Annotated in this window: 53 protein-coding genes and 1 pseudogene (1 of these 54 only partly in view); 34 read left to right on the top strand and 20 right to left on the bottom strand. The window is 65.2% G+C overall.

The annotated features are described in order from the left end of the window. Positions 1-161: 161 nt before the first annotated feature. Together QQ977_RS00005 and QQ977_RS00010 are read left to right on the top strand one after the other, a co-directional pair. On the top strand, positions 162-1,667 hold the full coding sequence (locus tag QQ977_RS00005; RefSeq protein WP_285926771.1) for a M20 family metallopeptidase: 1,506 nt from the start codon (positions 162-164) through the stop codon (positions 1,665-1,667). Beyond that, complete coding sequence (locus QQ977_RS00010) at positions 1,660-1,821, top strand: hypothetical protein (RefSeq protein ID WP_285926773.1); 162 nt, start codon at positions 1,660-1,662, stop codon at positions 1,819-1,821. The genes QQ977_RS00005 and QQ977_RS00010 overlap by 8 nt, the downstream gene beginning before the upstream one ends. 79 nt (positions 1,822-1,900) lie before the next feature. On the opposite strand, the gene QQ977_RS00015 is transcribed toward QQ977_RS00010, so the two are convergent. Then, entirely contained in the window at positions 1,901-2,875 is a 975-nt protein-coding gene (locus tag QQ977_RS00015; RefSeq protein ID WP_285926774.1) for a deoxyhypusine synthase, read from the bottom strand. A 32-nt stretch (positions 2,876-2,907) separates the two neighbouring features. Between QQ977_RS00015 and QQ977_RS00020 the strand changes: the two are divergent. Beyond that, positions 2,908-3,636 (top strand): annotated as a pseudogene (locus QQ977_RS00020) (RNA-guided endonuclease InsQ/TnpB family protein); the annotation flags it as partial. A gap of 16 nt (positions 3,637-3,652) precedes the next feature. On the opposite strand, the gene QQ977_RS00025 reads toward QQ977_RS00020, so the two are convergent. Then, positions 3,653-4,231, bottom strand: coding sequence for a DUF7110 family protein (locus QQ977_RS00025; RefSeq protein WP_285926775.1), 579 nt, complete (start codon positions 4,229-4,231; stop codon positions 3,653-3,655). A gap of 128 nt (positions 4,232-4,359) precedes the next feature. Continuing rightward, on the bottom strand, positions 4,360-5,340 hold the full coding sequence (locus QQ977_RS00030; RefSeq protein ID WP_285926777.1) for a ribose 1,5-bisphosphate isomerase: 981 nt from the start codon (positions 5,338-5,340) through the stop codon (positions 4,360-4,362). Positions 5,341-5,451: 111 nt separating this feature from the next. Here QQ977_RS00030 and deoC point away from each other — a divergent pair, with 111 nt between their 5' ends. Continuing rightward, positions 5,452-6,138, top strand: a complete 687-nt coding sequence (gene deoC / locus QQ977_RS00035; protein WP_285926778.1) for a deoxyribose-phosphate aldolase — start codon at positions 5,452-5,454, stop codon at positions 6,136-6,138. Positions 6,139-6,152: 14 nt separating this feature from the next. Here deoC and QQ977_RS00040 read toward each other — a convergent pair whose 3' ends face one another. After that, positions 6,153-7,331 carry an NAD-binding protein gene (locus tag QQ977_RS00040; protein ID WP_285926779.1) on the bottom strand — a complete coding sequence of 393 codons (1,179 nt, stop codon included), beginning with the start codon at positions 7,329-7,331 and terminating at the stop codon, positions 6,153-6,155. Positions 7,332-7,445: 114 nt separating this feature from the next. On the opposite strand from QQ977_RS00040, the gene QQ977_RS00045 reads away from it, so the two are divergent. Next, complete coding sequence (locus QQ977_RS00045; RefSeq protein ID WP_285926780.1) at positions 7,446-7,733, top strand: ubiquitin-like small modifier protein 1; 288 nt, start codon at positions 7,446-7,448, stop codon at positions 7,731-7,733. A 46-nt stretch (positions 7,734-7,779) separates the two neighbouring features. Then, complete coding sequence (mobA, locus tag QQ977_RS00050) at positions 7,780-8,391, top strand: molybdenum cofactor guanylyltransferase (RefSeq protein WP_285926781.1); 612 nt, start codon at positions 7,780-7,782, stop codon at positions 8,389-8,391. A gap of 7 nt (positions 8,392-8,398) precedes the next feature. Here mobA and QQ977_RS00055 read toward each other — a convergent pair whose 3' ends face one another. After that, positions 8,399-9,403: a CapA family protein gene (locus QQ977_RS00055; protein ID WP_285926782.1), complete on the bottom strand. Its 1,005-nt coding sequence runs from the start codon at positions 9,401-9,403 to the stop codon at positions 8,399-8,401. Positions 9,404-9,732: 329 nt separating this feature from the next. Between QQ977_RS00055 and glnA the strand changes: the two genes are divergently transcribed. Then, the gene (gene glnA / locus QQ977_RS00060; protein WP_285926783.1) at positions 9,733-11,088 is read left to right on the top strand and encodes a type I glutamate--ammonia ligase; all 1,356 of its coding nucleotides are present in this window, start codon (positions 9,733-9,735) and stop codon (positions 11,086-11,088) included. Positions 11,089-11,115: 27 nt separating this feature from the next. Here the strand turns inward: glnA and twy1 are convergent, their stop codons facing one another. After that, on the bottom strand, positions 11,116-12,144 hold the full coding sequence (twy1, locus tag QQ977_RS00065) for a 4-demethylwyosine synthase TYW1 (protein WP_285926784.1): 1,029 nt from the start codon (positions 12,142-12,144) through the stop codon (positions 11,116-11,118). Positions 12,145-12,315: 171 nt separating this feature from the next. Here twy1 and QQ977_RS00070 point away from each other — a divergent pair, with 171 nt between their 5' ends. Next, positions 12,316-12,459: a hypothetical protein gene (locus QQ977_RS00070; RefSeq protein ID WP_285926785.1), complete on the top strand. Its 144-nt coding sequence runs from the start codon at positions 12,316-12,318 to the stop codon at positions 12,457-12,459. Between the two features lie 123 nt (positions 12,460-12,582). Here QQ977_RS00070 and QQ977_RS00075 read toward each other — a convergent pair whose 3' ends face one another. After that, a complete protein-coding gene (locus tag QQ977_RS00075) occupies positions 12,583-13,260 on the bottom strand; it encodes a phosphoglycolate phosphatase (protein WP_285926786.1) in 678 nt (225 codons plus the stop codon). A 96-nt stretch (positions 13,261-13,356) separates the two neighbouring features. Here QQ977_RS00075 and pyrE point away from each other — a divergent pair, with 96 nt between their 5' ends. Genes pyrE through QQ977_RS00095 form a run of 4 tightly spaced genes read left to right on the top strand, consistent with a single transcriptional unit; the run spans position 13,357 to position 16,858 of the window. Further along, positions 13,357-13,884 (top strand): orotate phosphoribosyltransferase, encoded by a 528-nt coding sequence (gene pyrE, locus QQ977_RS00080; RefSeq protein WP_285926787.1) that lies wholly within the window; start codon positions 13,357-13,359, stop codon positions 13,882-13,884. Positions 13,885-13,934: 50 nt separating this feature from the next. Next, entirely contained in the window at positions 13,935-14,708 is a 774-nt protein-coding gene (proC, locus tag QQ977_RS00085) for a pyrroline-5-carboxylate reductase (RefSeq protein ID WP_285926789.1), read from the top strand. Beyond that, on the top strand, positions 14,701-15,534 hold the full coding sequence (gene proB, locus QQ977_RS00090) for a glutamate 5-kinase (protein ID WP_285926790.1): 834 nt from the start codon (positions 14,701-14,703) through the stop codon (positions 15,532-15,534). Before proC ends, proB begins: the two co-directional genes overlap by 8 nt. Continuing rightward, positions 15,527-16,858, top strand: coding sequence for a glutamate-5-semialdehyde dehydrogenase (locus tag QQ977_RS00095; RefSeq protein WP_285926791.1), 1,332 nt, complete (start codon positions 15,527-15,529; stop codon positions 16,856-16,858). The genes proB and QQ977_RS00095 overlap by 8 nt, the downstream gene beginning before the upstream one ends. A 110-nt stretch (positions 16,859-16,968) precedes the next feature. Here the strand turns inward: QQ977_RS00095 and QQ977_RS00100 are convergent, their stop codons facing one another. Continuing rightward, positions 16,969-17,133, bottom strand: coding sequence for a hypothetical protein (locus QQ977_RS00100; RefSeq protein WP_285926792.1), 165 nt, complete (start codon positions 17,131-17,133; stop codon positions 16,969-16,971). A 320-nt stretch (positions 17,134-17,453) separates the two neighbouring features. On the opposite strand from QQ977_RS00100, the gene thrS reads away from it, so the two are divergent. The 3 genes from thrS to QQ977_RS00115 all read left to right on the top strand — a co-directional run bounded on the left by thrS (position 17,454) and on the right by QQ977_RS00115 (position 21,840). Continuing rightward, positions 17,454-19,406 (top strand): threonine--tRNA ligase, encoded by a 1,953-nt coding sequence (gene thrS, locus QQ977_RS00105; RefSeq protein ID WP_285926793.1) that lies wholly within the window; start codon positions 17,454-17,456, stop codon positions 19,404-19,406. Positions 19,407-19,621: 215 nt separating this feature from the next. Next, a complete protein-coding gene (locus tag QQ977_RS00110; RefSeq protein ID WP_285926794.1) occupies positions 19,622-20,332 on the top strand; it encodes a phosphoribosyltransferase family protein in 711 nt (236 codons plus the stop codon). 329 nt (positions 20,333-20,661) lie between these two features. Beyond that, a complete protein-coding gene (locus QQ977_RS00115) occupies positions 20,662-21,840 on the top strand; it encodes a redox-regulated ATPase YchF (RefSeq protein WP_285926795.1) in 1,179 nt (392 codons plus the stop codon). 78 nt (positions 21,841-21,918) lie between these two features. Here the strand turns inward: QQ977_RS00115 and QQ977_RS00120 are convergent, their stop codons facing one another. Beyond that, positions 21,919-22,683, bottom strand: a complete 765-nt coding sequence (locus QQ977_RS00120) for a DUF7001 family protein (RefSeq protein WP_285926798.1) — start codon at positions 22,681-22,683, stop codon at positions 21,919-21,921. A gap of 279 nt (positions 22,684-22,962) precedes the next feature. Here QQ977_RS00120 and QQ977_RS00125 point away from each other — a divergent pair, with 279 nt between their 5' ends. Both QQ977_RS00125 and QQ977_RS00130 read left to right on the top strand, forming a co-directional pair. Beyond that, a complete protein-coding gene (locus QQ977_RS00125; RefSeq protein ID WP_285926799.1) occupies positions 22,963-23,343 on the top strand; it encodes an FxLYD domain-containing protein in 381 nt (126 codons plus the stop codon). Between the two features lie 89 nt (positions 23,344-23,432). After that, on the top strand, positions 23,433-24,953 hold the full coding sequence (locus QQ977_RS00130) for a flippase (RefSeq protein ID WP_285926801.1): 1,521 nt from the start codon (positions 23,433-23,435) through the stop codon (positions 24,951-24,953). 19 nt (positions 24,954-24,972) lie between these two features. Here QQ977_RS00130 and glmS read toward each other — a convergent pair whose 3' ends face one another. Beyond that, a complete protein-coding gene (gene glmS, locus QQ977_RS00135; RefSeq protein ID WP_285926802.1) occupies positions 24,973-26,787 on the bottom strand; it encodes a glutamine--fructose-6-phosphate transaminase (isomerizing) in 1,815 nt (604 codons plus the stop codon). 393 nt (positions 26,788-27,180) lie between these two features. On the opposite strand from glmS, the gene QQ977_RS00140 reads away from it, so the two are divergent. Continuing rightward, the gene (locus QQ977_RS00140) at positions 27,181-27,906 is read left to right on the top strand and encodes a metal-dependent hydrolase (RefSeq protein WP_285926804.1); all 726 of its coding nucleotides are present in this window, start codon (positions 27,181-27,183) and stop codon (positions 27,904-27,906) included. A 105-nt stretch (positions 27,907-28,011) separates the two neighbouring features. Next, the gene (locus tag QQ977_RS00145) at positions 28,012-28,833 is read left to right on the top strand and encodes a hypothetical protein (RefSeq protein ID WP_285926805.1); all 822 of its coding nucleotides are present in this window, start codon (positions 28,012-28,014) and stop codon (positions 28,831-28,833) included. A 46-nt stretch (positions 28,834-28,879) separates the two neighbouring features. Here QQ977_RS00145 and QQ977_RS00150 read toward each other — a convergent pair whose 3' ends face one another. Beyond that, positions 28,880-29,164: a DNA-directed RNA polymerase subunit L gene (locus tag QQ977_RS00150; RefSeq protein ID WP_285926806.1), complete on the bottom strand. Its 285-nt coding sequence runs from the start codon at positions 29,162-29,164 to the stop codon at positions 28,880-28,882. 111 nt (positions 29,165-29,275) lie between these two features. On the opposite strand from QQ977_RS00150, the gene QQ977_RS00155 reads away from it, so the two are divergent. Next, positions 29,276-31,093, top strand: a complete 1,818-nt coding sequence (locus tag QQ977_RS00155) for a rhomboid family intramembrane serine protease (protein ID WP_285926807.1) — start codon at positions 29,276-29,278, stop codon at positions 31,091-31,093. Here QQ977_RS00155 and QQ977_RS00160 read toward each other — a convergent pair. The 3 genes from QQ977_RS00160 to glmU all read right to left on the bottom strand — a co-directional run bounded on the left by QQ977_RS00160 (position 31,090) and on the right by glmU (position 33,633). Continuing rightward, the gene (locus tag QQ977_RS00160; RefSeq protein ID WP_285926809.1) at positions 31,090-31,710 is read right to left on the bottom strand and encodes an METTL5 family protein; all 621 of its coding nucleotides are present in this window, start codon (positions 31,708-31,710) and stop codon (positions 31,090-31,092) included. The genes QQ977_RS00155 and QQ977_RS00160 overlap by 4 nt on opposite strands. A gap of 10 nt (positions 31,711-31,720) precedes the next feature. Beyond that, complete coding sequence (locus tag QQ977_RS00165; RefSeq protein ID WP_285926810.1) at positions 31,721-32,122, bottom strand: hypothetical protein; 402 nt, start codon at positions 32,120-32,122, stop codon at positions 31,721-31,723. Positions 32,123-32,451: 329 nt separating this feature from the next. Then, positions 32,452-33,633 (bottom strand): bifunctional sugar-1-phosphate nucleotidylyltransferase/acetyltransferase, encoded by a 1,182-nt coding sequence (gene glmU / locus QQ977_RS00170; RefSeq protein ID WP_285926811.1) that lies wholly within the window; start codon positions 33,631-33,633, stop codon positions 32,452-32,454. A gap of 411 nt (positions 33,634-34,044) precedes the next feature. Here glmU and QQ977_RS00175 point away from each other — a divergent pair, with 411 nt between their 5' ends. Beyond that, a complete protein-coding gene (locus tag QQ977_RS00175) occupies positions 34,045-34,254 on the top strand; it encodes a DUF7563 family protein (protein ID WP_285928723.1) in 210 nt (69 codons plus the stop codon). Positions 34,255-34,321: 67 nt separating this feature from the next. Here QQ977_RS00175 and glmM read toward each other — a convergent pair whose 3' ends face one another. Further along, entirely contained in the window at positions 34,322-35,644 is a 1,323-nt protein-coding gene (glmM, locus tag QQ977_RS00180; protein ID WP_285926813.1) for a phosphoglucosamine mutase, read from the bottom strand. A gap of 236 nt (positions 35,645-35,880) precedes the next feature. Between glmM and QQ977_RS00185 the strand changes: the two genes are divergently transcribed. Next, positions 35,881-36,132, top strand: a complete 252-nt coding sequence (locus QQ977_RS00185) for a MarR family transcriptional regulator (RefSeq protein ID WP_285926816.1) — start codon at positions 35,881-35,883, stop codon at positions 36,130-36,132. Positions 36,133-36,177: 45 nt separating this feature from the next. Here the strand turns inward: QQ977_RS00185 and QQ977_RS00190 are convergent, their stop codons facing one another. Further along, positions 36,178-37,248 carry a methyltransferase domain-containing protein gene (locus tag QQ977_RS00190; protein ID WP_285928724.1) on the bottom strand — a complete coding sequence of 357 codons (1,071 nt, stop codon included), beginning with the start codon at positions 37,246-37,248 and terminating at the stop codon, positions 36,178-36,180. Between the two features lie 270 nt (positions 37,249-37,518). On the opposite strand from QQ977_RS00190, the gene QQ977_RS00195 reads away from it, so the two are divergent. After that, positions 37,519-38,079: a TATA-box-binding protein gene (locus QQ977_RS00195; RefSeq protein ID WP_285926817.1), complete on the top strand. Its 561-nt coding sequence runs from the start codon at positions 37,519-37,521 to the stop codon at positions 38,077-38,079. 236 nt (positions 38,080-38,315) lie between these two features. Here the strand turns inward: QQ977_RS00195 and hisG are convergent, their stop codons facing one another. Further along, complete coding sequence (gene hisG / locus QQ977_RS00200; RefSeq protein WP_285926818.1) at positions 38,316-39,170, bottom strand: ATP phosphoribosyltransferase; 855 nt, start codon at positions 39,168-39,170, stop codon at positions 38,316-38,318. 144 nt (positions 39,171-39,314) lie between these two features. Between hisG and QQ977_RS00205 the strand changes: the two genes are divergently transcribed. Together QQ977_RS00205 and QQ977_RS00210 are read left to right on the top strand one after the other, a co-directional pair. Further along, positions 39,315-41,264: an acetate--CoA ligase gene (locus QQ977_RS00205; RefSeq protein ID WP_285928725.1), complete on the top strand. Its 1,950-nt coding sequence runs from the start codon at positions 39,315-39,317 to the stop codon at positions 41,262-41,264. Between the two features lie 153 nt (positions 41,265-41,417). Then, entirely contained in the window at positions 41,418-44,027 is a 2,610-nt protein-coding gene (locus QQ977_RS00210) for a heavy metal translocating P-type ATPase (RefSeq protein WP_285926820.1), read from the top strand. Between the two features lie 13 nt (positions 44,028-44,040). Here QQ977_RS00210 and QQ977_RS00215 read toward each other — a convergent pair whose 3' ends face one another. Continuing rightward, positions 44,041-44,736: a stage II sporulation protein M gene (locus tag QQ977_RS00215; RefSeq protein ID WP_285926823.1), complete on the bottom strand. Its 696-nt coding sequence runs from the start codon at positions 44,734-44,736 to the stop codon at positions 44,041-44,043. A gap of 375 nt (positions 44,737-45,111) precedes the next feature. Between QQ977_RS00215 and QQ977_RS00220 the strand changes: the two genes are divergently transcribed. Further along, positions 45,112-45,897, top strand: coding sequence for a DUF4397 domain-containing protein (locus tag QQ977_RS00220; protein ID WP_285926824.1), 786 nt, complete (start codon positions 45,112-45,114; stop codon positions 45,895-45,897). A gap of 85 nt (positions 45,898-45,982) precedes the next feature. On the opposite strand, the gene QQ977_RS00225 is transcribed toward QQ977_RS00220, so the two are convergent. Then, positions 45,983-46,663: a class I SAM-dependent methyltransferase gene (locus tag QQ977_RS00225; protein WP_285926825.1), complete on the bottom strand. Its 681-nt coding sequence runs from the start codon at positions 46,661-46,663 to the stop codon at positions 45,983-45,985. Positions 46,664-46,914: 251 nt separating this feature from the next. Here QQ977_RS00225 and QQ977_RS00230 point away from each other — a divergent pair, with 251 nt between their 5' ends. The 5 genes from QQ977_RS00230 (at position 46,915) to QQ977_RS00250 (ending at position 52,707) form a co-directional block, all read left to right on the top strand. Further along, positions 46,915-47,961, top strand: coding sequence for an extracellular solute-binding protein (locus tag QQ977_RS00230; RefSeq protein ID WP_285926826.1), 1,047 nt, complete (start codon positions 46,915-46,917; stop codon positions 47,959-47,961). A gap of 163 nt (positions 47,962-48,124) precedes the next feature. Continuing rightward, on the top strand, positions 48,125-49,633 hold the full coding sequence (locus QQ977_RS00235) for an ABC transporter permease (protein ID WP_285928726.1): 1,509 nt from the start codon (positions 48,125-48,127) through the stop codon (positions 49,631-49,633). A gap of 237 nt (positions 49,634-49,870) precedes the next feature. Beyond that, positions 49,871-50,509, top strand: a complete 639-nt coding sequence (locus tag QQ977_RS00240; protein WP_285926827.1) for a TetR/AcrR family transcriptional regulator — start codon at positions 49,871-49,873, stop codon at positions 50,507-50,509. Beyond that, complete coding sequence (locus tag QQ977_RS00245) at positions 50,506-52,035, top strand: MATE family efflux transporter (RefSeq protein WP_285926828.1); 1,530 nt, start codon at positions 50,506-50,508, stop codon at positions 52,033-52,035. Before QQ977_RS00240 ends, QQ977_RS00245 begins: the two co-directional genes overlap by 4 nt. A gap of 81 nt (positions 52,036-52,116) precedes the next feature. Then, entirely contained in the window at positions 52,117-52,707 is a 591-nt protein-coding gene (locus QQ977_RS00250; protein WP_285926829.1) for an IMP cyclohydrolase, read from the top strand. A gap of 2 nt (positions 52,708-52,709) precedes the next feature. Here the strand turns inward: QQ977_RS00250 and QQ977_RS00255 are convergent, their stop codons facing one another. Further along, positions 52,710-53,657, bottom strand: coding sequence for a phosphatase PAP2 family protein (locus QQ977_RS00255; protein ID WP_285926830.1), 948 nt, complete (start codon positions 53,655-53,657; stop codon positions 52,710-52,712). Between the two features lie 62 nt (positions 53,658-53,719). Between QQ977_RS00255 and QQ977_RS00260 the strand changes: the two genes are divergently transcribed. The 3 genes from QQ977_RS00260 to otsB form a co-directional block, all read left to right on the top strand. After that, the gene (locus QQ977_RS00260) at positions 53,720-54,379 is read left to right on the top strand and encodes a metallophosphoesterase family protein (protein ID WP_285926831.1); all 660 of its coding nucleotides are present in this window, start codon (positions 53,720-53,722) and stop codon (positions 54,377-54,379) included. A gap of 110 nt (positions 54,380-54,489) precedes the next feature. Continuing rightward, positions 54,490-56,112, top strand: coding sequence for an alpha,alpha-trehalose-phosphate synthase (UDP-forming) (locus tag QQ977_RS00265; protein WP_430540836.1), 1,623 nt, complete (start codon positions 54,490-54,492; stop codon positions 56,110-56,112). After that, a protein-coding gene (otsB, locus tag QQ977_RS00270) for a trehalose-phosphatase (protein WP_285926833.1) crosses the window boundary here: on the top strand, positions 56,112-56,643 show its 5' portion. 326 nt of this gene lie beyond the right edge of the window; 532 of the gene's 858 nt are visible here — the first part of the coding sequence; its start codon is at positions 56,112-56,114; its stop codon lies off the right edge, out of view. Before QQ977_RS00265 ends, otsB begins: the two co-directional genes overlap by 1 nt.

Raw genomic sequence — 56,643 nt, forward strand, 5'->3', positions numbered from 1 at the left:
CCGTCTTCTTTCGTTTACGTACTTCTGTCCGACAGTATCAAGGAGACACATCCACAGCTCTGTAATCGATTGTTGAGACTGCTGTGCTGGCGCTGTCGGATCGACGAGAGCGACGAAATCGATCCAGAAGGTCCATTTGAAGCGAGACCACACGACGGGATATGGAGCCATTCGACGGGTTCGATCCGGCAGAACGGGCGGTCCTTGAGCGGGGCCGGGCGTGGATCCGCGAACACGAATCCGAGTTGCTCGAGTTCCTCACCGACCTCGTTTCCCGTCCGAGCGTGACTGGCCGGGAAGGGATACACGACGATCCCGAGTCGGTCGTCGGCTCCCTCTATGCCACCCTCGCCGAGCGGACGGACCGGGCGATTCTCGACGTCCAGCGCGTGCCCGACGACGACCGAGGGCCACGAGAGAACTGTTATGCGGTTCTCGAGGGCGCGACCGACGAGGTGTTCGTCTGTACGAGCCACACCGACACGGTCGCGCCCGGGGACGAAACGGACTGGCCAGGGAACGACCCCTACGACGCATCCCCGGGTACGGTTCGCCGGATAGAGCCGGGAACGATCGAGCTCTCCGTCGACGGCCGCGTCGAACGACGGTCCATTCGCGACGCGTACGATCGTGTCTGGGATCGTCGCGACGCCACCGAACGCGACGTGCTCGTCGGTCGTGGGACCTACGACAACAAGGCGTCGGTCGCGTGTCTCGTCGGAGCGTTGCTGGGGCTCGAGTACGCCCTCGAGCAGGAGGACCGACGGCTCGGTGGGACGCTCGTCCACGGCCACCTCGTCGGCGAAGAGATCGCCCAGGTCGGCGCGAAGGCGATGGTCGGTCGGGGCGACCGGGCCGGCTGGTTCCCAGAACGGTTCCCCGACCCGGAGGGTGCGGCGGTCGTCATGGACGGCTCCTACGGGTTCGTGCCGGCGGTCGGCCACCGCGGACTCGCATGGGTCACCCTCCGAGCCGAGGGCGAGTCGACCCACGCCTCGACGCCGCATCTCGGGACGAACGCGGTGCTCGAGACGGCAAAGGGGTTGGCTGCGGTCGAGGACGCGTCGTTTCGCGAGGCGATTGCGTCGCCGTTTGTCGACGACACGCTGCTTGGTGAACTCACGGTGGCCGCCGGAACGACGATCGTCGGCGGCGACGTCAGACGAGACCGGAACGGAACGCTCGCGCGTGCCGGCGTCAACGCAGTCCCCGACTGGTGTGAGACGACCTTCGACGTGCGGTTTCCCCGATGGGAAACGTATCCGGACGACCCCGACGCGATCCGGACCCACTTCGAGGAGACGATCGAGGCCCACGTCGAAGCGCAGACCGGCGACGTCGCCGTGACCGCGACCGTCGACCCCGACGAGTACTTTCCGCCGGTCGCCCTGGCGGGGTCCCGCGAGGCAGCGCGGGAGCACCCGCTCGTCGAACGGGCGATCGACGCGGCACGGTCGACCGTCGGCTACGACCCTGGTGTGGCGGTCGCCCCCGGTGTAACCGACGCGGCCTCGATCTACTCGGCCACGCGATTGCCGACGATCGTCGAGTACGGTCCGGCCGGGGCGTTCTCGCACGAACCGCTCGAGTTCGTCGAACGCGAGTCCGTTCTCGACGGCGCGGCCGCCATGCTCGAGCTGACGATTCGACAGCTCGGAGTTGCTTGATACACACGTCGACCCGTGGACGCCGTCTCGAACAGGACCGCTGTTCGACGTTGAGATCGGCGACGATCGGGTCGTCGATTTCGTCGCGACTGTCGACATGCAAGCGCGTACGACGGTCGGAACGCTCGTCGTTCGTCCGGACGAACCGCTGTAACCGCTTTTTCTGCGATCCAGCTCGGGTCGAGCGACGGCTGTGTCTCGACGCCGAGGGTGGTCGACGAAACGACAGCCTTCTAGTAGAACGCTTCAGCAACGAGCAGCGGCAACACGAGCGTGGCCTCCGCTTCGACCTGCGTAAAGTTGGTCTCGGTATCGTCTTTGACCTTTCCCCACGAAACGGCTTCGTTCGGTGGGGCGCCCGAGAGCGAGCCGTCGCCTTCCATTCCCGTCGAAATGTACACCGCATACTCCGCACCGCCGCGGAACAGGTTCGTCATGATCGCGTGATGTTTCGGTACGCCGGCACCCACTGCGATGAGGCCGGTCTTCTCCGCGAGCATACCGTCTTCGATGAGCGACGTGTAATCGTCGAGAATCTCGATACCCACATCTGCATCCTGTCCGCGGCTGTAGTAATACAGGAAATTCCCGACTTCCGCGTCGGTCAGTGCCGGACAGTAGATGGGGACGTCGTTGTCCGCCGCCTGTTTCAGCACCGAATCCTCATCGTCCAGCGTCTCGCCGAGTTCTCGAGCGAACGCGGTCGGCGTTCGGACCTTCTCTTCGGCGAAGAACTCGTCGAAGAAGTCATAGAGGTACTCCTCGAGCCAGACGTAACGATCGGACGGGACGAAGATGTTCCCGAGGCGGTTGATTCCGCGTTCGCGGAGGGCGGCTTCGTCGGCGTCCCACTCTCCCAGTTTGAACGGCTTGGCTGTCTTGATGACGTCTTCCGTGAGCGAGCCGGAAGTGGTGATAATGACGTCGACGTGACCGTCGCGAACGAGTGCTGCGATGACCTCACGCAGCCCCGACGAGATGATGTTCGACGTCAAGGTGAGATAGATCGTCGCATCTTCGTCTTGCATTCGCTTCGTGATGTCGATCGCTTCGGCGAGGTGCGTTGCCTGAAAGCCCGTGGTTTCGTAGGTCGCGAGCAGGTCCGAGAGCGTCGTTTCACCGCGGAAATCGTGTCCGCGGATGTCGGCCGTCTCAAGCGTTTCGTCGCTGCCGGGTACGACGTGGTCCCGGGTCGAATCGTCGTCCATATCGGACCAAGTGGCTAGTCGCGTTTGAATCACTCGAGATGGACCGCGAACCGCCCGAACCGCCCGAGAATCCTGAGAAGTGCGTCGGAATCGATGTGGGGATTCTCAAGTACGCCCATGATACGGACGGCACGGCGGTCGGGTCGCTCGACCTTTCGAACGAACGTGAACGCTTGGAGCGCGAGCAACGGAAGCTCTCGCGGAAGCAACACGGCTCGAACAACTGGGAGAAACAACATCAGCGCGTCGCGGAGTGTCACGCCAACCTCCGACGGAAGCGCCGCGACTTCTTGCACAAACTCTCGAACTACTACGCTCGGGAGTACGACCTCGTGGCGGTCGAAGACCTGAACGTGAAGGGGATGATGGAATCGCCGTCGAACAGCCGCAACACCGCATCAGCGGCGTGGCGGACGTTCCTCTCGTTGTTTGAATACAAGTGTGAGCGGGAGGGGACACACTTTGTGGCGGTCAACCCGAGAGGGACGACCAAGGAGTGTGCGTCGTGTGGCGTTTCGACGGAGAAGCCGTTGTGGGTCCGTGAACATTCCTGTCTTGCCTGCGGGTTTGAGGCGGACAGGGATGCGAACGCGGCGTGGAACATTCTTTCTCGCGGCCTCGAAGATGTAGGAGTGGGATACTCCGAATCAACGCCTGTGGAGACTGCGCTCGCTGTGGACACCGTCGTGTCTGCAAAGCGCGTCGTGGAAGCAGGAAGCCCTACCCTCAAGGAGCGAACGGCGTCAGCCGTGAACGAATAGGGTAGGGTAGGGTAGTTCACTCGCTGATGAACTTGTTGTCCCGCCAGTTAACCCCACCTTCGGAGTCATTGCGATCGCGCGGTCCCTCGACGACCTCGACGTCCGCCGGCCGAGGCTCGCCGTCGACGATGCGAGTCGCCTCGAGTTCGCCGTCCCGTTCTGAGATCGCTGTGAGGGTTCCCTTCTCGGTCTGTTCGGCGATCCCACACAGTACGAGGAACATTTCGTACTGGAGCAGGGAGTTCTGCAGGACGGTCTCGCGGTCGCCTTTGAACGCGGCGAACTCGATAAGTTCCGATTCGATCTCCTCTTCTTCCTCTTCGTCCCAGCGGAAGGAGTTGCGTCGCTCGTCCGGATCCTCTTCGTAGACCCGGTTTTCGGTGACGCTCGCTTTCAACTGTGCCGTCGGCGTGTACTTGCTTACGTCCTCGTCCTCGGCGACGGCTTTAAGGATGAGCGTGTTGTTTCGTCGTGTGATCTCGACGTCGTCGATCCCGTCCGGGAACGTCATCGCCTCGATGTGGTCGTGGAGGTCATCGAGTGGCAGTTCGAGCGTCGAGTGGAGCCGATATACGTGTCTGGATTCCTCTGACATGGATGGAAAGGGGAGTTCTCTCAGGTGCTAGTACGCGGGCGTGGCTTATATGACCTGCTATTATATTCCGTCTGAAACTGACAATAAATAACGGTCGCAGGAGTGTGTCGTTCGGAAAACGCGGCCGATCATCTCTCCCACGGCTCGGCCGTCGTCTCGCCGAACAGCTCGCGCATCAGGATCACGATGCTCTCTGGTGGGAACTGTCCGTGTTCGGTGACGATCGCGTCGACGTGACGTGGCGGGGTGACGTCGAACGCGGGGTTTTCGACGGCGGGTCCCGGATCGTCCGGCCGGCCGTCGGTGATCGCCTCGCGTTCGGCTGTCGACAGCACCTCGGTCTCCGCACGGCGTTCGATCTCGACGGTGTGACCGGTCAACGTGTCCGGATGGAGCTTGATCGTTTGAGCGGCGACCACAACCGGAACGCCCCGCTCGCGCGCGCTGACTGCAAGCCCGCTCGTGCCGATCTTGTTGATGACACTGCCGTCGGCCGCGATGCTGTCGGCTCCGACGAGCACGTGATCCGCCGCGTCCAGGTACCGGTGGGCCGCATTGTCGACGATCAGCGTCACGGGAACGTCCCACCCCCGCAACTCACCGGCCGTGATATGGCCCTGCTTTCGCGGCCGCGTCTCTTTGACGATCGCCTCGAGATCTTTCCCCGACTCGACTGCCGCCTTCACGCACGCGAGCGCGTCCGTGGAATGACAGTGAGTCATCACGACGTCGCCGTCTTTCAGCCGGTTTGCTCCCACCTGGCCGAGTCGATCCTGTGCCTGCTCGAGGTCGCCGCGAAATTGCTCGGCGCGGTCGATCGTCGCCGTCCGGAGTTCGGCGACGGTCTCGCCCTCGAGGCCACGAAAGACGTACCGGAGCGCGTTCGGCAGGCTGACTGCAGTCGGGCGCGTCTCGTACAGCTCCCGCGCAGCGGCCTGCAACTCCGCGCGAAATGCCTCCGGCGTCGTCGCGTCCGACTCCTCGGCCTGGGCTGCGAGTGCCGCCGCGGTAGCGTCTGCGATGGCTGCAGCGCCCCGTGTCTCCATCGACTCGATGGCGGTCGCGGTCTCGAGGACGGCCGGGGCGACGGCCGGGCGGTCCGCTGTCATGGGTAGTGGTTGGTCCCCGCAGACCAAAAGGAACGTGGGCGGTCGTACCCCGGCGCGACGTTGCCGACCGACGACGGGCGGCTTTTTGATGGTTCGCCGATTCGAGTACCCATGGACCGCACCGAACTCGCGCCCATGATCGACCACACCGTGCTCGGTCCCGAGACGACTCCCAGCGACGTCGACCGGGTCCTCGAGGAAGCGGCCGAGTACGGCACGAACGCCTGCATTCCGCCGTGTTACCTCGAGCACGTCCCCGACGAGGGAGACGTCACAGTCGCGACAGTGATCGGCTTTCCCCACGGTCAACACGCCACCAAGGCGAAGCTCCAGGAGGCCGTCCTCGCCTGGCAGGCCGGCGCGGACGAACTCGACGCCGTCTGCAACGTCGGCCGACTGAAAGCCGGCGAGGATGAGGCCGTCGCCGACGAACTGAGCGAACTCGTCGCCGCCGTCCCGATCCCGGTGAAGGTCATCCTCGAGACGCCGCTGCTTTCCGACGCGGAGATTCGGCGGGCCTGCGAGACAGCTCTTGAGGCCGACGCCGCGATGGTCAAGACCGCGACGGGGTTTGCCGACGGCGTCGGTTCGGAGAAACGACGTGCAAACGACAGCGCCGCAAGCGGCGGCGCGACCGTCTCGGACGTCGAACTGATGAGCGAGTACCTGCCCGTGAAAGCAAGCGGCGGCATCGGCACGTACGAGGAGGCGATGGCGATGATCGACGCCGGAGCCGAGCGGATCGGCGCTTCCAGCGGGACCGAGATTCTCGAGGGGGCACCCGAGAGCGACCCCTGATCACGCTCGAACCGTCACTCCTGTCCGAGCAACTGGTCGACGACCGGGGACTCGTCCTCGCCGAGTGCCGAGCGCACGAGCAGGTGGCCGCCGAGTTCGGACAGCGCGATGACGTCGTCAGCGCCGGCGCGTCTGAGCTTCGGGGTGTTTTCCCGGTCGTTCGCGACGGTCGCGATCCGGGCGTCGGGCCGGAGTTCCCGGGCGGTCAGCACGGCGAGTGCGTCCTGTGCGTCGTCGTCCGTGGCCACGAGGATCGCCCGTGCGTTCGCGATCTTCGCCCGCCGGAGCGGCTCCTCGTCGCTCGGGTCGGCGGTGAGAACGCGGACGTCCTGTTCGGAGAGCTGTGTGGCCGCCCGCTCGTCGTCGGTGACGACGAGAAACTGGACGTCGGCGGCGTCGAGTGCGTTCACGATCGGTTCGGTCAGGTTCCCGTGGCCGAGCACGAGGACGTGGTCGTCTAGGAGTTCGAGTTCTGATTCGGTCATGATTCCGAGCGTCTTCGAGAGCCGGGCCTGGATCGCCGGCCCGACGAGTGCCCCGATGGCGATACCGAAGCTGGCCACCCCGAGGACGACGACCGACATCGTAAACAGCATCGCTTCCTCGCTGCCCGGCGTCACGTCGCCGTAGCCGACGGTACTCGAGGTGATCAGCGTGAAGTAGAAGGCATCGAGCAGCGTATCGATCCCCTCGAAGTCCTCGCGGAGGGCGAACGCGCCGAACGTGCCGTAGGCCTGGACGCCCACGAGGGCAGCCCCTGCCGCGAGCTGTGTCGTCGTAAGCGACAGCGACCGATCGAACCGGCCGCGGGTGAGAAACAACGAGGGGATAGCAAGCACCGAGAGGACGACCAGCGGCAGGGCGTAGATGCTCGCCTGCAACAGCCCCTGCAAGGCGGTGATCGGCAACAGGACGAGCGTCGCCCACCAGCCGACCCGGAGTCCACGCCGGAGCGCGAGCGCGCTCGCGACCATCAGAAAGCCCGTGAACGCGCCGGTAAAGCCAGCCGTGTTCTGGACCGGCTCCGGCACGTGTGGCGCGAGCGGGCCGTAGACGGCGTCGACGTCGAGGTTGACGATCCCGGTCACGACCGACAGCAAGGCGACGGAAAGTGCCAGCGCGACGGTCGCCCGCGTCGTCAGGACGCGTCGCCAGTTCGTCGCGAGCTCTTCGCCCGGCTGCTCGTCGGCCATACTGGCTGGTGTGTGGCCGTGATGATAAACGTCTCGAGCGACCACGAACGGAGACCTCCGGAGAGACGGGCCCGTGGCGGTAGCTACTTGCCGTCGGGACCGAAAGCGCCATACATGGAGTGGAAGCTGTTCGCCGACCTCGCAGAACACGCGGGAGACCGACACGTGACCGTCGACGTCGATTCCGGTGAGACGGTCGGAGACGCCCTCGATGCACTGCTCGAGGACCGTCCGGCGCTCGCAGACCGGGTTCTCGACGACGACGGCGAGTTACGATCCCAGATCAACGTCCTTCGAAACGGCGCAGACGTCGGAAGCCAGGAAGATGGTCTCGAAACCGAACTCGACGCCGGTGACGAGTTAGCGCTGTTCCCGCCGGTAAGCGGCGGCGGCAGGCGGTAGTCGCGCTCCCAAAACGGCTTTTGGGTATCCGCTCGAATCGTCTCATGTGTCAACCGGTGTCATCCTCGCTGGCGGTCGGTCGACCCGATTCGGCGAGACGGACAAGGTAGTCGCCGAACTCGCTGGCGTTCCGATGATCCGTCGGGTCGCAAAGCGGCTCGCTGATGCGGTCGACGCCGTCGTGATCAACTGCCGTCGCGACCAGTGCGAATCGATCGCGGCGGCGATGGACGGATATCCCCACGACGTCGGATTCGCGATCGACGAAGAGCCCGATCGCGGTCCGATGGCCGGCATCTACGAGGGACTTCGGGCCGTCGACAGCGAGTACGCCGTCGTCGTCGCCTGTGACATGCCGTTTGTCGATCCCGCGTTCGTCCAGTACCTCCTCGAGCGCGTCGCCGGCCACGAGGCCGCCGTCCCACGACTCGAAGATCGGTGGTTCCAGACCACCCAGGCGGCCTACCACGCCGACGCGATGGCGACCGCCTGCGAGGATGCACTGGACGACGGCGAGCGAAAGATCATCGAGCCGCTGTTCGAACTCGACTACGTCGTCCTCGACGAACCCGACGTTCGCGAGCACGCGACTCTGGAGACGTTTCGAAACGTCAACACGCGCGGGGAACTCGAGCGGGCGGCTGCCGATCTCGGATAGGCTGGTATTAGCCCCGGAGGTCGAGGACCAGTTCCTCGCCGTCGCGTTCGAAGCTCGTCCCGAACGGTTCGGAGAGTTCGCGCATCCGATCGCGCGACCACGACGCCGCCGGCTCCGTAGCGCGGTAGACGGTACAGCGTTCGATCATCGTCGGGAACAGTCGAAGCGTCTCGATCGATCCCGTCTCCGACTCGAGCGTGGCCGTAAACAGAAAACTCCGATCGTTGCGACGTTCGTGGTCGACGGCGTAGTCGTCGACGAAGTCGCCACAGTCGTACAGGACGGGAACGTCGTCGATCACCTCGATCCCCTGGAAGACGTGTGCGCTGTGGCCGTGGACGAGGTCGACGCCCTCGTCGACGAGAAACCGGGCGAACCGGCGGAACTCGGGTGGTGGCTCGGTAACCATGTTCGGTCCCCAGTGTAGCGAGGCGACGAGCAGGTCCGGCTCCGTCGCGTTCGCGTCAGCGATCGCTTCGCCCGCTCGCTCTCTCGCGAGGTCGTCGTCGTCTCCGATGGGGACGTAGGCGGTCCCCGGCTCGTCGGGCCCGACCGCGTACTCCGGCGTGTTGTCGGTCAGCGAGACGAACGCGATCGTCACCCCATCGACCTCGATCGTCGCCGGCGCGAACGCCTCGCCCTCGGTTCGACCCGCACCCGCGTGGGCGATCCCCGCCTCGGACAACTCCTCGAGCGTATCACGCATGGCGGGTTCCTCGAAATCCAGCACGTGGTTGTTCGCGAGCGCCGCAAACGAGACGCCGGCGTCGGTGAGTGCGGGTACGGCCCACGACGGATCGGCACGGAAATGAAAGGGCCGGTGCGTTCGCGACCAGGGCGAGCCCCGCGTCGAGAGAGCACACTCGAGGTTGATCGCCAGCGCGTCGAGCGACCGGAGCCGCTCGCGGACGTCGCCCCAGACCTCGCTGACGTCCCGGGTCCGGTACCGTTCGTCGACGAGTCGGCCGAGCATCACGTCGCCCGTCAGACCGAACCGGAGGGTGCCCGTCATACTCGCCCATCGTACGACATCCACCGAAATAAAGGGCCGTCCGTACATGCCGCGGCGGCTGTCACAAGTCGCGAGTGACGGTCTCGGGACGAGGGGTGGTGACCGTCGGCTGATCGCCGGCCGACTCCGGCGTGCGAACCGGACGCGTGGTCTCCGTATGGCTGACCATTCGTCCGCCATGCCCCGACTTTTGTGTACACACCAACGATAATGTCTCTTCGGAAGAGCGTAGAAAAGGACATTCGTGTCGATATCGGGTCCAAAAGATCATACTTGCTCTATACACAAACGCTTTAGTACAGCGTTCGTTTGGGATAGGTGAGTAGAAGATGACGAACGGAAACCCGACTACGGCAGAACGCGACGTACTCGAAACGATCGAGGCGGAAGACGTCGACTTCCTCCGTCTCCAGTTCACGGACATTCTCGGGACGGTCAAGAACGTCTCCGTCCCAGCTCGCCAGGCCGAGAAGGCGTTCACCGAGGGGATCTACTTCGACGGCTCCTCGATCGAGGGCTTCGTCCGCATCCAGGAGTCGGACATGCGCCTCGTCCCCGACCCGGAGACGTTCGCGGTCTTGCCCTGGCGGGCCAACGGCGAGAGCGCCGCCGCGCGGATGATCTGTGACGTCTACGACACCTCCACGGACGAACCCTTCGAGGGCGATCCACGCTACGTCCTCAAACAGGCACTCGAGCGCGCGAAAAAGCTCGGCTACACCGTCAACACCGCGCCCGAACCCGAGTTCTTCCTGTTCGAGGAAGATGAGGACGGTCGGGCGACGACCGAGACCGCAGACCACGGCGGCTACTTCGACGTTGCACCCAAGGACCTGGCGAGTGACGTCCGCCGGGACATCATCTACGGGCTCGAGGACATGGGCTTCGAGATCGAAGCCAGCCATCACGAGGTCGCCCGCGGCCAGTACGAGATCAACTTCGAGTACGACGACGCGCTCTCGACGGCGGACAACGTCGCGACCTTCCGGACCGTCGTTCGTGCGATCGCCGCCGAACACGACCTCCACGCGACGTTCATGCCGAAACCGATCCCGCGGATCAACGGCTCGGGCATGCACACCCACATGTCCCTGCTGACCGAAGACGGCGAAAACGCCTTCCACGACGAAGACGACGAGTTCGACCTCTCGGAGACGGCCCACTCGTTTCTCGCGGGGATTCTCGAGCACGCCCCCGCGATCACGGCGGTCGCAAACCCCACCGTCAACAGCTACAAGCGCCTGGTGCCGGGCTACGAAGCGCCGGTCTACGTCGCCTGGTCCGATCGCAACCGATCGGCGCTAATCCGCAAACCCGCCGCACGGGTGCCTGCGGCCTCCCGAGTCGAACTGCGTTCGCCCGACCCCTCCTGTAACCCCTACCTCGCCTTCGCCGCCATGATCCACGCCGGGCTCGACGGCATCGAGCGCGACCTCGAGGCACCCGAACCTGTCCGGGAGAACATCTACGAGTTCGACGAGGAAAAACGCGAAGAGTACGGTATCGACACGCTGCCGGCGAACCTCGGCGACGCCGTCGCCGCCCTCGAGGACGACGACGTGATCTACGGCGCACTCGGCGAGCACGTCGCGCCGAAGTTCGTCGAAGCAAAGACCCAGGAGTTCGAGGAGTACATCGTCGAGGTCTCCGAGTGGGAACTCGGGCGCTACCTCGAGACGTTCTAACGTCGCTCGTCGCCAGCTTCCGACGGGCTAGTCCCCGACGACCGGATCGCGCTCCCAGAAGTCGCTGTCTTTTTTCAGTTTCGGGACCCAGGTGTCTGTCGTCTTCGAGAGGAGGGTGACGTGGGAGGCAGGCACCTGTTTGAGTTCGGGGTGGTCGGGCATGTACTCGCCGACGCGTTCGGCAAACTCGACGACCGCCTCGTGGTCGGGCATCGACGACCGATCGAGCCGGCCGCGAGAGTGACCGACGTGCATGTACGCCTTGAGTTCGACGAAGTCGGGATCGGCCCGCCGGAAGAGTCCGGCGTACCAGCCGGGGCTGTGCATGTTCTCGCCGTCGATCAGCGTCGTCCGCAGGACCGTGCGAGTCTCGTCTTTCGCCGCGAGGACGTCGAGCGTCTCGAGCAGTTTCTCCCAGGCGTCGTCCTCGGTGGCCTTGACGACCTGATCGAAGGTGTGACGCTCGGGAGCGTCGACGCTGACGTAGAGCTGGGTCGGATCACACTCCCGGATCACGTCGGGCCGGGTGCCGTTCGAGACGAGGAACGTGGTGACGTCCCGGTCGTGAAACGCCTCGATGAGTTCGGACAGGTAGGGATACAGCGTCGGCTCGCCGTCGAGACTGATGGCGACGTGGCGTGGCTCCATCGCTTCCTCGAACACCTCACGGGGGACTTTCTCGTTACCGCCGAAGCCCGAGAGTAGCTTCTTCTGGAGGTCGATCGAGGCGTCGACGACGGCTTCGGGATCGTCCCACTCGACGTCGTCCATCTCGTAGGCGTGACCGCTGTGATCGCGCCAGCAGAAGACACAGCGCTCGTTACAGCGGACGACCGGCGTCATCTGGATGCAGCGGTGGGACTCGATGCCGTACCAGATGTTCTTGTAACACTTCCCTTCGCCCCGCAGGGCGTTTTTCGTCCAGCCGCAGGTCTGGGCCGCCGTGTGGTTCTCGTTGTGGTAGTCCGGGTTCGAGACCTGCATCGGCCCGCCGTCGTCGTCCTCGTCGTCGGTGTCGACGCCCGCACCGACGCCCGTATCGGCGGAGTCGCTCATGTTGCCCTCGCTTGGACAGGGATCGTCAAAAGGCGTGTGGTGTTGATCGTCGGAACTGGATCCGCCCAACGCGGAAAGAATCGACGCCACCCGTCGACGACAGACCCGTAAGCCCCCACATTGATCGATACCACACCATGCAGACGACTCCGGGTCCGCTGGTAGGTCGCGATGGTCCGGAAAGCTATCACGTTCCGGACCGGCGAGTATCCGACCACGGAAGACGCGATGCTGGCCGCGGGCGCGTACACGCTGGTGCTTCTCGGACTGGTCACGCTGCTCTGGGTCTACTACTCGAGGGAACGGGTGGACTAGAGACCGGACCGGCGGGCCGCCCGACCGAGACGGGCGACCGCGTTATACTATCGGACGTAACTGTGTGACGATTCTCGCCACCCCGGTGCGGCGAGAATCTTTCACGACTTCCGTCCGGCAGTATTAGCTACCGTCCCGAACGCGCTCGAGCACCGACAGGGTCCCGTCGGCGTGGGCCGTTTCCAGGACCTCGTCGGCCGCTGCCTTCGCTACCTCGTCGGCGTTCGAGACGGCGACGCTGTGGCCGACGACCTCGAAGGTGGCGGCGTCGTTCTCGGAGTCACCGACGGCGACCGTCTCCGCGAGGTCGAATCCGACCGCGTCGGCGACGGCCTCGACGCCCGCGCCCTTGTCGACGGCCGGATCCTTGACGTGGTAGGCGTAGCCGGAGTCGATCACCTCGAGGCCGTGTTCGGCCGCAAGTTCTCGCAGCGGCGTCTCTGGCTGGGAGTGCTCGACGGCGATTTCGGTCTCCCGCCAGCGGTTGACGGTGTCCTCTGGCCCCCACCCGAGCGAGTAGCCGGCGTCTTCGTAGGCTTCGGCGACCGCTCGGGGCGCGTCGGGATCGGCGGTGAAGTGGACCTCCTCGCCGGTGTAAACGACGCCGCCGTTCTCGGCGACGACGAGTTCGGGGATGCCGGCGAAGTGACAGAGTGCGACCGGGTACGGAAAGGCCTTCCCGGTGGCGAGAACGACGGGAGCGTCCCACGCACGAAGCGGATCGAAGATGCGCGGGTCGATCCCCCATGTGTCGGGGCGGGTGAGCGTGCCGTCGATGTCCAGCACGAGCGGTGGCGTCATGCTCGAGGCTCGGGGCGTGGCCATCCTAAATGGGACGGTTCCGGTGGGTGCGCGATTTCACACCGTTTATGCCGATCCGTCGCCCCTCTCGGAACAATGACGAACCAGAAGCTCATCGACGCCTTGCGTGAGGCAGAGGCCGTCCAGTTCGGCGAGTTCGAACTCGTCCACGGCGGCACGAGCGAGTACTACGTCGACAAGTACCTCTTCGAGACCGACCCGCGCTGTCTCGAGTTAGTCGCCGAGGCCTTCGCCGAGCGGGTCGACGACGACGCGAAACTCGCGGGCGTCGCCCTCGGCGCGGTGCCACTCGCAGCTGCGACGAGCGTCGCCGCCGGCGTCCCCTACGTCATCGCACGCAAACAGCGCAAGGAGTACGGTACCGGGAACCTGATCGAGGGTCGCCTCGAGGAGGGTGAAGAGGTCGTCGTACTCGAGGACATCGTCACGACGGGAACGAGCCTGGTCGAGGCCATCGAAGCGCTTCGGGAGGCGGGTGCGACCGTCGACCGCGCGCTCGTGGTCGTCGACCGCGAGGAGGGCGGTCGCGAGAACGTCGAGGACGCCGACGTCGAGATGGACGCACTCGTGACAGCAAGCGAGTTACTCGCCGACCGCGAGTAGCAGTCGAATCCAAAGGTGTATGTCCGTCTCGCCACCTCGAAGCAAGTAGGATGACAGATGTGAGCGTCATCGGCTGTGGAAACATGGGGAGTGCCCTCCTCGAGGGGCTCTCGGCGTCGGGTGAGTACACGTTGACGGCGTGTGACCTCGATCCGGACGCCCTCGAGGCGGTGTCCGCATACAGCTCGCGGACGACGTCGAACCTCGAGGAGGCGGCCGAAGCGGACGTCGTCGTCGTCGCCGTGAAACCCGGCGTCATCGAGAGCGTCCTCGCGGACCTCGAGCTGTCGCCGGAGCAGACGCTCGTCTCGATCGCGGCGGGCGTCGAAACGGCCACCCTCGAAGCGCACACCGACGCGACGGTCGTGCGCGTGATGCCGAACCTCGCTGCCGAGACGGGAACGATGGCCGCGGCGGTGACCGAACACAGCGTGACCGACGAGGTCCGGGACCTGCTCGATTCGGTCGGCGAGTACGTCGAGATCCCCGAAGCACAGATGGACATCGCGACCGCCGTCAACGGCAGCGGGCCGGCGTTCGTCTACCACCTCCTGGGCGCGATGGCCGAGGCCGGCGTCGAGGGCGGTCTCGAGCCCGAACAGGCCCGGGTTCTTGCCGCACAGACGTTCAAGGGGGCCGCCGAGACGGTCCTGCGCTCCGAGGACGACCTCGAGGCGATGATCGACGCGGTCTGTTCGCCAAACGGGACGACCATCGAGGGGATGAACGTCCTGTGGGACAGCGACGCGGACCGGGCGGTCACGGACGCAGTGATGGCAGCCGCAGAACGCTCCAGGGAACTCGCGGAGGGAGACGATGAGTGAGACAGTCGCCCCGGACGCGATCGAACGGGCACGTGAGCTCGCGGCCGACGCCGACCGCGTCATCGTCAAGGCCGGCACGAACTCCCTGACCGACGAGGACTCGAACTTGGACGACGAGAAACTCGACAAGCTCGTCGACGACCTCGCGGATTTGCTCGCACGGGACACGGAGGTCATCCTCGTCTCCTCGGGTGCGATCGGGGCCGGCAAGGGACGAGTGGACTACACCGGCGAGACCGTCGAGGAGTCCCAGGCGCTGTCGACCGTCGGACAGAGCCACCTGATGCGTCGCTATACGGAGAGTTTCGAACGGTACGACCGGAAGGTCGCCCAACTCCTGCTCACCCAGCACGACCTCGAGAACACCGACCGCTTTACGAACTTCCGGAACACGATCGAGACGCTGCTGGAATGGGGCGTCGTCCCGATCATCAACGAGAACGACGCGGTCGCGACGAAGGAGATCCGCATCGGCGACAACGACATGCTCTCCTCGTCGGTCGCCATCGGCGTCGACGTCGACCTGCTTGTCACGCTGACCGACGTCGGCGGCGTCTACACGGGCAACCCCAAGCGGGACCCCGACGCCGAACGCATCGAGGCCGTCGGCGACAACTACGACGAGGTCCAGGCCATCATCGACGAGAGCTCGAGTTCGACCTTCGGCGGCATCCAGACCAAGGTCCAGGGCGCACGCGAGGTCAGCGAACACGGCATCCCGGCGATCATCGCCAGGTCGACCGAGCCGGACGTGCTCGAGCAAATCGCTACTGGCAAGGAGGTCGGGACGCTATTCGTCCCCATAAACGGTGTCACCGATGAGTGAGAAATCGATCGAAACCAAGGTAGCGGAGGCAGAGAGCGCCGCCTTAGAGCTCGCAACGCTTCCCGACGAGAAGCGCCGCGCCGGCCTCGAGGCGGTCGCCGACCTGATCGACGAGCGCCACGAGGAGATCCTCGCGGCAAACGAGAAAGACGTCGCCGAAGGCGAGCGGATGCTCGAGGAGGGGGAGTACACGCAGGCACTCGTCGACCGCCTGAAACTCTCCGAGTCGAAACTCGAGGACATCTCCGAGATGGTCAGAAGCGTCGCCGCCCAGGAGGACCCCCTCGAGAAGACCCTGGAGGCGCGACGGCTCGACGAGAACCTGGAACTGTACAAGGTCGCCGTCCCCATCGGCGTCGTCGGGACGGTCTTCGAGTCCCGACCCGATGCGCTGGTCCAGATCGCCGCGCTCGGGCTCAAATCCGGCAACGCCGTCATCCTCAAGGGCGGCAGCGAGGCCGCCCACTCCAACCGGGTGCTGTTCGAAATCATCGAGGAGGCCACCGCCGACCTGCCGACCGGCTGGGCCCAGCAGATCGAGGCCCGCGAGGACGTCGACGCGATGCTCGAGATGGACGACGCGATCGACCTGCTGATGCCACGGGGTAGCTCGGCGTTCGTCTCCTACATCCAGGACAACACGAGCATCCCCGTACTCGGCCACACCGAGGGGATCTGTCACGTCTTCGTCGACCGCGAGGCCGACCTCGAGATGGCCGAAGACATCGCCTTCGACGCGAAGGTCCAGTATCCGGCGGTCTGTAACGCCGTCGAGACGCTACTGGTCCACGAGGACGTCGCCGCAGACTTCCTCCCCGGAATCGTCGAACGCTACGAGGAGGCCGGTGTCGAACTGCGTGGCGACGAACTGACCCGCGAAGTCGTCGACGTCGACGCGGCGACCGAGGAAGACTGGGACACCGAGTACGGCGACCTCGAGCTCTCGATTGCGGTCGTCGACTCGCTGTCGGCGGCGATGGACCACATCACGACCCACGGCTCGAAACACACCGAGTCGATCGTCACCGAGGACGACGACCGCGCCGCGACGTTCATGCGCGGGCTCGACTCCGCGAGCGTCTACCACAACGCCTCGACGCGATTCGCCGACGGCTACCGCTACGGCCTCGGCGCGGAGGTCGGCATCAGCACTGGAAAAATCCACGCCCGGGGTCCAGTCGGACTGGAGGGACTGACGACGTACAAGTACCACCTCGAGGGCGACGGCCACCTCGTCGCCACCTACGCCGGCGAGGACGCGAAACCGTACCGCCACGAGGAGTTCGACGGAGAGTGGACGTCCGGGACGCTCTCCGACGAGTAAGAGCTCTCGAGTGCGGTCGGTTTGAATCGTTTTTCTCCGACCTCATACCCGGGGAGCGTCAATTGAGAAACCGAATCGATGTTTGTCGCGTTGCCCACCCTACGAACGGCTCACTCGACCGGTTCGACCGCCTCCTCACCGCAGTGAGGACAGTTCGAATCGTCTTTCGCCACTCGTTCCTCGCAGGCCCGACAGACGTACTCGGCTTCCTTTCCGGCGATGAACGACTGTTTCGTTTCTTCGAACTTCTCCCCGGCCTTCCTGAATAAACTCATTGTTTGAGGCAGGCTATCGATCCGCATAAGCGTTGGGTCGATATATTATTCGATCTATTGACGACCGAATAAAGAAAGCAAGAGTCGACGAGTCTGCCTGCTGGCAGACGGGGACGTTCCGATCGGGAACGACAAAACCGTCTCTACGCGTCATCACAACGCTTTTATCTCGCTCGAGAGTAGCCGTAGCTACGATGGTAGGTGTCCGCTTTACAGGGGCTTTCGCCCGTTTTTAACCCACACCTACCGCCGGCATCGTCGGTCGCAATCGGCGAGTCGGCGGCCCGAGCGGACACGCCACCGGGGTTCTCACTACAGCCATGTCAGAATCAGAATCACAGAAACGGATAGCGGTCGTACTGCCAGACGGCTCGGAGCTCGAGGTCGGTGCCGGTGCGACGGTCGAAGACTGCGCCTACGAGATCGGTCCCGGCCTCGGTCGCGACACCGTCGCCGGTCGACTCGACGGCGAGCTGGTCGCCAAAGAGGAGCCGGTCTACGACGGAGCCGAACTCGAGATCGTCACCGACGACGGCGGCGAGGACTATCTGCGGGTACTGCGTCACTCGGCCTCGCACTGTCTCGCCCAGGCCGTCGAACGGCTGTTCGACGCCGAGGAGGTCAAACTCGCGATCGGCCCGCCGACCGACGACGGGTTTTACTACGACTTCGACAACTTGGACGTCGACGAGGACGACCTCGCGGAGATCGAAGCCGAGATGGAGGCGATTATCGAGGACGACTACGAGATCGAACGCGAGGAGGTCCCGATTGCGGAGGCCGAAGAGCGCCTCGCGGACGAACCGTACAAACTCGAGCTCTTAGCGGAGTTCGCCGACGAGAACGATCGGGTCACCTTCTACAGCCAGGGCGAGTGGGAGGACCTCTGTGCCGGCCCCCACGTCGAGTCGACCGGCGAGATCGGCGCGGTGAAACTGCTCGAGATCGCCGGCGCGTACTGGCGTGGCGACGAGGAGAATCCGATGCAGACCCGGATCTACGGCACCGCCTTCGAGGACGCGGACGATCTCGAGGACTTCTTAGAGCGACGCCGCGAGGCCGAGAAACGGGACCACCGTCGGATCGGATCGGAGATGGATCTGTTCTCGATCCAGGACGTCACCGGTCCCGGCCTCCCGCTGTATCATCCGCCGGGCAAGACCATCCTGAAGGAACTCGAGGACTTCGTCGAGGAGCTCAACCAGGAGGCCGACTACGACTACGTCGAGACGCCCCACGTCTTCAAGACCGACCTCTGGCGACGGTCGGGCCACTACGAGAACTACGCCGACGACATGTTTCTCTTCGAAGTTGGCGACGACGAGTTCGGGCTCAAGCCGATGAACTGCCCCGGCCACGCCGCCATCTTTCAGGACCAGTCCTGGTCGTATCGCGATCTCCCCATCCGCTACGCCGAGAACGGGAAGGTCTACCGCAAGGAACAACGCGGCGAACTCTCCGGGCTCTCGCGGGTGTGGGCCTTCACGATCGACGACGGCCACCTGTTCGTTCGCCCCGACCAGATCGAACAGGAAGTCGAGGAGATCATGGACATGATCACGGACGTACTGGAGACGTTCGACCTCGAGTACGAGATGGCGCTTGCGACCCGTCCCGAGAAAAGCGTCGGCGGCGACGAGATCTGGGAGCGCGCCGAGTCCCAGCTCGAGTCGGTACTCGAGGCCCGCGAGCACGACTACGTTCTCGAGGAGGGCGACGGCGCATTCTACGGCCCCAAGATCGACTTCGCGTTCGAGGACGCGATCGGACGATCGTGGGACGGCCCCACCGTCCAGCTGGATTTCAACATGCCCGAGCGGTTCGACCTGAGCTACGTGGGCGAGGACAACGAGGAACACCGCCCCGTGATGATCCACCGGGCGCTGTACGGCTCCTACGAGCGTTTCTTCATGATGCTCATCGAGCACTTCGAGGGGCGGTTCCCGCTGTGGCTTGCTCCCGAACAGGTCCGCGTGTTGCCGATCTCCGACGACAACCTCGGCTACGCTTACCAGGTGGCAAACGAGTTCGAGGAGTTCCGCGTCGAGGTCGACGACCGCGATAGCACGCTCGAGCGCAAGATCCGCGCGGCCCACGACGACCGGGTCCCCTACCAGATCATCGTCGGCGACGACGAGGAGGAGGCAGGCAACATCTCGGTTCGAGACCGCTTCGAGGACCAGGAGTACGACGTCGAGGCCGAAACGTTCCGCGAGCATCTCGCGGCCGAACGCGACGAGCAGCGGACGGAGCCGGACTTCCTGCAGAGGTGAACGTCGGTCCGTTGGGGAGGCCGAGGTCGGCTATCGGGTCCGTTCGTCGTCGGTCGTTCGTCACTCACACTGTCGATCACACACCAGATAGCTTTCGGATTCGATCGGACAGGGCAGTCCGAAAACGCGTTGCCACCGATCGATGCACGGGAGTGGATAGGTGCAGTCCGTAGCGCATCGAAATCACCATAGTTGTGGAACGACGCATCAATGGCATGAACCGAGCCGAGAAGGCCGCCCTCCAGCTCCGGGCCGTCGACGTGCTGTGTATGCTCAAGGAGACGCGCACGTACGACGAACTCGAGACGCTCACCGGGCTGCCGGCGGGCGATCTCAACCGCTACGTCAACGGCCACGTCCTCCCAAGTGCCGACCGGGCGCGGGCGGTCGTCGAGGACGTCGGCCGCGAGGCCCTGGCGGGGGAGCTGGACGCGCGGATCCGGATCGACGACGAGGGCTACGTCGACACCTCCGGCATCGTCTTCGATCAGTCGTTTCTCGACCTCGTCGCGCCCGTCGTCGCCGAGTCGTTCGACTTCGATCGACCCGACGTGGTGCTCACTGCGGCGACCGACGGCATCACCCTCGCGAGTGCGCTCGCAGGCTACTACGGGGTCCGCTGTGCCTACGCGAAGAAACGAAAGGAGACCGCTGTCGAGGAGTTCATCGAGGCTCGACAGCGCCTCGAGTCGGGGATCGAGCTCACCTACTACCTGCCCGCCTCGGCGATCGACGCCGGCGAATCGGTGCTGATCGTCGACGATCTCATCCGTTCGGGCGAGACACAGGAGCTGTTGCTCGACATCGTCGACTCGGCCGGGGCCGACGTCGCGGGCGTGTTCGCGCTCATCGCCGCGGGAGAGCGCGGGACCGATCGCGCGCGGGAACGTACCGACGCGCCGGTGGACGCGTTGACTGCCGTTTGATACGGACCGTTGTCCGTCTGTCCCGGCGCACCCGCGACCGTTCTGCGGTTGCACCGGGACATCGGTACAGCAATCCGTATGAGTCGCAGGCGGTCGTTCCGTTTCGAGAATCGAGCCAGTAAATCCATGACATCCCAGACAGTACGCACCGCCGGCAGGACTCCCGTCGACGGGTGTCGGACACCGGACACCCACCCTGCCGCTTGACGGAGAGGCCGACGGCCCGCGGTCCCCAGCCGCGTCGGTCTCCCCGTCGAACGCGTGCCACCGTCGGTAGCCCCGGTGTTGGAACCGAAAACTAGTTTTCCGACAGCCGGGTACGTCGGAGCATGCTCTCTATTGCGCTTGCCGGGAAGCCGAACGCCGGCAAGTCCACGTTCTACACGGCGGCGACGATGGCCGAGGTAGACGTCGCCAACTACCCATTCACCACCATCGACGCCAACCGCGGCGTGAGCCACGTTCGGACTGACTGTCCCTGTCTCGAGCGTGACGAACGCTGTAACAGCGACGACTGCCGGGACGGCAAGCGATACGTCCCGATCGAACTGCTCGACGTCGCCGGCTTAGTGCCGGGTGCACACGAGGGGAAAGGACTCGGCAACCAGTTCCTCGACGAACTCACGAACGCAGACGTCATCGTCAACGTGATCGATGCCTCCGGTGGAACCAACGAGAAAGGCGAACCGGTCGAGGTCGGCGAGCACGACCCCTTAGAGGACGTCGACTTCGTCGAGAAGGAGATGGACCTCTGGCTCGCGGACATCGTCGATCGCAACTGGGAGTCGGTCGAACGCAAGTCCCGCTCGCCCGAGTTCGACATCGACGACGCGCTCGCGGAGATGCTCACCGGCTTCGGCGCGACACCGGCCGACGTGGCGGCCGTTCTGCGGGGCCTCGAGTACCCCGAGGATCCGATCCAGTGGACCGACGAGGACCGCGAGGCGTTGGCCAGGGACGTCCGCCGACGGACGAAGCCGATCGTGATCGCCGCGAACAAGATCGACGTCGCCCCCGACGAACACGTCGAGCGGCTACTCGAGCTCGATAAACCCGTGATCCCCACCACCGCAGAGGGCGAACTCGCGCTCCGGCGAGCCGCCGAGAACGCCCTCGTCGAGTACGACCCCGGCGACGAGTCGATCGACATCGGCGGCGACGCAAGCGACGCCCAACGGGAGGCGCTCGAGGACCTTGGTGAGACGATGGCCGAGTGGGACGGCACCGGCGTCCAAGACGCACTGGATTACGCCGTCTACGATCTGCTGGATCACATTACAGCCTACCCTGTCGAGGACGCCTCGAAGTGGTCCGACGGCAGTGGCAACATCCTGCCAGATGCCCACCTGCTGCCCCGGGGCTCGACACCCGTCGATCTGGCCTACGCCGTCCACTCAGACATCGGCGACGGCTACCTCCACGCTGTCGACGCGAAATCGAACCGGGAGGTCAGCGAGGAGTACGAACTCGAGGAAGGAGATGTGATCAAGATCGTGAGCACTAATTGATCAGACAGCGGTAATGCCTGACCAGGTCCGGGAGTCGTGACGAACCGGATCGCGGACGACTCGACGCATCCCGTGGCGCTACTCGTCGTACAGCGGGGCGTGCTCGTCACAAAATGCCGGCTCGCGTAGCTGTGCCTCGAGCAGGTCCTCGTGGTAGTGGGCGTTGAACAGCCGACATCCCTCGTTCTCACAGAACGCCTCGCCGGTCTCGAGGTAGTGATACGCCTGGAGGACGTACCCCTTCAGCGCGTCGGTCGTCCTGGGATCGTTCTCGATCAGGAACTCGCCGTCGACCTGGTTCTCTAGTACCTCCCGTGGCGGTGCATCGCCCGACAGCAGGGCGTGTTTCTGTTTTTCCTGGTAGTACTCCTCGGGCTTGGCCGGGGCCTCGTACAGTCCTGGAACGGAGACAATCGCAGGCTGACCGAGCACGTTCACCCGTTTGTGCCAGCGTCCGTCGTGGTCGCCCCACGTCCCGATCGCCCGGTCGAGAACAGCGATGTGGGCCGTCTCGAGGCCGCGTTCGTCGTCCGGCAACGCGGCGTTCAGCGCCCGCTGGACGTGTACGCCGTCGTAGAGGACCCCACCCTCGCGTTCGGGATGCTCAAGGGCACGCTCTTCGTACCGAACGATACCTACCATCGTGTTGCCGGTCTCTCGCTCGTACGGCGACACGACTCGGGATTCGGCGAACCGCTCGGGGAGTTCGTCGGTGCGGTGGGTCTCGAGAAAGCGGTCTCTAATCGAGACGGTCGCGTCGACGCGGTCGCGAAGCCACTCGACGACGGCGTCGACGTCGGCGACGGTGGTCGGCGCTCGATAGCAGACGATTCGATCGACCATGCACCACGTAGTCGTACCACCCGGTACATAGTTGTGATCGAACCGGAAAGCAGTAGGACGTCTGCGTCACCGTGACCGACGCGTCCCGGTCGCGACCGGCCGAACCCGCGTTCGGGCTCCGGTCGTTCGATGTGACAGTCTGGCGAACTGGCCGATGCTCGAGTGGAAAAGTAGATGTGGACGACGAGCCAGCACGGAAACGACGTGTCCCCGACCGCCTCCCATCCTGTCGTCGGCTCTCCAGCAGTCTCAAGGCCCGTCGGACCGAACCGTCGGCGTATGTACCGTCGCGGGTTCCTCGTCGCCGTCGTCGCGACGACGGGCTGTCTCGAAGCCGCCGGAGACAACGGCGAGGAGGTCACCGATCCGACGGATATCGTCATCGTCTCCGACGGACTCGGTCGGGAGGACACCGGAACGGAAGACGAACGCGTCTACGTCTGGGGCGTCGCCAGAAACGAGGACGACCGAGACCTGAGCTACGTCGAGATCCGGGCTACCTTCCTCGATGCGGACGGCAAAGAACTCGACAGCGTCATCGAACACGTCGAGGACGTCACGTCGGGTCAGGAGTGGGCGTTCGAGATCGAGTACCCACACTTCGGTGAAGACGCCGCCGACGTCGACGACTACGAACTCGAGCCGACGACAGGTCTGTAGGCGCTCGCGGGGCGGGTGACGACCGAAGCCTCGAGGACGAGGGGCTCCAGCCCGGCCTCGAGTGGACACGACGCGTCCGACATCGAACTATGACCGACCACGACGACGGCATCGCCGTACTCGCAAAGCAGGGAAGCATCACGTTCGTCGGGAACGTCGTCAACGGCGTACTCGGCTTCGCCATCGTGATGCTGATGACCCGCTTCGTCAGCCCGTCGGTGTACGGTCTGTTCGTGCTCGCGACGTCCGTGGTGCTTTTCATGCAGGTGTTCGCGAACCTCGGTCTGCCGCTTGCGATCGATTACTTCGTTCCGCAGTATCTCGACGACGACGAACCCGGCAAAGCGAAAGGCGTCATCGTCCAGGTTACGACGGCAGTACTGGTCTCCGCGACCGTCGTTTCAATCGCGCTGACCGTCGGCGCCTCGACCGTTAGCGGACTCTTTCGGGAACCCTCGTTGGCCGTCGCACTGGTACTGCTAAGCGTCGCGATCCCGATGCTTGCGATCTACAACGTGTTACTCACCTCCTACTACAGCATCAAGAAGCTCCAGTACCGGGTGCTGGTTCGCGACCTCGTCCGTCCGGTCGTCCGGTTCGTCGCCACGCTCGGGTTGTTACTCGCCGGCTTCGGCCTGCTCGGACTCGTCGGGGGATACGTCGTCGGCCTGCTCGTCGCGATCACCGTCGGCGCGATCGTGTTTCTCTATCGAGCCTGGTCGATCGTCTCGGCAGATCTCGAGTTCGTCCCCTCGCGGCCGCTTTTCACCTACTCGGTGCCGCTTGCGATGACGAGCGTCGTCTACGTCCTGATGGGCCACGTCGATTACTTCGTGCTCGGATTTTTCCTCAACTCGGGCGACGTCGGCATCTATCGCGTCGGCTACATGGTCGGCTCGGCGCTGGTAATCATCTTCAGCTCGCTCGCACCCGTGTTCAAGCCCCTGATCGCCGAGACGAGAGAGGACACCGACCTCGTCGAACAGCGGTTTCGCGTCGCCGCCCGCTGGATCGCCGGCTTTACGATCCCGATCGCGATCACGCTCTCACTCGGCGCGAGTTCGTACCTCGCAGTGTTGTACACGCCTCAGTACGCCGAGGCCAGCGCCGTCGTCGCCTTGCTCTGTGTGGCATTTCTGTTCAACGTCACGTTCGGCGGTCCCGACGGGACGCTGTTACAGGGGATGGGCTACTCGCGGGTCGTCTTTCTCAACACGTCGGTGTTGTTCGGCGCGAACTTCGTCGTCTCGATAGCGCTCGTTCCGATTTTCGGCATCGAGGGTGCAGCAATCGGCTCCGCAACCGCGCTCGTGCTCGTGGGCGTACTCACCATCGGCGAGCTGTACTATCTCGACGGCGTCCACACCTTCACCCGCGACTTCGCCAAGGTCGTTCTCGCGGGCGCCCCGGCGACGATCGCCGGCCTCCCAGTCGTCGCGTTCGTCGCGTCGGACGTGGTCGTCGTCGTCGTTCTCCCGATCATCGTCACCCTCGTATATCTCCTCTCGCTCGTCGTCACCGACGCGTTCACCGATGCGGACGCGCGGATGATCTCGGCGTTCGCTCCGAACGTCCGAACGTGGCTCCCGGCAGGGCTCCTGGGTCGGTGATCGAGAACGCGGCGACGGATTATTCGACGGTGACGCTTTTCGCGAGGTTACGCGGCTTGTCGATCGGCCGATCCAGCAGGTCGGCCGCATGATAGGAGACGAGCTGGAGCTGGACGTTCGCGAGCAGAGCCGCGAGCGAGGGCTCCGTCTCGGGGATCTCGAGGTGGGCGTCCGCGAGTTCGGTCGCCCGGTGATCGTCCGGACAGACGGCGACGACGGGTGCACCTCGGGTCGCGGCCTCCTCCGTATTTTTTAGCGTCTTTTCGTCTTCCTCGCCGGTAAAGACCGGAAACACCGGCGTCTCCGGCGTCACGAGCGCGAGCGGTCCGTGTTTGAGCTCGCCCGAGGCGAACCCTTCGGCGTGTTCGTACGTGATCTCTTTGAACTTCAACGCCCCCTCGAGGGCAACCGGGAAGCCGAGCCCCCGGCCGATGAAGAAGTACGACTCGGCATCTACGTACCGGCGAGCGATCCGGTCGGCGTTGGACGACGCGAGCAGACCGTCGATCCGATCGGGAAGCGCGGCGAGGCCGGGGAGAAACGACTCGATGTCGAACGGGGTCCCGTCGCTGGCGTCTGCCGCGAGCCGGTGGGCGAGCAACGCGAGAATGACCGCCTGTGAAGAGAAGGTCTTGGTCGCGGCGACGCCGATCTCGGGACCGGCACGGATACAGATCGACTCGTCGGCAACGCGAGCGGCCGTCGATCCGACGACGTTGGTGACGGTCAGCGTCCGTGCACCCTCGGCGTCTGCGGCTCGCAGTGCCGAGAGGGTGTCTGCCGTCTCGCCGCTTTGACTGACCGCGACGACCAGCGTTCCGTCCCGAACTGGCGGCGAACAGACGCTGTACTCGTTGGCCAAGAGCGCACGGGCCGGAATGCCGGCCCGGTTCAACGCGAGTGACCCGAAAAGTGCCGCGTGATAGGAGGTGCCACAGGCGACGAGCTGGACGGTATCGATCCCGTCGAACGAGCCCGGTTCGAATCCCTCGAGGTCAATCGACGCGTTGTCGGGCTGGATGCGCCCCTCGATCGTCTGGGCCAGCGAAGTCGGCTGCTCGTGGATCTCCTTGAGCATGAAGTGATCGTACTCGCCTTTCCCCGTCTGTTCGGGATCCCAGTCGACGGTCTCGGGTGGCCGCGATACCGGCCTCCCATCGAGGTTGGTGAACTCGACGCCGTCGGGACGAACGATCGCGACGTCGCCGTCCTCGAGGTAGACGACAGTGTCCGTGTACTCGAGGAACGCGGGGACGTCGCTGGCGAGGAAGTACTCGCCGTCGTCGATCCCGACGACGAGCGGCGACCCCTGCCGGGCGGCGTAAATTGCGTGTTCGCCCGACAGCATGGCGGCGACGGCGTAGCTTCCCTCGAGGGCGTCGATCGCGTGCCGGAAAGCGGACTCGTTTCCGTAGCCCTCCTCGAGATAGTGCTGGATGAGGTGTGGGATAACCTCGGTGTCGGTGTCGCTCGTGAACTCGTGGCCGCGTTCGGAGAGTCGGGACTTGAGGTCGGCGTAGTTCTCGATGATCCCGTTGTGGACGACCGCGACGTCCGTCGTCGAATCCGTATGCGGGTGGGCGTTCTCGTCGGTCGGCGGTCCGTGCGTGCTCCAGCGGGTGTGACCGATGCCGATCCGCCCCTCGAGCCCAGGGTTCCCGACCGACGCCTTCAGTTCGGAGACCTTCCCGGAGCGTTTGCGGACCTCGATCCCCGCCCCGTTCTGAACCGCGACGCCAGCGGAGTCGTAGCCACGGTACTCGAGGTTCTCGAGACCGGACAACAGCGTCTCGATCGCATCGCCGGTCCCGACGTGTCCGATGATTCCACACATCAGCGACCCACCTCGAGTTGCCCCGACGCAGATCGGTACCCGTCCACGGAGACTAATGACACACGGTGTCCGAACATAACCACACCCAGACTCGCCCGGCCCATTACTATAGACGGACTACGAGGGGCTGTAGTGCAGGAGTAATAGGGCCGGGGCCACCGGATTGGCCGCTTCGAATGTGCGGGCCGGTGTCGGGTCATCCCCGGACCGTCCATCGCGACCGCTCGGGTGTCACACGGCGGGGCCGGTGCGACGCGATGACGTTCACGACGGACGACAGTACGTCGATCAAACTGCCGACGATCGAGTGTGTACGCTCTGGTGAACGATCGGAAACGACCGACATACTGGCTGGTAGCTTTAAGCAACGGCCGGTAGAACGAAGCTACGGACATGGAACTCACCTGGCACGGTCACTCGACGTGGCACGTTACCGTCGACGAGACGAAGCTGTTGATCGATCCGTTCTTCGACAACCCGAAGACCGATCTCGAGCCGGCAGACGTCGACACCCCCGACTACGTATTGTTGACCCACGGCCACGCCGACCACATCGCGGATGCGGACGCGTTCGCGGACGCGACGCTCGTGGCGACACCCGAGCTCGCGAGCTACGTGGAGTCCGAGTTCGGCTACGACGACACCGTCGGGATGAACATCGGCGGCACCCTCGAGTGCGACGACGCGTTCGTGACGATGCACCGGGCCGACCACACCAACGGCATTATGACCGAGTACGACGTCGACGCTGGGATGCCGACCGGCTTCGTCGTCTCCGATACGATGCCGACGAAAGAGGCAGACGGCGAGAGCCGGACCTTCTATCACGCCGGCGACACCGGCCTCATGACCGAGATGCGCGACGTCATCGCTCCCTTCCTCGAACCCGACGCCGTCGCCGTTCCGATCGGCGATCACTTCACGATGGGGCCGTGGCAGGCCGGCGTCGCCGTCGACTGGCTCGACGCCGATCACGCTCTGGCGATGCACTACGATACGTTCCCGCCGATCGAACAGGACCCCGAAGACTTCGAGCGGGAAGTGCGTGCGACCGGCAGCGACGCCGACGTCCACGTCCTCGAGGGCGACGAGACGTTCACGCTCGAGGATCCGGTGTAGCGTCCGAACGGCTGGCGAGAACCCGCCCTCGAGTGGACGCCCCGGCGGTCGCCGCCGGACGAGATACAGGGTGATTTATATCGTCGCAGCCGTCCCCTTCTACCAGTGAAGTGGCGATGTGCGTGGTGTGGGAAGCCACACGAGGAGAACGACCCACCCTGTGACACCTGCGGACACAACAGCTTCGAGGAGGCGGTCGTCCGCGAACGGCAGCTCGAGACCGTCGACACCGGCCCGGAGTACGTCTGGCGGTGTCCAAGCTGCGGTCGCGACCACGTCAAGAACACCCCGCCGTGTTCGCGCTGTGGCAACCCCGAGCTCGAACAGACCGAACAGACCTACGAGGACGTCGAGCGCGACCTCGAGACGCCGAGCTGGTTCGAGGTCGCGAAGCCGTATACGCCGGTCATCGCCGTGTTGGTTCTCGTCGTCGGCCTCTTCGCGACGGGAATCGTTCCGCTCTCGATACTGCCGGGCGTCGGAACGCCGACGCCGCCCGACGCGCCGGGTGACGGCGAGACGGCGGCCGGACTCGACCTCGAAGAGACCGAAGGCGAGATCCACGACCGTCTCGAGGCCGAACGGGAAAGCGAGGGCTACGAGAGTCGGACGACCGATGCCGGACTCGGGGCGCTCGCGGAGTACCTGAACCGCCAGTACGTCGTCGCGGAGTACACCGACGACGATCCGGGTGAGACGCCACCGCCGAGTGAGTTCGATCCGTCCTGTACCGGTGAGGAGATCGTCTCCGGATCGGTGGTGCTCGAGGATACGGTCGACGACTACAACGACGAGACGGCGCTGGCCGACGACGTCGCTGACGCGTTACTCGAGGCGGACGCGGACGTCAGATCGGGGTACGAAGCCGAGGAGATCGACGTCCACGTCGTCGAGGGTGACGTCGTCGTCCGTTACGCTGCGTGCTAGTCTCCGGTGGACGCTGACGTGTTATCCGAAAACAGATGCCGCGGTATCAGGCCGCCGCCTCGAAGGCGTCCCGGAACGCCTGTGATTTCTCCTGGACGGTCACGGCGGCGTCCTCGAGCGCGTCGAGAGGGTCGACGCCGGATTCCGTCTTGATCGTCAGAATGGGTTCGGTCTGACCGCCCGACTGTTCTGGGTTCACGTCGTAAGTCGCGGCGGCGACGTCGTCGTGTTCGAGCAGAGCCCCTTTGAGGACGTTCATGAACGTGTGGTCCTCGCCGGCGATCTCGATCGAAAGCTCGTTCTCGCTGCTTTCGGTGACCCGCAGTTCCATGTCCCTCGTTCCGACCGTCGGCCGCTTGTACCTTTCGAAGGGACGGGTTCGGACGGTGACGTCGCCGTTGGGACGTAAACCACTATACGGATCCGGGCGAACGCTTGAGACATGGTATCGCTCGGAGGCGTGCTCGCGATGATCGTCGCCGTCGCACTCGTCGCCTCGCTGTGGACTATCCACCGACTCGAGTGTCCCGATCGTCGATGGCACGAACGGCTCCGAACGCGGCTGGTGGGCGGCGTTCCGTGGGGGACGCTCGTAGTGATGACGGTCGTCCTCGCGGTGTACCTGTTCGTCCAGGACGGGATCACGGACTTCGAGAACCCGGTCGTGTTACCCTACCGGGCGTGGTCGTACTTCTATCCGCTCGGGATGGCGACGGCCCCGTTCTCACACGCCAGTTCGGGACACCTGATCGGGAACCTCGTCGGGACGCTGGTCGTGGCACCCATCGCGGAGTACGCCTGGGGACACTACCCGCCGTCGGGTGACGATCGCTCTGACCGAAAGCGGTCGTGGCGGACGAACCCGTGGGTGCGGGCGTTCGTGGTCTTCCCCACCGTCATCGTCGCGATCGGACTCGTAAGCAGCGTCTTTGCGCTCGGGCCTGTGATCGGGTTCTCTGGGGTCGTCTACGCCTTCGTCGGCTTCGCGATCGTTCGGTATCCGATCACGACGCTCGTCGCGACGCTTGGCGTCCAGGGGGCGGCGATTACGACCTACAACGCGCTTCGGTCGCCGATTTACGTCCACGAGGTGTCGGCGAGTCCCCCGTCCGCGCCGGGATGGGCGACGACGGCCATCCAGGGTCACGCGCTGGGCTTTCTTCTCGGATTCTTGCTCGCTGTCGCCGTCTTCACCCGACGCGGCTATCGGCCCAGTCCGTTTCGACTGTGGATCGCCGTTCTCCTGTATGCGTTCTCGAGTTCGTTGTGGGCGATCTACTGGTTCCGCGACGACGCCTACGTCCTGTTCCAAGGACCCGGCGTCGCCATCGTCGCGATCCTCGCACTCGTCGTCACGCTGTCGGTGACCGCTTCGGATCGGCCGATCGTTCCCGATCGCGCCCGCGAGGTCGTTCCGGGACGCTCGCGACACGACGAAAACGGCGTCGAACGAATTCTCGCGATCGGGTTCGCTGATACGGGCTCGGACTCGAGGTCGAGTCCGGGAACGAGCGTCGACCGCGTCCGCGAACTCGCACTCGCGGCCCGACCGCGGGTCGAATCGCGCCTCTCCGATCTGAGCCGGCGACAGGCCGCCGTGGGTGCCGTCGTCCTCGTGCTCGCACTCGTCGCCGGACCGGCGGTCGCGGCGAACGCCTTCATCGTCGACGGCGGTCACGGGGACGAGAGCGAAAACGCGGTGGTCGTCGAGGATTACACCGTCACGTACGTCGAGAACGTCGAAAACGAGATGGTCTCGATCGTCGACGTCGAGGTCTTCGGCGAGGAGTCGACCGTCGAGGCAAGTGGCGTCGTCGTCTCGAGTTCGGACCGGAACGTCTGGATGGAGACGGTCTCGACGCAACGCCTCGCCTTCGACGGCGGGGCGACCATCGAGGTCGGCGGCCCGGGCTGGCGCGAGACGATCCACGTCGACCGCCGGGGCTGGTCCGCCGTCGGCAACGATACCGCCTACCAGGTCCGACTGTGGACCGACGGCGAGGATCCCCAGCTCGTGTACGCCTCCGATCCCGTCCGGGCCGACGTCCGCATCGACGGCCGGACCGTGACGGTCGTGCCTGACGGCGACGAGTTCGTCCTCGAGGTCACCGAACCGAACGAAACGACCTCGAGCGTCGTCGTTCCCGACGAGAACGAGACGGTGACGGCGGGTGGGCTCACCTTCGAGCGCGACGACGAGGGAGTCTACGCGCGTTCGGATGGCACCGAGGTGCAGGTCGCGAGCAGGGAGACGTACTAGCGCCACTCGATGCGAAAGACCTCCGCCTCGAGCTCTCGGCTCGCGTGTTCGTGAAACGGGAACCGGCGGGCGAGTTCGAACGTCGCCTGGAACGCGTGGGTGACGGTGCCGCCGTTGTCGGCGGCGAACGACTCCACGAACGCCTGGCTCCCCTCGTTGTGGATAGTGTACGAGACGGACGCGAGCTCACGAGCCGACTCGAGAAACGGGCGGTCGGCGTGGCGGTTCTGAGCGCCAAACGGCGGGTTCGAGACGACGGTCGCCTCCGAGATCGCAAGCGGCGGCCGGGTCGCATCGGCGCGGACCCAGTCGACCGCGACCGCCGACTCGAGGTCGACGCGGCGCTCGTTCTCGCGGGCGAGTACAATCGCGTCCGGGTCGAGTTCGAGCCCGACGACGCGGGTCGGCGAGAACGCGGTCGCACCGATGGCGAGCATCCCCGTCCCGGCACCGAGGTCGACGACGGACCGGCCGGTCAGATCGTCCTGTAACGATGCGAACTGGAGCAGGTGGGCGGCGATCTCCGGCGGCGTGAGATACTGCTCGAGGTCGGCCGACGGGGCCTCGAAGTCCGTGACTGACTCGAGGCGACGGGCGAGTTCGCGCCGAGAGACCATCGTCTGGCGGTCAGTCCGCGATCGTAATGGGCGCGTCGAGCTCGAATCTCAGTCCCTCGCGCTCGGCGCGTTCGGCACACGCTGCGAGCGCCGGGCGGACCTTCTGCGGGTTGGCGATCGTCTCGCAGTCGACGGTCACCGTCCCGGCTCCGAGAACCGAGGCCGCACGGACGTAGTCACGGATCCGGTTCGCTTCCGCCTGCGTGCGAAGCGAGCAGTCTGCGTCGAAGCAGGCGTTTACGACCAGCCGCGCCGGAACCAGCCCCTCGCGATTCAACTCACGTCCGAGGGCGCGCAGGTGGTCGGGTGCCGTCGATTCCAGGGCCGATGCTTCGAGTCGGATCGGAGTGAGGTCTTCCGGCCGACACCGTTCGATCGTCCGTTCGACGTCGACTGACGAGGTGGCGCTCATGGCTCGTCATACGCGAATAGAATACAAAAGGCTTTGTGAATGCACAGTAGTAATAAGCCAGGCAAGGGAATCGGGCAGCAGTCGAACGTGCGTAGAACGTCGGACGCGTGAGAAACCGGGAGACGGCGTTCGGATCGGCTACCCCCGTGGCCGGATCCGGATGGCCGAACACCGGTTTCGGAATCGAACACGCACGGAGGGTGGAACGGTGGTCGGGTGGTGGATCAGGACGTCGTCACCCTCCGTATCAGTTTCGGCAGCCAACCAACATAAACCTTTGACCTGACAGTCACGGGTTCGAAGACGTCTCGAGGTATTGGCCTCCGTGTTCAGCGATCTCGCTCGACCGTCTCGTCAGGACGGGTCGTAGCGCCTGACTCGAGTTTGAGGCCTTGAGTCAGGCTGGTGTTGATCCCCGTCTTGACGCCGTCGCCGGCGACGACGCCGAACTTGCGCCGGCCGGTCGAGACGCGCTCGCCCTTGACAGAAAAGCGGACGTCCGCATCGTCGTGACGGAGGTTCGCCACCGTCGTTCCCGCCCCGAAGTTGACGTCCCGGCCGAGCACGCTGTCGCCGACGTACGAGAGATGGCCGACGGTCGCACCCGCCGAGAGGACGCTGTTTTTCACCTCGACGGCGTGACCGACTTTCGCACCCTCGCCTATCAGGGTCGCTCCCCGAACGTAGGCGTTCGGTCCGACGGTCGCACCCGTCCGGACCAACGCCGGTCCCTCGATCACGACGCCCGAACGGACAGTCGCACCCTCCTCGACGACGACGTCTCCGTCGAGAACCGTGTCCGCGGCCACGTCGCCGTCGACCCGTCCTTCGAGATCGGCGAGTTTCCACTCGTTCGCCTCGAGCAGTTCCCACGGGCGGCCGACGTCCATCCAGCGCTCGAGCGTGACCGGCGTGACGGCGTACTCCTCGATTACCCGTGCGAGCACGTCGGTGATCTCGTGTTCGCCGCGTTCACTCGGCGGAACCTCGAGCCACTCGCGGGCCTCGGCGGGGAAGGCGTAGGCCCCGGCGTTGGCGAGGTTCGTCGGCGGATCGGACGGCTTTTCGACGATGTCGGTGACCGTCTCGTCGGCCGTGCTGAGGACCCCGTAGTTGCGTGGCTCGTCGACGGGGATGGCGCAGACGGCCGGTCCCGACTCGAACAGGCGAGCGACCGCGTCGGGATCGTACAGATTGTCGCCGTTGAGCACCGCAAACGGCCCGTCGAGACGGTCGCGAGCAGCATTTACCGCGTGAGCAGTTCCCGCCTGTTCTCCCTGGACTGCGTAGCTGATCGGGACGTCACGATACCCGTCGCCGAAGTACTCCCGGACGGCAGCTGCCTCGTAGCCGACCACGAGCACGACCTCGTCGGCACCGGCCTCGATCGCCGCGTCGACGGTGTGGGCAACGAGCGGGCGGTCGGCGACGGGAAGCATCGGCTTCGGGAGCGAGGCTGACAGCGGTCGAATGCGCGTCCCTTCGCCTGCTGCGAGAACGACGGCTTTCATCGATGGCTCGAGGTATTCCGACGGGACGGATAAATATGTCCACTATACACCGCGACCAGCGTGTGTCCGACCGTCGGTTTCGTCGCTCGGACGCGGAGCCGCGACCGTGATACCGATAGCTGTGACGGTGTCCCAGTGGGACCGCGAGACGGGTCGTGGTCGCGCCGGTACCGACTCGCAGCCGTCGGTAGAGCCGACGCCCCATTCGTCTCGCATGTCGACAGCGTAGCGTCCTCGTAGCCACCCGAAAATCACTCGTTACGATATGGAAATATTGAATTTCTCCCGGACGTAGCGGTCGTTCGCCCGAATCTCGGAGCGGCCACTCGGGACGTGAATCGAACGGCGGTGCGCTCGACGGCGACGTTATGCGGCCCATAGTAAATAGTGTACTGTCGGAACCAGTGGATGATGTCGACGGATCCATCCGACGCGAAGTGGACTCCGCTGGAATCGGATCGCCAGACTGCCTCTCCCCGCTGTGTAACCTGTGGAAACCAGGTCACACGCCAGTTTGCCCGGGTCTTTGGGGACAACCGCGACGTCGTCCACGCCTGTCCCGACTGCTCGACGTACCGCGAGATGAAGACGTCGGACTTTATCCCCGAGGAACGCCGCTAATCGGACCTCGTTTCTCGTTTCACCAGCGCCTTTCTGTTCTTCCGGTCGCCGGAACGCTCGATCACGATCAGGACCGCGCTGTGTCGACGACTCCCGTCGCCTCCTCGTAGAGTTCGTCGGCCCGATCGCCTTCGCGTGCCTCCGCCGTGACGCGTACGAGCGGTTCGGTGCCGCTGGCTCGAAGCAGGAACCAGCCGTCGCCGGCGTCGACCCGGACGCCGTCTAAGCCGTCGACCTCGTCGTACCGGTCGGCGACGCGCTCGCGAACGCGGTCCATAACGGTGTCTTTGTCGGCGACTTCGATCGATGTCCGTCGGATCGGATACGTCTCGACGGTGTCTACGAGCTCTGACAGCGGTCCACGCTCGGCGACGCGCTCGACGAGCTTGCATGCGGCAAGCGGTCCGTCCGGGCACAGCGTCTCCGACGGCCAGATCCAGGCGCCGCTTGGCTCACCACCGAAGACGACGTCGTCGTCGGTGGCCCGTTCGGCGACGTAGACGTCCCCGACTCGAGTCCGGACCAGGGACGCACCGACCGAAGCTACCGCGTCGTCGACGGCGAGACTCGTGTCGACCGGGGCAGCTACCCGGTCACCCTCACCCTCGCGTGCAGCCTCGCGAGCGAACAGCGCGAGCAGAACGTCTTTCGGCACGAAGGTACCGGTGTCGTCGACGGCCATCATCCGGTCCGCGTCGCCGTCGTGGGCAACGCCGAGGTCGGCTCCCGTGTTCGCGACGACAGCCGCGAGCGTCCCGAGCGTCTCCCGGGTGGGCTCGCTCGGCCGGCCGGGGAACGCACCGTCTTCCTGTCCGTTCAGCGTCCGAACGTCACAGCCCAGTTCCGAGAGCGCGCGTGCGGTGATTCCGCCTGCGCCGTTGCCGACGTCGACGACGACGCTCGGCGGATCGTCGATCGATACCGCCTTCCGGAGCGACCGGACGTGACGGTCGAGCACACCGCTTTCACGACGACGCCAACCCAGCCCGTCCCAGGGCTGCAAGTCGTAGTCGGCCGTCTCGACTCGCCGAGCGATCGATTCCCGTCGCTTCGGTCCGAACGCCTTTCCCGACGGCGTCCAGAGCTTGACGCCGTTGTCCGTCGCCGGGTTGTGCGACGCCGTGATCACGACGCCGGCGTCAGCCTCGAGGGGCTCGATCGAACGCGCGATCGTCGGCGTCGACGCGACGCCGACCTCGAGGACGTCCGTTCCACACTCCCGCAAGCCCGCAGTGAGGGCGTCACACAAGAGCGCACCGCTTTCGCGGACGTCGCGACCGACGACGACGCGTTCGTAGCCGTCGCTTCCGACGGCACGACCGATCGACAGGGCGAGTTCCGCTGTCACGTCGTCGCCGACGGTGCCACGGACGCCGCTCGTTCCGAACATATCCGGGACTCACGCCGGGGGACAGTTAGTATGTGTTGGCTATCGTCGTCCGGTTGCGACGCTCCCGGCGATCTCAATTGCGGGGTAGCGATCGCCTACGGCGTTGAACGGTAGACAACGTACTTACGTGACTCTCGTGATCGCGAACATGTGGTGACGATCACGACTCCACCCGAACGCGACGGCGGAACGGTCCCCGGAATCGCGCCGTAAGTACCGACCGAATCTACCCTCTCATGCAGACGTCCGATCAGAAACCCGATACGACCGCCGACGCGAGCGTCGACGACCTCCCACCGAGCGCGAAACTCGTCTACAAAGTCCTCGAGTACGAGGGCGCGATGACCCAAGACGAGATCACGACCGAGTCGCGACTCTGTGCGCGGACCGTCCGGTACGCGCTCGGCCAGCTCGAGCGAAACGACCTCGTAGAGAGTCGCGTCAGCCTCGAAGACGCTCGCCAGTCGGTGTATCGACTCCCAAAGTGACCGAAACGAGAGGCGACTCTCCTGGTCACGTCCGGCAACGACTTCTCAGCTGTGAGTTAATACCATCACGTACCGCGTCAGCGACCGGTGGACCCGTCGCTCGAACGTCGCCTCGAGTTCCCACCCCGCAGTTTCCGCCGCGTCGGCCCACGTCCGATCGGCGACGACGACGGCGCGAGAGGCAACCCGTCGTGTCTCGCCGAGTGCACCGGCGACGAGGTCCTCGAGTCGGTGTTGCTCGATCTTCGACTGGCGTCCGTAGGGTGCATCGAAGACGACTGCGTCGACCGCGTCGTCAGCGAGCGGCAACCGGGTGGCGTCGCCGCGACCGACGTGCCACTCGCCGGTCGGGAGGCCGACGGGCGAGTCGCCCTCGAGGTAGTGTCCGAGGTTCTCGCAGGCACCGTCGACCATCTTTTCCTGGGCGTCGATTCCGACGACGTCCGCACCGACGAGCCCCGCCTCGACGAGGACGCCGCCGGTGCCACACATCGGATCGAGGATCGTCCGGCCGGGACCCGCACCGGCGACGTTCGCGACGGCTCGCGCGAGCAGCGGATCCATGCTGCCGGGCTGGAAGAAGGGCTTGTCCGTCGGGCTGCGCGTTCCGAAATCTCTGACGCTTTCGACCTCGAGCCAGCCGAGCGCACAGACCGAGACGCGTTCGTCCGTCGGCTCGTCTCCCTCGGTCGTCGACCGCGGCCCGGTTTCGCTTACTTTCCCTTCCGAAAAGGCAGCCCGGAGGACGTGATCGGGCTCCTCGAGGTCGACTTCGAATCCCCGTTCGACCAGGACGCGTCCCAGGACGCGCTCTGCCCGCTGGGTATCGACGCCGCTCGAGCCGTGGACGTCGGTCGCACGCACCGCGACCGATCCCTCGCGGTCGGTCTCGACCGTCGCGGCCTCGAGCGTCGCCCGGGCACGCTCGACGTCGGCGTCGGTCCGACCGACGAGTTCGCTCACGCGGTGGGTGTACGCCAGTCCGCGAGCACGACCGGGAACGACGGCTCGTGCAACTGCCAGCCCCGGTGCGATCAGGGAGCAGCCAGTCACAGCGTTGCGAGCCTCGAAGGCCGCGAACGCGTCGTCGTCACCACCGAGTTCGAGCAGGTACACGTACGTTCGGTCGTGGCCGTCCACGCGTCAAGAGCGTACCGGTCGGCGTTCGATACCGTCCGTGACGTCTCACTGATACTGTCGGTCATACCGACGTGAACACGGCTGGTGACAGCACGGCCAGACACACGTTCAACGGCCGGATCACCCAGACACCAGCTCACCGGTCCATGACCGACAGTATGACTACGCTAACCACTACACAAACCGGACAGATCAGGTGGCGGCACCAACCTTTATAAACCTTAAATACGTCTTTTTAAGCGACGAATGACGGACCCGAAGGAGACTATCAACATCGAAAACGTGGTGGCGTCGACCGGCATCGGACAAGAACTCGACCTTCAAAGCGTCGCGATGGACCTAGAGGGCGCAGATTACGATCCCGAGCAGTTCCCCGGGCTCGTCTATCGAACCCAGAACCCCAAATCGGCCGCGCTCATCTTCCGGTCGGGCAAGATCGTCTGTACCGGCGCGAAAAGCACCGACGACGTCCACGAGAGTCTACGCATCGTCTTCGACAAACTCCGCGAACTCGAGATTCAGGTCAACGAAGATCCCGAGATCGTCGTCCAGAACATCGTGACCTCGGCCGACCTGGGCCGCAATCTCAACCTGAACGCGATCGCCATTGGACTGGGACTCGAAAACATCGAGTACGAGCCAGAGCAGTTCCCCGGACTCGTCTACCGGCTCGACGAACCCGAAGTCGTCGCCCTGTTGTTCGGCTCCGGCAAGCTCGTTATCACCGGCGGCAAGAAACCCGAAGACGCCGAACACGCCGTCGACAAGATCGTCTCGCGACTCGAGGATCTGGGCCTGCTCGAGTAACGCCGTTTCCCGTTCGTCGGCACGACGCCACCCGATTCGACGCGCGTTCGTTCACTACAGCCGAGAACTGCTGGCGTTTCCTCGCCTCGCCTCAGGTCACCCTTCCAGTCGTCCGGTCAGACTCTCTGATCGTCCGACCACGCTCCGTGCGGTCTCTCTCCGCCCGTCGAAGCGGACGAACGCCGCCTCGGCGGCGTCGAGCCACGGTGGTGACTAACGCCGCTTCGGTGGCATCGTCACTCGACGAGCCGTTCGATCTCGGTCACCAAAATCCCGCTCGCGCCGCGGTCTTTGACCTCGGTGATCGTCTCGAAGACGTCGCGTTCGTCGACGACTGCGTGGACGGCGACCGTTCCGTCGTCCCCGTTGGCGATGTCCATCACCGTCGGCCCGCCGAGCCCGGGGATGACGTCGCGGACGTCCTCGAGTCGTTCTTCCGGAACGTTCATCATCAGATACCGTTTCCCGTCAGCGGCGACGACCGACGACAGCGCCGTCCGTACCTCCTCGACTTTTGGCTCTCCCGTGACCTCCTCGCGGGCGAACAGCCGGACCGAACTCGAGAGCACCTCCTCGACGATCGCCAGCCGGTTGACCGCGAGCGTCGTCCCCGTCGAGGTGATGTCGACGATGGCGTCGGCCATCTCGACGTGGGGCGTGAGTTCGGTCGCCCCAGTGACCTCGACGACGTCGGGCTCGACGCCTCGCTCGTCGAAGAACTCGCGGGTGATCGTCGGAAACTCCGTCGCGACGGTGCCGCCCTCGAGGTCGTCGACGGAGTCGATCATGCCGTCTTCGGGCGCAGCGAGGACGAGTCGGCAGCGACCGAACGCGAGGTCGAGTAACTCGGCGACGTCGTCGACGGCGGCTTCCCTGACCTGGTCGTAGCCCGTGATCCCCATCTCGGCTGCGCCGTCGGCGACGTACTCGGGGATGTCAGCCGCACGGGCGAAGAGAACGGTGACCTCGGGATCGACCGTCTCCGCGTAGAGCTTGCGGTCGGCACCGTTCTCGAGATGGAGTCCCGCCCGCTCTAAGAGGTCGATCGTCGGCTCGTGCAGGCGGCCCTTGTTAGGAACGGCGATTCGCATGTCCGGTCCCTTCGAGGTGGGATCTCAACTGTCTTTCCATCCCCGGGGAGGATATTTGTGCGATGTGAGACAGACTATGTCGGTTCTTGAGAGCTAATCACAAAGCTCATGTCGATGGATGGACCAGTACCTGATTACCATCGAATGGCCATCGACGAGGGACCCGCACGGTCGAGCGAGGGCCGATACCGGCCACCGTCCTCGTTCGTCCGTGACGCGAACGTGACCGATCGGACCGTCTACGACCGCTTCGAGCGGAAGTGGCCGGCCTGCTGGGAGGACGCTGCGTCGTTGCTCGATTGGAGCGAACCGTACGATACTGTCCTCGAGGACGACGACGCACCGTTCTTCCGGTGGTTCGCCGGCGGAAAGATAAACGCCGCGACGAACTGTGTCGATCGCCACTGCGCGGCGGGACGAAAGAACCAGCTCGCGATCAGGTGGGTCGGCAAGCGCGGCGAGTGTCGGACATACACCTACCGCGACCTGCAACGAGAGGTAACGGCGTTCGCCGCAGCGCTCCGGGAATTAGGCGTCGAAGAGAACGACGTCGTGACGATCTATCTGCCGACGATCCCGGAGCTGCCGATCGCGATGCTCGCGTGTGCACGCATCGGTGCTCGCCACAACGTCGTCTTCGCCGGGTTCGCACCGGACGCGCTCGTCGCCCGGATGAACGGGACCGACTCGAGCGCGCTCGTGACCTGTGACGGCTTCTACCGCGAGGAGACGGCGATCGACCAGAAGCGCAAGGCCGACGCCGCGATGCACTCGCTCGGTGAGTCGATCCCGACCGTGATCGTCGACCGGCTGGGGGACGCTCACGCCCTCTCGCTCGATTCGAATCAGTACGTCTACGCTGATCTCGTCGAACGTCACGAGGGCGAGTCGGTACCGCCGGTACCCCGCGAGGCCACCGACGGGCTCTTCGTCATCCACACCTCGGGCACGACCGGCGAGCCGAAGAAACTCACCCACGCCACCGGCGGCTACCTCGCCGGAACGGCCTGGACGAGTCGGACCGTCTTCGACCTCGAGCCCGGCGACACCTACCTGTGTACCGCCGACGCTGGCTGGATTACGGGCCACTCCTACATGGTCTACGGGCCGCTCGCGCTCGGGACGACGGTGTTGTTGTACGAGGGGACGCTCCGGTATCCGGACCGACACCGCCCGTGGGAACTGATCGAGCGCCACGCCGTCGACGTCTTCTACACCAGTCCGGGAACGATCCGGACGTTCATGAAGTGGGGCAAAGAGTACCCCAAAGAACACGACCTCTCCTCGCTACGACTGCTCGGAACCGTCGGCGAACCGATCGGCCCGGATACCTGGGAGTGGTTCTACACCCACGTCGGCAACGAAGCGTGTCCGATCGTCGATACGTGGTGGCAAACCGAAACCGGCAGCGTCTTGCTCTCGACGCTGCCCGCCGTCTCGGCGATGGAGCCCGGCTCGGTCGGACAGCCGTTGCCCGGGATCGACGCCCGCGTCGTCGACGACGACGGCGATCCGGTCGACCCCGGCGAGACGGGGTATCTGACCATCTCGCGGCCCTGGCCGTCGATGGCTCGCTCCGACGACGCCGAGACGTTTCGCGAGGAGTACTTCGCGCAGTTTTCCGATCCCGACGACGGCGACTGGGTGTACTTTACGGGTGATCTGGCCAGACTCGACGAGAACGGCTACGTCTCGATCGTCGGTCGGGTCGACGACGTCCTCACGGGTGGGGAGTATCGCCTCGGCCGGGCGGAACTCGAGGCTGCGGTGATGGCCGTCGACGGAATCACCGAAGCCGCCGTCGTCGACGGTCCCGACGACCGGGGCGGGCTCTCGGTGTTCGTCACCGCCGAACAGGGTCGGGAAGACCCCGACGCGCTCCGGGAGGCGGTTGATACGGCCATCGAACGCCGCGTCGGCCGGTTCGCCTGTCCGTCGGAAGTCTTTTTCACGCCCGAGCTACCCGAGACTCACTCCGGCAAGACGATGTATCGCGTCCTCGAGTCCGTCGTCGCCGACGAACGCCTCGAGGGCACCGAGATCCTTCGCAATCCCGAGATCGTCGGCGAGCTAGCGACCGCTCAGCAGAAGTGAGGACGTAGTTTCGATGCCCCGTCACAATGGCGGTTCTCACTTTCTCTCTCTGCCTGAATCCTCTCCAGACCTTTATTTTCGAACCTGAACAGAGAATAGTTCTAGGTATCGAAGTCACAAGTCGCTTGAACGAGGACCCCCTTTCTCCTAGTAATGGGAACCAGACGGGCGCACGTCGAGATCACGGGGATGTCGTGTTCGACCTGCTCGGGGGCCGTCGAGGACGCGGTAGAAGAACTCGAGGGCGTCACGGAAGCGAACGCGAACTACGCGACCGACGAGGGAACCGTCGCGTACGACCCTGGGGAGACGTCACTGCTCGACATCTACGAAGCGATCGAGAGCGCAGGCTACGAGGCGGTCGCGGAGACGCGGACCGTTGCCGTGATGGGAATGTCGTGTGCGACCTGTTCGGAGGCGGTCGGAGACGCCGTCGAGGACGTCCCCGGCGTCGTCAGTGCGGACGTAAACTTCGCCTCGGACGACGCACGGATCACGTACAACCCGGTCGATGCCTCGATCTCTGAGATCTACGACGCGATCGAGGCAGCTGGCTACGAGCCCGTCCGCGAGGAAAGCGAGGACGGCGGCGAAAGCGAGCGTGAACGGGCGATCGAGGCCGAACTCGCCCGCCAGCGCCGACTGGTGATCGTCGGCGGCCTCCTGACGCTGCCGTTCGCCCCGATCATGTTCGCGATGTTCGATCTCGTCACGTTGCCCGCGTCCGTCTTCGGAATCGGACTCGGCTGGATCGAGTTCGTCCTCGCGACGGCCCTGATGGCGACGCTCGGCAAGGAGTTTATCGTCGGCGCTTACCGTGCGTTCGTCCACGATCGACGGGCGAACATGGATACGCTCGTCGCGATGGGCACGTCGGCAGGCTACGTCTACAGTACCGCGGTACTCGGCGGGCTGATCGCGAGCGAGGGGCTGTACTTCGAGGCCGTCGCGTTCATCCTCTGGTTTATCACGCTCGGCAACTGGCTCGAGGTCCGCTCGAAGGCTCGGGCCGGCGACGCCCTGCGGGAGTTGCTCCGGATGGAGGCAGACGAGGCGACGGTCGTCCGCGACGGCGAAGAACAGCAGGTGCCACTCGAGGACGTCCAGGTCGGCGACGTGCTCAAGGTGCGGCCGGGTGAGAAGATCCCAACCGACGGGATCGTCCGCGAGGGCCAGAGCGCGGTCGACGAGTCGATGCTGACCGGCGAATCCGTTCCCGTCGAGAAAGGAGAGGGCGACGAGGTCGTCGGCTCGACGATCAACGAGAACGGCGTCTTGCTCGTCGAAGCAACGAAAGTGGGCTCGGAGACGGCGATTCAACAGATCGTCGAACGCGTCAAGGAAGCCCAGTCGCGCCAGCCCGAGATCCAGCGGCTGGTCGACAAGGTGAGCGCCTACTTCGTCCCCGCGGTGATCGCAAACGCCGTCTTCTGGGCGCTCGTGTGGCTCGCGTTCCCCGCACAGCTCGCCGGCTTCGTCGACGCGCTTCCGCACTGGGGGATGGTCGGTGGCGGCCCCGAGGTTGCCCACCCGGTTGGCGACGCGGGCGTTCCGGTCGTCGAGTTCTCGGTCGTCGTCCTCGCTTCCGCGTTGTTGATCGCCTGTCCCTGTGCGCTCGGACTCGCGACGCCGGCGGCGACGATGGTCGGTTCGACGCTCAGCGCCACGAACGGCGTCCTCTTCAAGGGCGGCGACGTCTTAGAGCAGGTTCGGGGTATCGACACCGTCGTCTTCGACAAGACCGGGACGTTGACCCACGGCGAGATGACCCTGACCGACGTCGTCACCCTCGAGCCGACGGCAGACGGCGGCGTCGTACCGGACGGCGGAATACTCACGGAGCGAGCAGAGTCACTCGAAGAGTTCGTCATCGGGGCGGCCGCGACAGCCGAATCCGGCTCCGAACACCCGATCGCACAGGCGATCGTCGAGGGGGCAACCGAGCGCGGCGTCGAGCTGGGTGAGGTCCGGGAGTTCGAGAACGTTCCCGGTCACGGCATCCGTGCCGAGACCGACCGCGGGACGGTCGTGATCGGTCGCCGGAAACTGCTCGCCGAGGAGGGAATCGACCCCGAACCGGCCGAGGAGCCGCTGGAACGGTTAGAGCGCGAGGGGAAGACGGCGATGCCGGTCGCGGTCGACGGTACACTCGTCGGCGTGCTCGCGGTCGCCGACGAGGTCCGCGAGAGCGCCACAGAGACCGTCTCGGCGCTTCGCGAGCGCGACGTCGAGGTCGTGATGCTCACCGGCGACAACGAGCGCACCGCCCGCGCGGTCGCCCGCGAGGTCGGTATCGACGTCGGGAACGTCCGCGCCGAAGTGTTGCCCGAGGACAAGGCCGATCACGTCGACGCCCTGCAGGAAGACGGAAGCCGGGTGATGATGGTTGGCGACGGCGTCAATGACGCGCCCGCGCTAACGGCCGCCCAGGTCGGCGTCGCCATTGGCTCGGGCACCGACGTCGCCTTAGAGTCCGCCGACGTGACCCTGATGCGTGACGATCCGGCCGACGTGCTCAAGGCCGTCCGCATCTCGGAGGCGACCATCTCGAAGGTGCGCCAGAATCTGTTCTGGGCCTTTATCTACAACGCGACGCTGATCCCCATCGCCTCGCTCGGCCTGCTCAACCCGGCGCTCGCTGGCCTGGCGATGGCGACCTCGAGCGTGAGCGTGATGACGAACAGTCTGGTGTTCGCGAAGTACGACCCCCACGAGGACTACCGGCTGGCGGTTCTGAAACCGCTGTCCTGGCTCCGGTCGTGATCATCGCGCCGTGTCACCCCGCTCCGTTCTCGAGTTGGTCGGGGAACAACGCCTCGGCAATCGGCAGCGTCAGGTAGGCCTCGATGAACGCCGCGAGCACGAGCACGAGCCAGGCGACGACGACGAGCAGGCCGGTCCGGTAGAGATACGCCCGCGTAAACAACGCCTCGCGCGAACCGAGGATCCGCTGGATGGCCCGGTGGAGCAGCCGAAAGCCCACGCCGGCGGCGACGAACAGCGCCGGCAGTTCGAAGATGCCGTGGGGCGCAAGCAACGCGATCGTGGGGCCATAGCCCAGGTCGGAGCCAACCGCGGCCGCGAGGTTCCCCACGAGAATGCCGTTTACGATCATGATAAGCGCCGTCACCGTTCCCAGGGTAACCGCCCCGACGATCGCCATCAGAAACGGCGGCGTGTTCTGGACGATGAAAAACGTCGCCGTGAAGTCGGGTTCCTCCGTAGCGAGGTCTTCCTCGGCGAACTCCTCCGAGAACTCCTCGGCGAGCATCTCAGCGAACAGCTCCGTCAGGTCGATGCCGGCGGCGAGCATCGCGGCACCGATGGCGACGCCGACAGCGAACAGCCCGCCAGCAAAGTAGACGTAGAGGCGGTGTTCGTCCCACGCCGCGCCGAGCGCTCCGGTTGCCGAGCCACGTCGAGCGCGTTCGCCCGGCGGTCGCCGATCGTCGCCGGAAAACGTATCGTCCATACAGACGATTCGGCTGACCGGCCGATAAATCCGCCGACTCCGCGCGTGTTCTCGAGGCGACCGGTCGTCTCGTCCGGCGATCTCGACTCGTCCCAACTCGCCCCGACGACACGTCGAGAGCCGCGAGGTGGTTATACGACCCCGATGAAACGGCGTAAGCTGGCGATACAACGCTGTTCGGGCTCCATACCGCTGTATCCAACGCGAGAACCCACGCGAGCGACCTCGAACGGCGAGATGAGCCCGGTTCGCTCACGCACGGAGCCGTCAGTCGTCTAGGTGTCGACTACGGCTTGTCGGCCGAGGGTAATCTCAATTCAATCAGTCGTACTTACTACGCCCTATTTTTCGGTCCTTCTCGAGCCTGCACGTGCAATGTCTCCGACCAGACGGACGACGATCAAAAGCGTCGGTGTCGCAGGCGGTCTCGCGGCAATCCCTGGAACGGTGTACGCACGCGGCGAACACAAAGACGACGAACGCGAGAAGAAACGGGATAAGGAACCGGACGAGAAGAAGAAAAACGACGAGCCGCCGGTGGAACCGCCCACGGGCGGGGTCCGCGTCGCCCACCTCTCGCCGGACGCGCCGAACGTGGACATTGTCGTCGACGGCGAGCGGGTACTCGCGGGCGTCCCTTACGGCGAGATTTCGCCGTATCTCGAGCTCGAACCGGGCACCTACCGCGTCCAGATCACCGCGGCGAGCGACCCAGACGCGGTCGTCTACGACGAGCGGGTGACCGTCGAGAACGCCTTCTACACGCTCGCCGCCATCGGTGAACTCGAGGCCAACACGTTCGACGTCCTCGTGTTGACCGACGCCGGCTCCGCGGTGGTTCGGCTCGTCCACGCGTCGCCGGACGCTCCGCCAGTCGACGTCAGCGCTGCCGGCCAGCCACTGTTCGAGAACGTCGCCTTCGGCGAGGCGTCTGACTACATCGCCGTTCCCGCCGGCGACTACACGCTCGAGATCTCCCCGGCGGACGATCCGGAGACGGTCGTCGCCGCCGTCGACGTCACCCTCGAGCTCGCGACGCCGTACACGGCGTTTGCGACCGGCTATCTCGAGCCGCCGGCGGATCTCGCGGATCGGGAGTTCGAGGTGTTGCTTACGCCGGACGGTCCGGCGGCCATCGAAGCGCAGGCACAAGCGAACTGAGCCAGCCCGAAGCGCCAGCGGCTCACGAGCGTACCGGCCGACGCTGTTTCTCGAGGCTCACGACGACTGGTTCGACGACCCCCGATTACGGTGCGACGCCGACAGTGAGCAACGTTCCGTACTCGCGGTAGCGTTCGACCATCGCCTCGCGAGTCTCCCACTCCTCGAGCGGGAACTCGGCTTCCGCTGGTATCGGGATCTCGCGGTCGGGGATGTTGTCCTGCCCGGCGACGTGGAGGCCGACCTCGCGAAACGCCTCGCGGTACTCGTGGCGGTCCCAGCGGGTCATCTCGACGGCGATCGACTTCTGCCACTCGTGGGAGTGGACGTTCTCTTCGTAGTAGTTGACCGCACAGAAGAACGTGCCGCCGGGACGGAGCACGCGGGCGATCTCCCGAAGCGTCTCGAGCGGGTCGGCGGCGTAGTAAAAGGCCTCCATCGACCAGATGTGGTCGATCGAGCCGGCAGCGAACGGCAACGCGTCGAAGTCGCCAACGACGTAGCCGACCTGCGGATCGTCGGTGTAACGGTTGGCGTTGCGGGCCATCTCGGGGGCTCCGTCGAGGCCGTACACTCGTTCCGCGTCGTAGGTGTCCCGCAGCGCCCGGCCAGCGTAGCCGCTGCCACAGCCCAGATCGAGCACGACGTCGCCGGACTCGACGGGCATCCGCGCGAGGGCGTGTTTGGCAGTGTGCCAGTGACGTTCTTCCATCCCCTTGTCTCGCCCCTCTTCGGCCCAGGCGTCGAACTCCTCACGAACGCTCATATCGAGTGCTTCGTTCGCGCATGACTAAACGGATCGGATTCGCTGGCTGGGGATCAAACACGTCGGTGGACCGACCAGCGACAGTTTCTTTAGGATGGTCTAAAATTTGTGTGCTGAAGGGTTTAGGGCGGCCGAAACCCCGTGAGCATCCGGGGTTCGTCGACCGGCAGCTCCTGCTTTCTTCGACCTTCACCCGCTGAACCGTTGAATTTCGGAAGGTATTTATGTTTTAGGTCGACCTAAAACTAGACATGCCAGAACGCGACGACACCACATCGCAAACGAGTTCGGCGATCGGTCGCCGGCGCTTTCTCGCCGTCACGGGAGCCTCCGTGGCTGGGATCACCGGACTCGCGGGCTGTCTCGGGAACGATGCGGATCTCGTCGTCTACTCGGGCCGGACCGAAGACCAGATCGAACCGATCTTCCGGGAACTCGAAGATCGCCTCGACATCACGATCGGCGATCGGTACGGCGACTCGGCGGGAATGGTCGGACAGATCGTCGAGGAAGGAGACGCGAGCGAGGCGGACCTGTTTTACACCCAGGACTCGGGAACGCTCGGCGCGCTCAAGAACGAGGGTCGGACTGCCGACCTGAGCGAGACAGTCCTCGAGTCGGTTCCCGAGGCCTACCGCGACCCCGATGGCACCTGGACCGGCGTCTCCGGCCGGACGCGCTCGATCGCGTACAACACCGACGAGTGGGACGCCGACGAGCTTCCGGACGACATCTTCGCCTACGCCGAGGAGGAGGCGTTCGACGACGAACTCGGCTGGCGCGTCGACTCCGGCTCGTTCCTCTCGTTTATCCGTGCAATGATGATCGAGTACGGCGAGGACGATACCAGAGGGTGGATCGAGGGTCTCCAGGACCTCGGTATCGAGAACTACGAGGGCGGCATGACGACCCCGCAAGCGATCGCAGACGGCGAAGTCTCGGTCGGGTTCGTCAACCACTACTACGTCGGTCGACTGCTCGAGGACGACGAGGACGCGCCGATCAACGTCACGTTCACCGACGGCGACGTCGGCGCGCTGTTCAACGTCTCCGGGGTCGCCCTCGTCGACACGGCCGACGACCCCGACCTCGCCCGCGAGGTCGTCGAGGAGCTACTGGTCGAGGACGTCCAGGAGCTGTTCGTCGACCTCAACGCCGAGTATCCCGTCGTCGACGGCGTCGAGTACACCGGCGAGATGCCCGGCCCCGAGGCGGTCAACTCGCCGACGTTCGACCTGAACGAACTGGCCGACGTCGAACCCGCCCAGGACCTCCTCCGCGAGGTCGAGATCCTCTAGCCCACGTCGAGCCGGGACCGATTTAGGAAGGCCTAAACCGACGCGTTCGAAACGCCCACCCGTGAGCGACAGCCGGTCGACCTCCGAACGGACGCCGACGATCCTCGGCCAGTCCGACCACGCACTCGGGCTGACGCTGCTTAGCGGTGCCGTCGCCACGTTGATGGTGACGCCGCTTCTGTGGATCGGGTTGCGCGCCGCGGCGGTCGACCCCTCCCGTGCCGCCGCGATCCTGTTCCGGTCGCGGTCGCTCGAGATCGCCGCCAACAGCCTCCTGCTCATGGCCGGGGTGACGGTCCTGTCGGTGATTATTGGCGTTCCGCTGGCCTGGCTGACCGTCCGCAGCGACCTCCCGTTCGCTCGCTTCTGGACGGTCGTCGTCGCCTTGCCGCTTGCGATCCCGAGTTACCTGGGGGCGCTGGCGTACATCGACGCCTTCGGGCCGCGAGGTCGACTCCAGTCGCTGCTCGCCCCGCTGGGAGTCGACTCGCTGCCCGAGATCTACGGTCTCGGCGGCGCCATCCTCGTCATCACGCTCTATACGTACCCATACGTCTACCTGACGACGCGTGCCGCGTTGAAGACCTTCGATAAGACGCTCGTCGACGCCGCACGCACGCTCGAGCACGACTACCGGGAGACGTTCCGTCGGGTCACTTTCCCCCAGATCCGGCCGGCGATCACTGCCGGCGCGTTGCTGGTCGCGCTGTATGCGATCTCGGATTTCGGAACGCCCGCGTTCATGCGACTCGACGTCTTCACGCGTCAGATCTACGTCGAGTACCGCGGCTGGAACCTCGATTACGCCGCCATGCTGTCGATCCAGCTGATCGCCGTCACCGTCTTCATCCTCGCGCTCGAGTCCCGGATCCGGGGCGACGAACGGGTCTACACCGATTCGGGCGGGGGAAGCGGCGGGAACCACGTCGTCGAACTCGGCCGGTGGCGCTGGCCTGCGACCGGGCTCTGTCTGCTGGTCGCGCTCGCGACGCTTGCCTTGCCCGTGGTCGTCTTCGCCTCGTGGCTCGTCGGCGGCGCGACCAGCGACGTCGACGCCTACCGGTTCCAGTTCGAGTACGCGGTAAACTCCGCGGGGGTCTCCACCGCAGCGGCGGTTCTCGCCGCCCTCGCCGCCTTGCCGGTCGCCTACCTCGCGGCCCGTTACCGGACGCTGCTCGGCCACCTGTTCGAGCGAGCGACTTACGTCGGCTACGCCGTTCCAGGGATCGTCATCGGGCTCGCGCTCGTGTTCTTCGGTGCGAACTACGCCGGCGTCGTCTACCAGGCGCTTCCGTTGCTCGTGTTCGCCTACGTCGTCCGCTTCATGCCCCAGGCTGTCGGCAGCACCCGAACTTCGATCCTGCAGGTCGATCCCAAGCTCACCGAGGCCGCTCGCACCCTCGGCCGTGGCGACCTCGAGACGTTCCGGTCGGTGACGCTTCCGCTTATTGCTCCCGGGATCGTCGCGGGGGCGGCGCTCGTGTTCCTGACGACGATGAAAGAGCTGCCGGCGACGTTGCTGTTGCGCCCGACCGGGTTCGACACGCTCGTTACTCACATCTGGCGGGCCGAGCAGGCCGCCTACATGAGCCACGCCGCGGTCCCTGCGTTCGTCATCTTGCTCGTCTCCGGTCTCTCGATGTGGATCATCCTCCGTCAGGAGGACGTCTAGTGGTTCGGTAGCCGCCACGGAAACGATTGCACCGCTTGATACGGACCGTTGTACGTCTGTCCCGGCGCAACCGCGACCGTTCTGCGGTTGCACCGGGACATCGGTACAGCAATCCGTATGAGTCACGACAACAGCGTTAACCGTGTCCGTGTTGAATGAATATTCAATCACCATGCAGCCCACCGATCGGCACTGTCGACCGGAACGTCGAACGGGCAGAACGAACGCGATACCCACTTGCCACCCCACCGGTCGATGACGGTCGCCGAGCGATTCGACGACCCCGACGACACGCGCGAGGCGATCATGAAGGCTACCTACGACGCCCTCTGTACGCACGGATACGCAGACCTCACGATCCAGCGCATCGGCGACGAGTTTCCCAAGAGCAAGTCGCTCGTCTACCACCACTACGACACCAAAGACGAACTTCTGCTCGACTTTCTTTCGTTCATGCTCGAGCACTTCGAGACGAGCGTCCCGCGCCAGGACTACGACGACGCGGCGACACACCTCGAGGCGGTGCTCGATCACGTGGTGCCGGATACGCTCGAGGACGAACGAGCGGAGTTCATGCGGGCGATGGTCGAACTCCGCGCCCAGGCCGCACACGATCCCGCATACCACGAGCACTTCACCAGGAGCACCCGGTTTTTCCACGACCGGTTCGTGACGATCATCGAGCGGGGTATCGAGGAGGGCGTGTTCAGGGAGGTCGACCCGGACCGGGTCGCCGCGTACTTGCTCGCGACGGTCACCGGGACGATGACACAGCGGACGACGGCCGACGTCGAGGCGTCGATTCCCGCCGTCCGTGAGGAGCTCCGGACGTACGTCGAGACGCGACTGCGGACCGAACCCAGGACACCCGAATGAGCGAGCGGGCATCCCACGACCGGGCGGTCAACGTCACCGACGGTGCCTTGCTCAAGCCGCTCGTCGTTCTGTCGTTACCGATCGTTCTCACGAACGTGTTGCAGGTCGGGTACAACCTGGCCGATACGTTCTGGGTCGGCCGTCTCGGCCAGCCGGCCGTCTCGGCGCTTTCGTTCTCGTGGGCGATCGTCTTTCTGATCATCAGTCTCTCGCTCGGGTTTTCCGTCGCCGGCACCGTCCTCGTCGCACAGCACAAGGGAGCGGGAAACGTCGACCGCGTCGGTCACGTCGCCGGCCAGACGATCTCGGTCGTGATCGGCGTATCGATCGTGTTTTCGATCGTCGGCTACCTGCTCGCACCGGACCTGTTAACGCTCGTCGGCGCGGTTCCCGGCACGGAAGAACACCGCCTGGCCGTCGTCTACACTCGGACGATGTTCGTCGGCATCCCGTTCGTGTTCGGCTTTTTCATCTTCCAGTCGTTGCTCCAGGGCTGGGGTGATACGCGGACGCCGTTTTACTTGATGGCCTTCGGCGTCGCATTGAACGTGATCGTCGATCCGTTTTTCATCCTCGGCTTCCAGGGCAACGTTCTCTTCGCGTGGGTCGGACTCGAGGGCCTCGAGACGCTGCTGTACGACGCGACCGGCTTTGCAGGGTTTGGCGTCCAGGGCGCGGCTCTCGCGACGATCCTCGCTCGAGGAATCGGTGCGGCGATCGGTATCTGGTTGCTCCTGTCGGGTCGTGTCGGGATCGAACTCGCCCCGGCCGATCTTCGACCGCAGTGGGAGACGGTCCGGACGATCGTCCGCATCGGTGCCCCCGCGAGTATCGAGATCAGTACGAAAGCACTTAGCGTGACGATCCTGACCGCACTCGTCGCCATCGCCGGTGCAGAAGCCGTCGCCGCCTACGGGATCGGAACCCGCGTTACCTCGATGGTCGTGTTACCGGCACTCGGCCTGGCTCGCGGCGTCGAAACCGTCGTCGGCCAGAACCTCGGTGCCAGACAGGTCGACCGTGCAAAGAGAGGGGTCCTCTCCGCCGTCGGTCTCATCACGGGGTGTCTGCTCGCGTTCACCGTCGGCGTCTACCTGTTTGCCGAACCGATCGTCGGCGTCTTCATCACGGGCGATGGCGCGGGAGTGGTCACCGCCATCGGTGGCGACTACCTCCGCATCGTCGGCGTGACGTACGTCTTCCTCGGCGTGTTCTACGTCATTCAGGGCGGGTTCCGGGGGAGCGGTAGCACCCGACTCGCGATGGCCTTTGCGTTTATCGGCTTCATCGTGTTCCGGGCCGTCTTCGCGTACGTCCTCGCCGTTCCGGCTGGGCTCGGTGCGACCGGCATCTGGTACGGCGAGGCGATCGCGAACGTGTCGATGGTCGCCATCGCCGGGCTGTACTTCCTGCGGGGGACGTGGACCGGACGCGTCATCGACGACGCCGATCGCGGGACCGACAGAAGAGACGTCGGCGAGGAGGGTGATTCGGCCGTCGCGAGCGGCGGTCTCGAGGATCGGTAACTCGAGGCGATTGACGGTGCTGGCGATCTCCTCGCGTCCGAAACCGACACCGACTTACCCGAACGCGGGCGACGGGCGGGTATGTACGTTGGACGGTTTCTCGTCGTCGGTCCCGACGCCGGCGCGTACCGCGTCTCGTCGCGCTCGTTTCCGAATCGCAAGATCACCGCTCGAGACGACGCGCTCACCGTCGGCCCGACCGAGAACGCTCCACCGACGGACAATCCCTACGTCGCCTACAACTGCCTGCGGATCGTCGACGCGCCGGCCGGCGAGACGGTCGTTTTCGGCAACGGCTCCCACGTCGATCCGATCGCCGAGAAGGTCGAACTTGGCTATCCCGCACGCGACGCCCTCGCGACCGCCTTGCTCGCACTCGACTACGAGAAAGACGATTACGATACGCCCCGGATCGCCGCGACGATCGACGCCGACGGCGAGGCGCTGATCGCGACCGTCCGAAAAGACGCCTTGCTCGTCGAGACCGTCGACGAGCCGACGCTCGTCGCGACCTACGAGAAAGACAGCCCCGAGTCGTTCGATTTCGCCGCCCGCGACGCCGAGGCCGCTGCTCGCGAGGCCTACGACCTCGCGTTCGAACACGCCGTCTGTGCGGCCGGGATCGTCCGGACCGACGACGGGTTCGAGACGGCGATCGAGAACGGCGAGTAGCGTCAGGAGAGGACCGAGTCGACGGCCGTCGGCCAGGCGACGATCGTCACACCCATCGCGAACGTCATCGTCACCGATCCGACCGGCCCCGAGAGAAGCGACCCGACGGTAGCTCCGACCGAGAGAAAGACGACGATCCCGACGACCGCTGTCACGACGCCGACGGGTGTCACGTCGAGTGACCGATCCGGATCTACCACGAGGAGCCACGCAGTCAGTATTCCACTCATCGCACCGAGTGCGTACAGCGGTTCGCTGCCGCCGACTCCGACCGCAGCCGGGACCGAAGCACAGCCGACGGCGGCGGCGAGCGACGCGCGTACCGGACGCTCGAGTCGACGACTGGCGACCTGCCACGCCAGGAGAACGAGCAGTCCAAGCGCCAGCCCGCCGATCACGTCGATCAGGTAGTGGACGCCGAGGACGAGCCGAGAGAGCGAAACGAGAAGAACGAGCGTCGCCGCAGTCCCGATCCGGATCCGTCGCGTTCCAGCTTCCAGCGCCGTCGCGAGCGATCCCCACGCGAGGACGGCACCGGCGACGTGACCGCTCGGGAAGCCGTAGCCGTCGGCGCGTATCGCCCACCTGTACCACGGCCGAACGGAGTCGTGTGCCGTCTCCGGGGGTATCATCGCCGCCATCGGCGGTCGCGGCAGTGCAACCGCGGCTTTCAGGACGACGACGAGTGCCAGACCGCCAAAGACTACCCCGAAAAGCGGCGCGATCCGCCTCGCGTCGCCAAACCAGAACGCGAGTGCGAAGACGAACACGAAGACCCACACCTCTCCGAGCAACGTCGACGCGGCGAACGGATAACTCGTCCACTCCGGAAAGAGCGCGTGGAGCCACTCGATCTCTCGACCGTCGAACGACGGACTCGAGCTGGAGCCGTCGAGAGGAAGCCGAACCGGGTCGGCGGTGTCCGTTCGGGTCCGTACGTTCGTCGTCATACTTCTCGATAGGTCACACACCGGGTACTGGATATAAAACACAGACGGGAATACATACGGATATGCGAGTGGGACTCATCGCCGACGTTCACGCGAACGAGGTCGCACTGGACGCCGTCCTCGAGGACATGCCCGACGTCGACGCCGTGGCCTGTGCGGGCGACGTCGTCGGCTACAATCCCTGGCCCGCGGAGTGCGTCGACGTTCTTCGCGAACGGGACGTCCCGACGGTGATGGGAAACCACGATCTGGCGGTCGTCGAACGCAGTTCGTTCCGGTTCAACCGGATGGGCCGGGCCGGCATCGAACACGCCCAGCGTCGCCTCGAGCAGCCCCAGCGACGCTGGCTCGAGTCGCTCCCGACCGAACGCCAGGAGTTCGGCGGGCGGGTGAAGCTCGTCCACGGTCACCCCGACGATCCCACCCGATACACCTACCCCGAGGAGTTTTCGCCGCGGCTGCTCGGCGACGAGGACGTCCTCGTGCTCGGTCACACCCACGTTCAACACGCCGAAACGTTCACCGAGGGTATCGTCGTCAACCCCGGCAGCGTCGGCCAGCCACGGGACGGGGATCCGCGAGCAGGCTACGCCGTCGTCGACCTCGAGGCGATGACCGTCGAGACTCGACGCGTCGCCTACGACGTCGACGCCGTCCAGCGCGCCGTGAAGGCGGCCGGACTACCCGAACGGATCGGCACCCGACTGGCTCGTGGACAGTAGGCAGTCCCTACGGGACGGTTCGGCGGTCGAGAACGTCATCGGGTGCCATTAAACCCCCCTGAACGTGCAGGCCCTGAAGCAACCCGTCGGTGAGGTGTTCGTTCAGGGAGATGGCTCACAACGAGGAGCAGCGACCGTCGGTGAGCGACAGTGATGGGACTGCGGCGGTCGGAGGCGACCCGGGTCCGGCACCGGGGTCGTTGATCGTCGTTTCGAACCGACAGCCGTACCGACACGAGTATGCGAGCGACGACGCCGAAAGCGAGACGACGACCGACGGCGGTGCAACGACGGCACCGTCGGCGGACATCGACCAACAGATCGAGGTCGACCGACCGACCGGTGGACTGACTGCCGGATTGGATCCCGTTCTCCAGCAAGCGGGTGGGACGTGGATCGCCTGGGGCGACGGCGACGCCGACGACGAGGTCGCCGACGACGACGGCTGCGTCAGCGTACCACCCGAGGAGGGGTCGTACACGCTCCAGCGGGTATGGCTCACGGAGACGGAAATCGACGGTTACTACCGAGGGTTTAGCAACCGGGTGCTGTGGCCGCTGTGTCACGAGTTCCCCGAGCTGGCCGAGCCTCGACCGACGTTTCTCGAGTGGTATCGAGCCGTCAATCGGACGTTCGCCGAGGCGGTTGCCGACCACGCCGACGAGGACGCGGTCGTCTGGTTGCAGGACTATCACCTCGGACTCGCACCCGCGATGGTTCGCGAGCGGGTCCCGCAGACGGCGACGATCGCGCAGTTCTGGCACGTTCCCTGGCCGACGCCGGCCGTCTTCGAGCACTGCCCGGCCCGACGGGAGCTGCTCGAGGGACTGCTCGGCAACGACCTGCTCGGCTTTCACGTCGACCGGTACTGCGAGGCGTTTCTCGACTGCGTCGAACGGTTCTGTCCCGAGACGACGGTCGACTGGCACCGACAGGTCGTCCATCATCGGGACGGACAGACGCGGGTGACCGCGACGCCGATGGGTATCGACGCGGAGGATCACGATCGGACGAGTCGATCGGTCGATCCGGGGGAGTGGCACGACTTTCGCGAGCGACACGACATTCCGCGCGGGAACGCGATCGGACTCGGCGTCGACCGACTCGACTACTCGAAGGGGATCCCCGAACGCCTCGACGCGATCGAACGGCTCCTCGAGCGCGAGCCGGGCTGGCGCGGCGAGTTCACGTTCGTCCAGACGGCGACGCCGAGCCGAACCGAGATCCCGGCCTACGCGCGCCACGGCGAGTACGTCCGCGAGGAGATCGATCGGATCAACGCCCGCTTCGGCGGTCCGGGGTGGCGACCGATCGTCTACACCGAGGAGTTCCTCCCACGGGAGACGCTCTGTGCGCTGTATCGCCGGGCCGACGCCATGATCGTCAGTCCGCTGTACGACGGGATGAACCTCGTCGCGAAGGAGTTCGTCGCCGCGAGCGTCGACGGCGACGGCACGCTGGTGTTGAGCGAGACCGCCGGTGCACACGAGACGCTCGGCGAGTTCGCGTACGCTATCGACCCGACCTGCCAGGAGGCGTTCGCGGAGACGATCGACGTCGCGCTCACGGCGCCATCTGAGGAACGACGGGGACGGATGAACGGCCTTCGACGTCGGGTCTTCGGGCGCGACCTCGAGTGGTGGATGCAGGTCCAGTTCGACGAGTTGCGACGGGTACACGAGTCGGCGACGCCCCGGAACGGACGACGGCGCAAGCGGTCCCGGTCGGTGTAATGTCCGAGACGCCCCCCCGACCGATCGTGGCGTGTCTCCCCAGGCTGCGGGCAAAACTCCGGGACGCGTCCGCACTGCTCGTCTGTCTCGACTTCGACGGCACGCTCGCGCCGATCGTCGACGAGCCCGACGCGGCTGCGCCGACGGCCGAAAACGAGGCCGCACTCGAGACGCTCGCCGATACCGAGCGAATCTCGACGGCGATCGTCAGCGGTCGCGCCCTCGCCGACGTCCGGGCTCGAGTCGGCCCGGCTACCGCCTACGCGGGCAACCACGGCCTCGAGCTCGATCGCGACGGCTCGGTGACCGTCCACCCAGCGGCTCGCGAACGGGCGACGCTGGTCGAGACGGTCTGTGGGCTGCTCGAGGTCGCGCTCGATCCGATCCCGGGCACTCGCGTCGAGAACAAGCGCCTGACCGGAACCGTTCACGTCAGGCAGGTACTACCTGTGACGCGGCCGATCGTTCGAGAACTCACTCGCGACGCCGTCGATCGGATTGGCGGCGACGATCTCGAACTCTCCTCGGGAA

Source organism: Natrialbaceae archaeon AArc-T1-2 (assembly GCF_030273315.1).
In the GTDB taxonomy this organism is placed as follows: domain Archaea; phylum Halobacteriota; class Halobacteria; order Halobacteriales; family Natrialbaceae; genus Tc-Br11-E2g1.

Excerpts from the sequence above, each read along its gene's own strand:
- QQ977_RS00245 (WP_285926828.1), top strand. The coding sequence starts at position 50,506 with ATGAGCGAGCGGGCATCCCACGACCGGGCGGTCAACGTCACCGACGGT.
- QQ977_RS00150 (WP_285926806.1), bottom strand. The coding sequence starts at position 29,164 with ATGGAACTGCGGGTCACCGAAAGCAGCGAGAACGAGCTTTCGATCGAG.
- QQ977_RS00015 (WP_285926774.1), bottom strand. The coding sequence starts at position 2,875 with ATGGACGACGATTCGACCCGGGACCACGTCGTACCCGGCAGCGACGAA.
- QQ977_RS00175 (WP_285928723.1), top strand. The coding sequence starts at position 34,045 with ATGTCGACGGATCCATCCGACGCGAAGTGGACTCCGCTGGAATCGGAT.
- QQ977_RS00155 (WP_285926807.1), top strand. The coding sequence starts at position 29,276 with ATGGTATCGCTCGGAGGCGTGCTCGCGATGATCGTCGCCGTCGCACTC.
- QQ977_RS00210 (WP_285926820.1), top strand. The coding sequence starts at position 41,418 with ATGGGAACCAGACGGGCGCACGTCGAGATCACGGGGATGTCGTGTTCG.
- thrS (WP_285926793.1), top strand. The coding sequence starts at position 17,454 with ATGTCAGAATCAGAATCACAGAAACGGATAGCGGTCGTACTGCCAGAC.
- QQ977_RS00225 (WP_285926825.1), bottom strand. The coding sequence starts at position 46,663 with ATGAGCGTTCGTGAGGAGTTCGACGCCTGGGCCGAAGAGGGGCGAGAC.
- proC (WP_285926789.1), top strand. The coding sequence starts at position 13,935 with ATGACAGATGTGAGCGTCATCGGCTGTGGAAACATGGGGAGTGCCCTC.
- QQ977_RS00045 (WP_285926780.1), top strand. The coding sequence starts at position 7,446 with ATGGAGTGGAAGCTGTTCGCCGACCTCGCAGAACACGCGGGAGACCGA.
- twy1 (WP_285926784.1), bottom strand. The coding sequence starts at position 12,144 with ATGAGCGACTCCGCCGATACGGGCGTCGGTGCGGGCGTCGACACCGAC.
- QQ977_RS00120 (WP_285926798.1), bottom strand. The coding sequence starts at position 22,683 with ATGGTCGATCGAATCGTCTGCTATCGAGCGCCGACCACCGTCGCCGAC.
- QQ977_RS00005 (WP_285926771.1), top strand. The coding sequence starts at position 162 with ATGGAGCCATTCGACGGGTTCGATCCGGCAGAACGGGCGGTCCTTGAG.
- QQ977_RS00255 (WP_285926830.1), bottom strand. The coding sequence starts at position 53,657 with ATGACGACGAACGTACGGACCCGAACGGACACCGCCGACCCGGTTCGG.
- hisG (WP_285926818.1), bottom strand. The coding sequence starts at position 39,170 with ATGCGAATCGCCGTTCCTAACAAGGGCCGCCTGCACGAGCCGACGATC.
- QQ977_RS00140 (WP_285926804.1), top strand. The coding sequence starts at position 27,181 with ATGGAACTCACCTGGCACGGTCACTCGACGTGGCACGTTACCGTCGAC.
- glmU (WP_285926811.1), bottom strand. The coding sequence starts at position 33,633 with ATGAAAGCCGTCGTTCTCGCAGCAGGCGAAGGGACGCGCATTCGACCG.
- QQ977_RS00055 (WP_285926782.1), bottom strand. The coding sequence starts at position 9,403 with ATGACGGGCACCCTCCGGTTCGGTCTGACGGGCGACGTGATGCTCGGC.
- QQ977_RS00130 (WP_285926801.1), top strand. The coding sequence starts at position 23,433 with ATGACCGACCACGACGACGGCATCGCCGTACTCGCAAAGCAGGGAAGC.
- QQ977_RS00025 (WP_285926775.1), bottom strand. The coding sequence starts at position 4,231 with ATGTCAGAGGAATCCAGACACGTATATCGGCTCCACTCGACGCTCGAA.
- QQ977_RS00230 (WP_285926826.1), top strand. The coding sequence starts at position 46,915 with ATGCCAGAACGCGACGACACCACATCGCAAACGAGTTCGGCGATCGGT.
- QQ977_RS00030 (WP_285926777.1), bottom strand. The coding sequence starts at position 5,340 with ATGACAGCGGACCGCCCGGCCGTCGCCCCGGCCGTCCTCGAGACCGCG.
- glmM (WP_285926813.1), bottom strand. The coding sequence starts at position 35,644 with ATGTTCGGAACGAGCGGCGTCCGTGGCACCGTCGGCGACGACGTGACA.
- QQ977_RS00195 (WP_285926817.1), top strand. The coding sequence starts at position 37,519 with ATGACGGACCCGAAGGAGACTATCAACATCGAAAACGTGGTGGCGTCG.
- QQ977_RS00220 (WP_285926824.1), top strand. The coding sequence starts at position 45,112 with ATGTCTCCGACCAGACGGACGACGATCAAAAGCGTCGGTGTCGCAGGC.
- QQ977_RS00125 (WP_285926799.1), top strand. The coding sequence starts at position 22,963 with ATGTACCGTCGCGGGTTCCTCGTCGCCGTCGTCGCGACGACGGGCTGT.
- QQ977_RS00185 (WP_285926816.1), top strand. The coding sequence starts at position 35,881 with ATGCAGACGTCCGATCAGAAACCCGATACGACCGCCGACGCGAGCGTC.
- proB (WP_285926790.1), top strand. The coding sequence starts at position 14,701 with ATGAGTGAGACAGTCGCCCCGGACGCGATCGAACGGGCACGTGAGCTC.
- QQ977_RS00075 (WP_285926786.1), bottom strand. The coding sequence starts at position 13,260 with ATGACGCCACCGCTCGTGCTGGACATCGACGGCACGCTCACCCGCCCC.
- QQ977_RS00115 (WP_285926795.1), top strand. The coding sequence starts at position 20,662 with ATGCTCTCTATTGCGCTTGCCGGGAAGCCGAACGCCGGCAAGTCCACG.
- QQ977_RS00265 (WP_430540836.1), top strand. The coding sequence starts at position 54,490 with ATGGCTCACAACGAGGAGCAGCGACCGTCGGTGAGCGACAGTGATGGG.
- pyrE (WP_285926787.1), top strand. The coding sequence starts at position 13,357 with ATGACGAACCAGAAGCTCATCGACGCCTTGCGTGAGGCAGAGGCCGTC.
- QQ977_RS00215 (WP_285926823.1), bottom strand. The coding sequence starts at position 44,736 with ATGGACGATACGTTTTCCGGCGACGATCGGCGACCGCCGGGCGAACGC.
- glnA (WP_285926783.1), top strand. The coding sequence starts at position 9,733 with ATGACGAACGGAAACCCGACTACGGCAGAACGCGACGTACTCGAAACG.
- QQ977_RS00095 (WP_285926791.1), top strand. The coding sequence starts at position 15,527 with ATGAGTGAGAAATCGATCGAAACCAAGGTAGCGGAGGCAGAGAGCGCC.
- QQ977_RS00100 (WP_285926792.1), bottom strand. The coding sequence starts at position 17,133 with ATGAGTTTATTCAGGAAGGCCGGGGAGAAGTTCGAAGAAACGAAACAG.
- QQ977_RS00205 (WP_285928725.1), top strand. The coding sequence starts at position 39,315 with ATGGCCATCGACGAGGGACCCGCACGGTCGAGCGAGGGCCGATACCGG.
- glmS (WP_285926802.1), bottom strand. The coding sequence starts at position 26,787 with ATGTGTGGAATCATCGGACACGTCGGGACCGGCGATGCGATCGAGACG.
- QQ977_RS00250 (WP_285926829.1), top strand. The coding sequence starts at position 52,117 with ATGTACGTTGGACGGTTTCTCGTCGTCGGTCCCGACGCCGGCGCGTAC.
- QQ977_RS00165 (WP_285926810.1), bottom strand. The coding sequence starts at position 32,122 with ATGAGCGCCACCTCGTCAGTCGACGTCGAACGGACGATCGAACGGTGT.
- QQ977_RS00110 (WP_285926794.1), top strand. The coding sequence starts at position 19,622 with ATGAACCGAGCCGAGAAGGCCGCCCTCCAGCTCCGGGCCGTCGACGTG.
- QQ977_RS00040 (WP_285926779.1), bottom strand. The coding sequence starts at position 7,331 with ATGGCCGACGAGCAGCCGGGCGAAGAGCTCGCGACGAACTGGCGACGC.
- deoC (WP_285926778.1), top strand. The coding sequence starts at position 5,452 with ATGGACCGCACCGAACTCGCGCCCATGATCGACCACACCGTGCTCGGT.
- QQ977_RS00160 (WP_285926809.1), bottom strand. The coding sequence starts at position 31,710 with ATGGTCTCTCGGCGCGAACTCGCCCGTCGCCTCGAGTCAGTCACGGAC.
- QQ977_RS00260 (WP_285926831.1), top strand. The coding sequence starts at position 53,720 with ATGCGAGTGGGACTCATCGCCGACGTTCACGCGAACGAGGTCGCACTG.
- QQ977_RS00070 (WP_285926785.1), top strand. The coding sequence starts at position 12,316 with ATGGTCCGGAAAGCTATCACGTTCCGGACCGGCGAGTATCCGACCACG.
- QQ977_RS00235 (WP_285928726.1), top strand. The coding sequence starts at position 48,125 with ATGGTGACGCCGCTTCTGTGGATCGGGTTGCGCGCCGCGGCGGTCGAC.